This window comes from Nostoc sp. PCC 9305 (assembly GCF_963920915.1).
Classification (GTDB): domain Bacteria; phylum Cyanobacteriota; class Cyanobacteriia; order Cyanobacteriales; family Nostocaceae; genus Nostoc.
In genome coordinates this window covers 1-56,862 of sequence record NZ_CAWUDN010000049.1, presented here as the reverse complement: position 1 = coordinate 56,862, position 56,862 = coordinate 1, and the positions used below count along the sequence as shown (strand labels likewise).

Below are 56,862 nucleotides of genomic sequence, written 5' to 3'. Positions count from 1 at the left end.
CAAAACGACTTTGAAGTACCTCAAAACGACTTTGAAGTACCTCAAAACGACTTTGGAGTACCTCAAAACGACTTTGGAGTACCTCAAAACGACTTTGAAGTACCTCAAAACGACTTTGAGGTATCTGTTGATGATTTGATGTTACTTTTTTGACAAGTTTAATAAATACCTCAGTACAATCAACTAAAAATAATTAGGTTGATTTGAATTTGCTTTAATTTTTCCGAATTATCTCTCAGAGAAGTTTATTGTTGCATTGGCTAGAGTACATGCAGTAATCCTATAATTTCCTTCAGGAGCGCATTTTATGGCACGATTAAAACGCAGTTCACTGACTCTCGAAAACGCTCTCCGTCGAATTGCAGGAATGCGATCAATTAGCCCGACGCTAGAATTTGGTAACGGATTAAATTTGACAGACTACGACAGCCGCATCCAAAACTTGCAAACCCAGCTATCTACCTACAACACTTTACTCTCTACCCTAGATGAAATGACGGGTCGCCTCTCTCTAATTGAAGAAGAATTGCGCGGCTACTCTGAAAAGATGTTAATGAGTGTGGCAACCCATTATGGCAAAGACAGTTTGCAATATATGCAGGCGGGAGGCAAGCCACGCAAGAAATTATCACGCCGTTCGAGCAACACCCAATCCCCATCTGAGAGTACAGCTACAATGTTGAATGGTGCAAACAACAATGGTAAAGAAACCTCTGTTGTTTTACCTTAATCGTTTAACTGCATCATGCTAATGAATTCTTAATTACGAATTACGAATTACGAATTACGAATTATTCGGTCACTGGCTCTGCGTCGGAGAACGCCACCTGATACTCGCTATCCTGGTTTATGATCCAATCGGGTTGCTTGCTCTAGAGCGGCTTTTTCTTTGGCTCGGCGGACATAGGGTTGTAATTGGGTGCGATCGCAAGCTGTAAAAATACTCAGATTTTCCAAGGTAATCCCTCGCATCAACATTTCTACGCGCCAGGTTTGTTGTGCTTGGGCGATCGCTGGCGTTTGTCCTTGGGGAGTTAATAGTCCTTCACTCCATACTTGCCAACGTGTCTCAAGTTCTGATTCTGAGATGGGTGTGCCTATATCATTCAGAAACATGGCTGTTTGAGCATCTTTACGACTTTTCAGCCATTTGATTAAGGGATTATTGGTAAAAGAACCGTAGCGTTTGCCCAAAATCCACTGATTCACAGGTACTTGACGGACGAATCCAGGGATTGTGATTTGTAGGAAATGCCCTTGAGTATCATAGATTTGGTGCGATCGCTCCAAGCTAGTTATTTCTGTAGCGGATAACCCAGCCCCAAATAATACGTAAGCCAAGGCATAATCTCGTACTCCAAACTTCCTAGCTTGTTGCAGAATTTCGTGAACCAAACTAGCTGGTAAATCAGCTACTTCTGTGGTGGTGAATCCTCCTTGTAAGGAGTTGATCGCTGATTCTGTTGAAGATGACATGGCTCCATGTAAAAACAACTCCACCAAATTTTCCAGAAAATCATCCCGATCCTCCCAAAGTTCGTGAAATTCGCTGGTGAACTCAATTACTGCATATCCCAAAATCATCCCATTCAGCAAACTGGCTAATTTTTCTGCCGGTAAATAAGTATTTAGGTGTCCTTGCTGGATTACAGTAGCTAAATACTGAGCTACATAACGGTTTGCCTCTGTGACTCCCCTGCCTAGTGCGCGGCGATTTTCTGCCGGGAATTGGTCGGCTTCACCTACCACAGACCGAACGAACTCTGGCACTCGTTCTAATGTATGTAAAGTGTCACTTGCATAGTCTTTAAGAGCTTGGTAAACATTGCCGGGAGGTGTTGCCCGTCGCACTAGTGATTCACCTAAATCCTTGAAGGCTGCGGACTCTTCCAACACAGCTAAAAGTAGTCCATGCTTATTGCCAAAATTCCGAAATAGAGTCACTTCGTTGACTTCGGCTTTTTCAGCAATTTGGCGGGTTGTGGTAGCGCTAACTCCCTGAGCAGAAAACAACTCAAGTGCAGCTTGAATCAGGCGTTGACGAGTAGAAATGAGTTGAGATGACATAGAAAAATGCAAGTGGCACTTGCAGGGGGTATCAGAGTTCTGCTAGCATAACAAATGTAAGTGATACTTGCTTTACTCTACTGTAACTAACTAGTAAGAGGGTGGATAAATCCTTAGTGGGATTATGCCCAATAAGAAGTAAATCACTGCATCATCCATCAACAGGAATTTTTATGACCGCAAATTTTGGGGCGATCGCTCCTGAGAGAGGCAATTCACCTCAACTCAGGTGGATAAATGTGGTATTTTTTGGTGTATTTCATGCCTTAGCACTTCTGGCTCCTTGGTTTTTCTCCTGGCCAGCATTAGGTTTGCTAGTGTTTCTCCACTGGTTATTCGGGAGCATTGGTATTTGCTTGGGATATCACCGACTACTGAGCCATAAGAGTTTCCAAGTTCCCAAGTGGTTAGAGTATGCGATCGCCCTCATTGGAGCGCTGGCTTTACAAGGCGGCCCGATTTTTTGGGTAGGTGGACACCGCCAGCATCATGCCCATACCGAAGATATCAATTTAGACCCCTATTCTGCCCAAAAAGGATTTTGGTGGAGCCATATATTGTGGATTTTCTACCCGCGTCCAGAATTTTTTGACTATGACACCTATAAAAAATATGCTCCTGATTTAGCCAGACAACCCTTTTATCGTTGGCTAGATCGCTACTTTTTGCTATTGCAAATACCCTTCGGGTTGCTGCTTTATGCTTTAGGAGGATGGTCTTTTGTATTCTACGGAGTGTTTCTCAGATGTGTCTTGCTTTGGCACTCAACCTGGTTTGTGAACTCAGCATCACATTTGTGGGGTTATCGCACCTTTGATGCTGATGATGGCGCTCGTAATCTTTGGTGGGTATCCATCGTCACCTATGGAGAAGGATGGCACAATAACCATCATACTTATCCCCACATGGCGAAATCTGGGTTGTCTTGGTGGGAGATTGATATTACTTGGTGGAGTATCTTAGTGTTGCAGACTTTGGGTTTAGCTAAAAAAGTTGTCTTGCGTCCTCCTCAAGGTGCAACTCACGGCTAAATTGCAACTAAATTATCAGGAATTTATTATGCCGATTGCTTCTTGCAGTCGGCTTAATAAAATGTTAGGCATTTTAATTGCATATTTATATCATGATAAATACTTCTAGGTTTCGTCAGACTATCCTACTAGCTGTTATCACACTCAACCTCATTTCTACTTGGCTACACTATATAGATAATGCATTATTTTTGAGTCAATATCCTGGCCCGGCGTGGTTTACTTCTGTTGGAGTAATTAGTACTGTAATTGTGATGACTCCAGTAGGATTATTGGGATATTGGTTTTACACCAAAGGTATGTTTTGGTGGGCATACTTTTTATTAGCCTTTTACTCAATCACTAGTATCTCCAGTCCAGTCCATTATCTCTTCCCGATGGTTGCTCCTATCTCTTTGAAAATGCATAGCCTAATTTGGCTGGATGGATTTATGGGACTGTTACTGATAGGTTTCGTGCTGTGGTCTAGTCTTGCATTGAAAGAGTGGCGTATTACACCAACTGTAAATTGACATAACATCATATATAACTAAAATCGCCCCCATTTTTTTAAGTCTATCTGTTATATCAAGTTCGGGTGATTACTTGTAATAAAACCTCTCAATGGGGAGCATCCACTTTTGGAAGAAACACCGGGCGATTGGAAATCGCGGCTACACAAACTCTCGTCCGCCTACGCGGACTCTCTGAAACCCGCGCAGGCGGGTTTAGTTTGTATAGCCCCAGACTTCTAGTCTGAGGGCGATCCGCCAAAAGTGGATGCTCCCTCTCAATGTAGGTTGGGTTGAACGGCAGTGAAACCCAACCTACAGATATTATAAGTGTTTAACCGAACCTGATATTACAAGCTATTTCACGGTAAAATCTAACGGTTTAAATCACCGCAAACATGAAGCGTGAAAACTGACAGCATTTTTTATCGTCTTTTTCAAGAACTTCCTGGCATTTTTTTTGAATTAATTGGTAATCCACCCCAAACAGCAGAGACTTATCAATTCTCCTCAATTGAAATCAAGCAAACTGCATTCCGTATAGATGGTGTTTTTCTCCCAACACAAGGAGAAGAAAATCCGATTTATTTTGTTGAAGTCCAGTTTCAAACCGACACCGAAATTTATTCACGTCTATTTTCAGAAATTTTTTTATACTTACGCCAAAACAAACCAAAAAATTCTTGGCGAGGAGTAGTTATCTATCCCAATCGCAGTTTGGATACAGCAGATATCAAAAATTACAGTGAATTTTTCGCTAGCCAGCGCATCAGTCGCATTTATCTTAATGAATTAGGTGAAACTGCATCATTGCCAGTTGGAATTGCTACGATGAAATTAGTCGTCGATGAAGAGGAGACAGCTATTATCGCTGCTAGGCAGTTAATAGAGAGAACCCAGCAAGAAATCAACATCGAACCACAACGGCGGCAGTTACTAGAATTGATAGAGACAATATTAGTCTATAAGTTTCCGACGATGAGTCGAGAGGAGATTGAAGGTATGTTTGGGTTAAGTGATTTGAAACAAACACAAGTTTATCAAGAAGGTAAGCAAGAAGGCAAGCAAGAAGGAGCGCGTGAACAAAAGTTTAGAATGATACCTTTGTTATTGAGATTGGGATTGAGTTTTGAAGAAACTGCGAAAGAGTTAGGTTTGAGCCTAGAAGAGATTCAGCAAGAAATGCAAAATCAGGCTCCAAGCCAAGATATGTAACCTACAATTACAGCAGAATTCTGAATGGGCTACGCCCCGCTGCGCTAACAGAAATCAGAAGTCAGAAGTAAAACAGGCTTTATACCTGGCTTTGAGACTTAGCTTGCGTACCTCAATAACTTAAAATTCGCTGTATCCTTTATCACGGATTTATCTACATATTCTTACTATTTCCCATTCCCATAATTTTTAATTTTTTCTATGATTTCGCTCTCTCCTATTCTCCAAGCTAGACTCTCCCAACCCTTAAAGATTGGCTCTTTCGAGGTAAAAAGTCGGGTTCTCCAGTCGCCTCTATCTGGAGTGACAGATATGGTGTTTCGCCGTCTCGTGCGTCGCTATGCCCCAGATTCGATGATGTATACCGAAATGGTAAATGCTACGGGGTTGCATTATGTCAAGCAGTTACCCAAAATCATGGAGGTAGATCCCAACGAACGCCCAATTAGCATTCAACTATTTGATTGCCGTCCAGATTTCTTAGCAGAAGCAGCAATAAAGGCAGTTGCCGAAGGTGCTGATACTGTTGATATTAATATGGGTTGTCCGGTAAATAAAATCACTAAAAATGGTGGCGGTTCTTCATTATTGCGGCAACCAGAAGTAGCAGAAGCAATTGTGCGGGAAGTGGTAAAAGCTGTTGATGTTCCTGTGACAGTAAAAACCCGTATTGGCTGGAATGACAACGAAATTACTATTCTCGACTTTGCCAAACGGATGGAAGATGCCGGGGCACAAATGATTACGGTACATGGACGCACCCGCGCCCAAGGGTACAATGGCAATGCCCGTTGGGAATGGATTACTCGTGTAAAAGAAGTGCTTTCTATCCCAGTGATTGGGAATGGAGATATTTTTTCTGTTGAAGCGGCAGTGAAATGTTTAGAACAAACTGGCGCTGATGGCGTCATGTGTTCCCGTGGGACTTTGGGTTATCCGTTTTTGGTGGGAGAAATCGATCATTTTCTGAAAACAGGGGAGATATTACCATCACCAACCCCAATTCAGCGTTTGGAATGTGCAAGAGATCATTTACAAGCCTTGTGGGAATATAAAGGCGATCGCGGTGTACGTCAAGCCCGTAAGCACATGACTTGGTATGCTAAAGGTTTCGTTGGTGCTGCCGAACTCCGAGGACAGCTAAGTTTAGTTGAAAGAGTAGATCAGGGTTTGGCAATGATTGACCAAGCAATTGAAAAATTAGCGAATGGTTATGAACTAGAGGAAGAAGCAGAAGGTAGTTTGGTAATGCTTTAAAAAGTTGATTTTACCATTAACTTGGAGTGATATTGTTAGTTGCTAAAAGTGGCGCGATCGCTTAAATACCACTATTTCAGTTAGGGTTTAAACTAACTAATAACCTGCAACTTGGGTTAATAGAGATTTTATCGAATTGCAATATTCAAGCGACGTTCAAAAAATTCTCAAAGCAATTTCAGCTTCAATACCTAATAGGGATTTTAGTTAATTGCAATGGTTAATAGTTTCAGTAGTCCGAAAACTTTTGCGATCGCTAAAAAATCAGCACCAGAGGCTTCCTTCAATCCGTTGCACCGCAATCGTTATGCAGCGACCGAGCACCGTCTTAACGATGCTGCCTCAAGCAGACTCCAAGAGCGCGATCATCTTCTCTGCGACACCTTTGGCAGAAGCAGGATTCTGTCCGGTGACGAGATTTCCATCGGCGATGCTGAATGCCTGCCAGGGTGCCGTCTTGTGGAAGAGTGCCCCTTGTTTGGTGAGCGCCGTTTCCAACTCGAAAGGCACATCAGCTTTTGCGTAGTTTTCTTCCTCGTCGTTCGTAAATGAACTGATATTCTTCCCGGCGAGCAGTAGAGTGCCGTTGCTCAGTTTGACGTTCAGCAACGAGGCTGGCCCGTGACAAACGGCCCCAACAACAGCGCCTCGCTCGTATGTCTCTTTCACAACCTTTTTGAGAAGTGGATGCTCAGGCATATCGACCATCGGTGCCAAACCGCCAGGCATAAAGATCGCATCGTACTGGCTAACGTCCACGTCTGAGAGCTTCTTCGCTTTCTGCATTGAGGCCCAGCCTTTTCCTACCAAGAAGGCTAGGTTGTCAGGGTCGTCAGCAAGATTGAGCGCATCCAGAAACGGCGTATCTCCGGTGAGACTTGCGAAATCAATTTGGTATTTTGCTCTGTCGAATTCAGCATAAGGATGTGCAACCTCTGGCAGGAAATTTCCCGTCCTTCGGTTGTTCGGACCAATAACGCACGCGTTCGATACGATAATGAGAATCTTCTTTGACATAACTTCTCCTTAGTACGGTTGTTTGGTTCGGTTCGGGACAGAGCTTTAAACAAGCTTCTTCACCAATATCACCTCGCGGCCTTCAAGATGGGGGACGATCTCTTCTGCGACGATTCTTTGATAGTGTTCCGATCGCCTGTGAGATTCTGCGGCAGTGGTGTCGGTGTAGTGTTCGCAAAGAATGAGTTCGCAAGGATCGCTTTCCGACTGATAAATCGTGTAGGAAATGTTGCCTTCCTCCGATCTGGTCTTCTCGGCCAACTCCGGTAGCAATTTCAGGATGCGGGACGTTTCCGACTCCTTAATTCTCCATTTCACGATAACGATCTTTTCCATGTGCTTACTGCTCCCTTACAAGACAAGCGTACTAACACCCCAGCAGCTTGCGAAACAGTTGTCGTGCCGTCTGTGAACGCTTAACTGCGATTAAGATATTCGGCCTTTTCTCGCTGGATAATTGGGTATTATACCGAATTTTTCCGTATAACCACCTTTTACTGGAGGATTATCAAGAATTTTCCGTATAACATCCTAATTTCAGTAAATCGAAAAGATTTCTAGAAGCCTTACCAACGGCTCATTTTAACCAGTGTATAGAATTCGCTGGAATCCTCTTATAATCTGCTGTTCGAGTAATGCTGTTGTAAATTAACTCTGCTGCGATCGCAAATGGACGCTTGTGTTAGTCCCAAACCATCAGATGAAATCCTTATTCTTCCTTCAACTTACAAAAGTTTTCGATCTACTGAGTTTGTTGTTTTAGGGAGTTTGAGAAAGTTTCAATCCCTAATAGGGATTTTAGTTAATTGCAATCAGTCCGTGGGTGTGCCCTCGCACTCGTAAACACGGTTTCAATCCCTAATAGGGATTTTAGTTAATTGCAATCGCTTAAATTAGCGTATAGCGCTATCTTTCCAATTGTTTCAATCCCTAATAGGGATTTTAGTTAATTGCAATTTTAATGCAGCGATTGCTGTATATTTTAGAGCGTTTGCATAGTTTGTTTCAATCCCTAATAGGGATTTTAGTTAATTGCAATCATTGTTAATACCCATAGGCTATTACTACACCACTAGTTGTTTCAATCCCTAATAGGGATTTTAGTTAATTGCAATTGCATAAATTTGAGAGTTTAAATTGTCCCACAAAAAGTTTCAATCCCTAATAGGGATTTTAGTTAATTGCAATTCCTGGGTAAGGCGCTGGGGGCGGTGCTAAATCTGGGTTTCAATCCCTAATAGGGATTTTAGTTAATTGCAATTTTAATAATTTGGGACTATCAATAAAATACAAAAATGTTTCAATCCCTAATAGGGATTTTAGTTAATTGCAATCTGATACTCGCTGTGATACCTTCAAAAAGGCTCTTGTTTCAATCCCTAATAGGGATTTTAGTTAATTGCAATTTCAGGTTGATTATCATCTATACGGCTTCTTAAAGTTTCAATCCCTAATAGGGATTTTAGTTAATTGCAATGAGGCAGCGGTCAAAGGGCGCACTCAAGCGAATGAAGTTTCAATCCCTAATAGGGATTTTAGTTAATTGCAATTTTGGTAGCGTGTCGGAGAGATTCACAGCGCAATAGTTTCAATCCCTAATAGGGATTTTAGTTAATTGCAATTTGAAAACAATCTGACATTGTTCTATATCTAATAGTTTCAATCCCTAATAGGGATTTTAGTTAATTGCAATGAACAAGCATTGAAGGCATTCAAAGAAGCATACAAGCCCAGTTTCAATCCCTAATAGGGATTTTAGTTAATTGCAATCTTGCGGTAGCCTACCTTTCTCTTTCAAATATTTGTTTCAATCCCTAATAGGGATTTTAGTTAATTGCAATTATGATTTACGGTTAAGCCCGAATGATTTTAGAGTGTTCCGTTTCAATCCCTAATAGGGATTTTAGTTAATTGCAATTTTATGAACTGAAACGTCATTAGGTCGATTGTTACGTTTCAATCCCTAATAGGGATTTTAGTTAATTGCAATAAGCTACGGAATGCCTGTAGGAAGAGAGATTTTTGTTTCAATCCCTAATAGGGATTTTAGTTAATTGCAATAGCTGGCTTCTGAAAGCGTTGCTGTATTTGGTTTTCAAGGTTCAGTTGCGCGAATGAACGAATCATAACATAGGGGATAGTGATATCACAAGATGCAAATCGCTGAAAACCAGTCCCCATAAGGTGCGCGGATGGTTTGAAAGTACCATTGCCCTCAAAGTCTTATATAGATGGAGCGTACAGCCTTTTTCGCTCCTTCTCATTTTGTACACCTACCCATCCGCGCATTTGGGAAGAAAATTAGTCTGATTGGCGATCGCTAACTCTATTAAAATAAGCGATCGCCTAATCCTTGCGCATCTTAATTTACCAAATCAGGGAACACTTCTTGCACAGCAGGATGCACTAAGCGATGATTCTGCACATTCACACCCTTAGCTAATGCTGGGTTAACCTCCAGTGCCAAAATTCCCAAATTCGCCAACTGGACAACATAAGGTAATGTACTATTATTAAGTGCCTGAGTTGCCGTCCAAGGTACTGCTCCTGGCATATTGGGAACGCCATAATGCACTACACCCTCTTCAATGTATACGGGATTTGTGTGAGATGTTGGGTGTAAGGTTTCTATACAACCGCCTTGGTCAACGGCTACATCAACTATTACCGAACCAGGACGCATTTGTTTGACCAATTCGCGGGATACTAGTATTGGCGCTCTACGTCCTAACACTAAAACTGCACCGATGAGCAAATCGGCTTCTTTGACTGCGGCTTCAATATGAGCAGAGTTGCTGTAAAGTAATTCGACTCTAGAGCCAAAGAGTGTTTCTAAGTAAGATAAGCGCTCGACACTCACATCTAAAATCTGCACGATCGCACCCATGCCCACAGCAATTTTAGCTGCTTCTGTACCCACAACGCCGCCACCTAAAATTACTACTTTACCTGGTTTAACTCCAGGGACACCGCCTAAAAGAACTCCTCTACCACCTTGCTGACGTTCTAGAAATCTGGCTCCAAATTGTACTGCTAGCCGACCGGCAATCACGCTCATCGGGGTAAGCAAGGGTAATCTGTTTGCCCCAGGTTGTTCTACAGTTTCGTAGGCGATCGCAGTTGTGCCACAATCAATTAAATGCTCTGTCAACTTGCGATCGGCTGCTAAGTGTAAATAAGTAAATAATACCTGCCCTTTTTGCAAAAACTTATACTCAGATGTCAGCGGCTCTTTGACTTTAACAACCAATTCCCGATTCCAAGCTTTTTCTGATGTGGGGACGATTTCGGCTCCAGCACTTTTGTAGTCGTCATCGGAGAATCCAGCACCATTACCTGCTTGCGTCTCGACGAAGATGCTATGACCATTTTCTCGCAGCACCCGCACACTAGAAGGACTTAACCCTACCCGAAACTCTTGATCCTTATTTTCCTTGGGAACGCCGATTTCCATATATCGCCTCTGATAATTTTTTTGTTTAACTGTAGCCTTCCAATCTCAAGCTTGCTACTTCCGTCTTGCTAGTTCCGTATTAGAGATAGCTGGATTAGAGATACCTAATCTCTGTTCTAACTTTCTTAATTCAATCTGAGTAGCCCAAACTCTTACCCTTGACTATTGCCCCAGTATTTATACAATATATAAAGAATAGTAACATTTTATTAAAAGAGCGATTGTATAGCTCCCTACTAGGAAGCTTTTGCTGAATTTCTCAAGTCATCTTGGCATTTCAGCACTGCAATCAGCTTTTAAGTTAGCCTGACTTTTCAATGTCATCTGAAAAATTCAAAGTCTCTCTTCCTTTAAGAGAAAGATTTAGAGAAGGGTTTTCCAGATACCATGAAAAGTAAGTAGCGATTATCCCCACTTTCCGCGACTTCTAACAGAAGTCTGATATCAAGTCCCGTTTGCCAAAAAAGGTTTCTGAAAAAATGACACAAACACAACCAACAATTACACCTAAACTAGAAGAGCCTAAGTTTGGCTTTAACGAATATGCCGAACGCTTGAATGGTCGAGCTGCAATGATTGGCTTTGGTTTGATGCTGGTGATTGAATACGTCACCAATCAAGGGGTGCTATCATGGCTGGGTCTGAAGTAGTGCCATCAACAAGCACAATCTTGAAGTTGTAAGCTAGTAATTAAAAGAGTTTCAACCAGCTGGAACAACCAGTTGGTTTTGACTTCAATAATTAATAGCGGAGTACTTCGCCCTAGATAGATTAATTATACTTATTCATAAATAACTGCCCTAGAATGTAAGCAAGAGAGGAATCGAAATACCTATTAGCGATTGAAATATCATAGACTTGCAACTAATATGTGCAAGGCGATTAATGAGTAAATTTCCTCCCCCTACTAAAAAAATCATAACTTAGTGCCTGCCTTGAATGAGAAAGGCAAATTATGGGTGAGGTATTCTTGGTAAATATACACAAAAGGTGAACTGGAACCAACCAAGCTGTGATGAATGCTGTATTACCTCGTTTTTTGAAGTCAACCTACCGAAAAGAGCCACTAATCAGTGTATTGATGACGATGGGTGTTATGGATGCCCTGATTGGCGGATTGAATGATAGCTGGTCGTTGTTTGCTTTTGGTTTGGGAACGGCAGGGATAGCGCTAGGCTTTAAGTTGTGGCGTTTCCAGCAGCGTCGTCCTTTACCAGAGGAGCCTGTAGTGCAACATTATTTGCCCTCTCGTTCTTCTAGTGCGCCTTTACCAATGTTAAGCGTTTCTAAGAAAAAACCACCTCTTTAAGATGTGCAGAGTTATGACTTAAAATAACTCTGCAAAATTTATTGGGTTTAACTGTATCTATAAAAGTGAGGAAAAAGAGTGAGTAGTGAGGGAAGAGGTGGCGGTAATTTTCTGCGGCCGTATATTATCCTGGCATTTATGGCAGCTGTTGCCCTTCCAGTGAGTACCTGGGAAGGGTTTTATATTCATCAAGCTCATGCTGCCATTGAAGAAGTAACGCCAAACTCCCCAGCTAAAACTAACTTTGCTAATGCTCAACTAATTTACACACTCAAAGGACATAACGGAACCATTAAATCCCTTGCTTTTAGTCCAGATAGCAGAATTCTTGTGAGTGGAGGTGCAGAAAATGAGGGTGTAATTCGTCTGTGGAATTTAGCAAAGGGCAAAAAGTTAGCGACTATTAACAAAGCACACAAAGCAGCCGTAGAATCTTTAGTGATTTCACCAGATGGGCAAACCCTCGCTAGTTGTAGCGATGACGATACGATTAACCTTTGGAGTCTGAAAAATTTAAAATTTACCCGCTCTTTTGTCGGACATACCAGTAACGTCTTATCTTTAGCGGTGTCTCCTGATAGTAAAGTTCTCGTCAGTGGAGCTTTAGATGGGATTCGGATGTGGGACTTGCTACAGCAGCGCCCTCTAGGAATTATAGTACGCTTTGATAATTTAATTTATACTCTCGCTATTAGTCCTGATGGACAGACCTTAGCTAGTGGTGATAATAAGGGTGTAATCAAGCTGTGGAATTTGAGTACTGGTAAATTAATCAGTGAATTGGCAGCTCATTCTAGTGCTGTTAGCGATGTGATCTTTACACCAGATGGACAAACATTAGTCAGTGCTAGCCACGATCGCACCATAAAATTGTGGAATATTAATACTGGAGAATTAGTCCGCACCCTTACAGGACATAATAACTGGGTAAATGCGATCGCTCTTAATCCCGATGGACAAACCCTTGCTAGTGCCGGTAGAGATGGAATTAAATTGTGGGATTTAACTACAGGGGAGTTAATAAATACACTGAATGGACATACAGACTGGGTAAGCGCGATCGCTTTTAGTCCCAATGGTAAAATTCTTGCCAGTGGTGGATTCGATCGACAAATCAAGATTTGGGGGATTCCAACAAAACGAAAGTAACTGCGATCGGACAAAATAATCGTGAAATAGTAAACTATATCCCCGATTTCTTAAAATAAATCGGGGATATCATTTTGACGCTGCTTTCAAGGCTTTGTGACTTGCCATAGCTCAAATTATCACCTCGTGTAAAAAGTCAGACTATCGCTAACGCCGAAAAATTCTCCCAATCATTTCCCGTATCTGCTAAACTTTGGTCTTGCCTTTTTAAAGTTTTTGTAGTAAAAAATCAACCAAAGCTCAGATCGAATTTTGCTATAACTAGTCAAAATCAATGATGGTAGCAACCAATAGCGACCCAAAATCTTGAAGAACTGTGAATACTTGATGAAAATACAGCCGAACTAATATCTTATCCAGCAAATTACTGTAAGTATAAACATAGGTAATTTAAAATTATCTGTGCAGTTACTTGCCCTCTAGATCGGAACAATTTCTGAACTTAGACAATCTTAGAAATGGTCATCGTCAGTAAATGCACTCAGTTAAAAGTCACAAACTCGTGTAAAGCCAAGGTTTGTAGTGCTTAACCGCTATTTTGAAGATCGGATAACTTGCTACTTAAATGATGTTTAATTTTCCCGAACTGCTTTTGATCCCCATTTCGATAGAATGACTAGGCAGAACCCTAAAACTAAAAACCGCTTTTGACTGCGACGCACATGAATCAACTGAACAATGGTTTTACGCTATTTTTAAGTCTGCTAGTCGAGGCGATGCCTTTTTTGCTTCTTGGGGTTTTATTCTCCAGTTTGCTGCTGTTTTTTGTTGATGAGCGCAAACTAGTAGAAAAAATGCCCAAAAATCCGCTGTTGGGTGCTTTAGTTGGTAGCGCGATCGGCTTTTTGTTTCCGGTGTGTGAGTGCGGGAATGTACCGGTAGCGCGGCGATTCCTGATTCAAGGAGTACCCACACCAGTCGCAATTGGTTTTTTGCTAGCAGCACCAACAATTAACCCAGTTGTAATTTGGGCCACTTGGACAGCATTTCGAGATCAGCCAGAAATAGTAGTCTTACGAGTCGTATTTTCCCTAACAATTGCCACAATTATCGGGTATGTTTTCAGTTTTCAAAAGGACTTAAATCCCATAGTCCAACCTGCGATCGCTCGTTATATGAAGTTTAATCCAGCCGCGCAGCCCCAAACCAAACGCCGTGGTAAGCCTTACCAAGGACAACAGGAAGAAACAGTACCGAATCTGTTGCAATCCGGGACTTATATCTTAGGAGGAAAAGCAGGTATACCTCTACGGATAGATCCTAATTTAGTATTGCCTACCTCAGTCTCTACTGCTGATAAACCGCTAGCAACCAAACTGCGCCTAGTTGTGGATAATAGCATCCAAGAATTGCGGGAATTGGGCGGAGTGATGATTTTAGGAAGTGCGATCGCTGCTGCTATTCAAGTCCTCGCTCCCCGTGAATTAGTTCTCAGTTTGGGTGCTGGGCCCATTACCTCAATTGTGGTCATGCTGATATTAGCTGTAATAGTATCAATTTGTTCTACAGTCGATTCTTTCTTCGCCCTATCTTTTGCCTCAACCTTTAGCAGCGGTTCATTGTTGGCATTTCTGGTGTTTGGGCCAATGATTGACATCAAAAGTGTTGGTTTGATGTTATCTATTTTTAAACCCAAGACTATTTTTTACTTATTTGCTTTAGCAGCACAATTGACATTTGTCTTCACTCTTTTCCTGAACTTGCACGTCTTTTAAGAAAATATTTGTCATTAGTCATCTGTCCTTTGTCCCTTGTTAGTTGTCCTTTACAAATGACCAATGACTAATGACCAATGACCAATGACCAATAACTAATGGCTAACAAAAATCCCAAATCTAAAATCCCAAATCTGTTACTCCCTTGGCTGGATGCTCTAGCAATTACTGCTTGGGGCATTTTGATGTTGAGATATTGGCTGACTAATAAGTTGAATCTGTTGATTCACCCAAATTACTTTTGGTTAGTGATTGTGACTGGTATCAGCTTCATCATGATTGGTTTGTTCAAGATCCAGGAACTTTGGCAACGGCGTCGCCGTGATGTTACGCCAAACACCCAGCATATTAGTTTATTTCCCCCTGGTTGGGGCAGTGGTTTATTGTTGACTACAGCAATTCTAGGTTTTATCGTTACACCGCAAGTTTTTGCTAGTGACAAAGCACTCCAAAGGGGTGTGACGACTGATTTATTGGGAAGCACACGCGTCAAACCCCAAGCTTTTCGCGCTACTGTTCGTCCAGAGGAGCGATCGCTTGTAGATTGGGTACGCACTGTCAATGTTTATCCTGAGCCAGATACATATACAGGGCAAAAAGTCAAGGTACAGGGATTTGTGATTCACCCGCCCGATATAGGAAAAGAATATTTGTTTTTAGCACGATTTGTCTTAAGTTGTTGTGCAGCAGATGCTTACCCTGTGGGATTGCCCGTCAAACTACAAAATAATCAAGAGCCTTACTCTGCTGATACATGGCTGGAAGTAGAAGGACAAATGGTGACAGAAAATTTGGCAGGTAAACGCCAACTTACCATTGCCGCTAACTCTCTGAAAAAGATTCCTCAACCCCAGAATCCTTATAGTTATTAGTTATTTGTTGATGACAAATGACAAATGACAAATGACAAATGACAAATGACAAATGACAAATAACCAATGACTAAATCTAAAGCATTCCAACCACTGGATCGTATAGCGATCGCACTAATGTTACTGCTGAGTGTGCTGATTGGGTTAATCATCTTGCAAGGTGATGTGGTAACTGCTCGTGTCCGGGAATTTACTTGGCAAAATCAACAAATTGGGGCAGAAGATAATTCCTTCACCCTTACCTTCAGCCGCCCAATGGAAACAAAAAGTGTCGAGGATAACTTGAAAATCGAGCCACCCCTAGCAGGTAAATTCAGTTGGGCAGGGCGGCGGATGGTTTATACACTGGTAACACCAGCACCCTATGGCACAAATTATAAAGTGCAGTTACAAGGAGCTAAAGATAAATTTGCGGAGCAAGAGGGAAAAAATCGGCTGATACAAGCCTTTACAGGTAGCTTCCGTACACGCGATCGCGTCATCCTTTATATCGGAACCGACAAAGAAGAACAGGGACGGTTAGTTCTTTACAACTTAACCCAAGAGCAAAAAAGGGTACTTACCCCCAAAGACCTGATAGTAATCGACTTTGAGTCATTTCCTGATGGGGAGAAAATTTTATTTTCTGCTCGCGCCGCAAACAATCAAGACTTACTTTCAGCCCAACTGTATACAGTGACAACAGGCGTTTCTGCTAAATCTGGACAAAAAGCACAACCAGAAGGCAAAGTTGACCTGACTTTAGATAGTAAAGATTATCAAAACCTGAAATTTGACCTATCACCTGATGGGCAAACTATTGTCATCCAACGGGGAAATAAAACTAATCCTGGTGATTTTGGACTATGGTTTATGCCAGCAACCAGTGATGCTTCAGCAGAAAAACCCACCCCGAAACGCCTAAAAAGCCAGCCGGGGGGAGATTTTATGGTGACACCAGATAGTAAAGCCGTAGCAGTTGCCCAAGGACAGGGAGCAGCGATTTTACCACTGCAAGGTGATGCCAGTAAACCTTTGGATTTTCTGCCGCAGTTTGGTTTGGTACAAGCTTTCTCCAAAGATGGCTCTCAAGCCGCAATGGTAAAGTTTAATACAGATTACACGCGGGATTTATTTTTGGTAACAAACCAAGGTGTGCAGAAACAGCTATTAAAAACAACAGGTTCAATTCTCAGCTGCCAATTTGACATTGCTTCACCCACCCTCTACTGCTTGCTAACACAGCTAGTATCCAAGGAACAATACATAGAACAGCCCTATGTGGTGGCAATTGATTTGAAAACTGGGCAACAGAAACCATTGTTAGTACTGCCTCCTGCTCAACGGAATGTGCAAATGAGTTTATCTGCCGACGGTTTGGGCTTGTTATTTGACCAAGTAGTACCGCAGACAAATCCCCCAGCATCATTACCCCCAAACACTTTAAAAACTGATGATGGAGATACGATCGCTACCAGTAGCCTGTGGTTAATGCCTCTGTTGCCCATCGCTGATGCTACGACTGTTGAAATTAAACCAGAACAACTCCCCTTAGCCGGATTTCATCCCCGATGGCTACCTTGAGAGAATAATTGCTAAGTCGATTTCGGAAGGTTAGTTAAGGTGTCGCCACCAAAAATCAAGTTGAACCTAATGGAGTTCAGTTCCATCTTTACGGAGCAGATAGCGATCGCTAATCAACTTCAAGACGATTCTACCTATTTCTGGATGCGTTTTCTCAATCACTGGTTGCACAATAACGCCTTCCATGATGCAGTCGGGACTGACTACACTATTGGCATTATTAAACTGAGACACCGCTTCCCAACTGTAAGCACCGATATAAAGCACAGGTACTCTCGGCAAAGCAAATTCCTCGCAAAAAGCGACAAAATCGCTGTGATTGAGAAAAGAACTGCCGCGACGCACAGCAAATATAGCAATTCCAATATTGCCATTATTCAAGCCATATTTGATATCTTGCACGCCGTAGATTTCACCAAAAATCTGAGTTCCTGGTGGAAGTTTCTGGAAAGCCTCGTTTTCGTTGTAAGCACGAACATAAACTAATTTTTTGTTTACTTCGCTGTTTTTCCAGAAATAATTATGGCTACCAATTTTAGTTGTGCCATCAGCATCAACTAAGACAGTGAAGTTAGTTCCGTGCAACTTTTCTGTGACAACAACTTCTTCACCTTCCATTAGGATGTTTTTGTAACGTTTCAAGTTTTCTGGACTGGGGAATTTGTAATGTCCAATAGAATTTTCTACTTCCCCGCTCATTCCTTGAGGAATTGGATATTCGTACTTTGTTACACCAAAATACTCTGTGTAGTCGTCTCCGACATTTCCCGTAAAGTTTTTACCAACGGGAATAAGCAAACCCTCAGAAAAAATTCCGCGAAGTTTCGCAGCACGCAGTTTTTTTGAGTAGTAGTTACGAATCCCAAACTCATCTAAAAAGTTTTCTGGAATAACACTATCAATAGGAAAGTAAAAAGCTAAATCTCCAGGGTTCAAGTTACCTTTGACTATAATTACCTGATACCCCATATCTTCAATAGAGGCAATATCTAGACGATCGGCATTGGGATGAGGATTAATACTATTGATTTTGACAACTTCAACTTTAAAAATACTCATAGCTCATTTCTTTTCAAAAAAAATCTATTTTAGAAAAACTCTAAATTCATTACAAAGTATGTGCGCGTAGCTAGTAAAGCTGAAACCTTTGAAAACCTAGACTTTGACTCTTTTGTAGTAGTGTGGTAAGGCTAAAATATTTTTTGAAGCTAAAGGCTTATAGTTGTCTTTAGCTTCAAAAATAAAGCATAAATATAATGTCTTGCCACGCTACTAGGGTGCATTAGGCTGGGTCTTTGGGTTTAATTAAGTAATCAAGCAAATCTGATATTACGAATTATAAATTAGTAATTATTTGTTGATAATTTATCCACGCTTCCCAAAAAATATAAATTGATAGTATTCCTAAGAAGATGCGAAGTACTAAGCTCACAGTATAATCTGGTAGTTTTGGCAATGTGCGAGTACTCATTTGAACGCCTAAGAGACCGCCACATCCCAAAACCATACCTTGAGCAAACAGAATATTTCCCTCTAATGTATGTCCTGTACAGGCAGCTAAACCAGTAATGACAATCACACCCAAACTAGTCTGAATTGCTACTTTAATTTCTTCTCCCAGTAATAACATTTGCAGCGGAACCATAATCGTACCGCCACCTAAGCCGAATAAACCGGCTAAAATTCCTGCTGCTCCCCCAGTGCCAATTTTAGAAACTAATGGGTTGAATATTGGGGCTGTATCCTCTTTTTCCTGGAAAGACAGTTGCTTGCGAAGCTCAATCAGATAGATATTAGCAAGTAGTATGATACCAAATGTAAAAAGTATTATATAAGATGGAATTTTATTGGCAAAATATACGCCTATTCCAGTAGTTAGAAAAGCTGGAATTCCTAAATAAATTACTCGTTTAAAGTCAAAGTAGCCCATCCACCAATTTTGCAAACTTCCAGAAATTGAAGTAATTACAATAGCAAGGCTACTAGTAGCGATCGCTTGAACGGGTGTATAACCTAGTGTGACTAAAAGAGGAATTGTGATAATACCGCCACCTATTCCTAAAAGTCCAGCTATGACTCCAGAAATTAAACCCCCACTCACTAAAATCAACCAACTAAAATCAATCATAAATAATTCTTTTTCTAGAGACTGACTTGGTGTGATTAACCTTGTACTGTCACCGGATGGCTAACAACACCTCCGTAAAGCAATCCAGAGTCATTCCACGGAACTGTACTCGGTTGTGTATTACCTAAATTGTCAGTAGCACGAGCCTGGAGAAAATATTCCCCAGGAAGTGGGTTCCATTCAATGTCCCAGCGTACCCACGCAAATGGAAAATTTGGTTCTCTCAGTCGTGCAAATTGCCAAGTTTTACCACCATCCAGGCTGACTTCTACACGGACAATCTTTCCTTTCCCAGACCAAGAACGCCCACGTAGTAAGTGGGTTTTAGCAGAAAGTGTAGCTGGCCAAGCCAACTCAAAAGCGCTCTTAACATTTTGGTAGGTAATCAGCTTACCTTTATATGGTGCGATCGCTGGGTAGTCTGCACCAACTAGCACCATCTGCTCCGTCACCCACTGGGTATATATCGGTGTTTCAGAAACCTCAATCCGCTCAATCCATTTAACGTTGGCGTTTCCTCCCCAACCAGGGAATAAGACACGGCATGGCTGACCATGATCTGGAGGTAATGGTTCTCCGTTCATTGCGTAGACGACGAGCGAGTTATCTGCTAATGCTTTGCTAATTGGAACTACACTGCTGAACTTGGATTTATTTGTATTCTTTGAATCTAGCGAATCTACATCTGCACCCTCAACGAGTACATCTTTTGCTGTGGATTTCAGTCCAGCTCGTTCCAATAACATACCAAGTGGTACACCAGTCCACTCAGCCACACCAATAGCCCCAAGTCTCCACCGTGTTCCAGGAAGTGGTATGTTGTAAGCTTCTTCAAAGAAGCGCCGACCATTAGCAGCACACTCAATAGCGCAAGTGACTGAGATGGATGGCATGGCGATGATTTCATCGTAGGTAAATTCGCAAGGTGCAGAAATGCCAGTTCCATGAATTTGCAAACGCCATGTAGATGGGTCAAAGGGAGGTGGTGCGCTGCGGTTGTGAACATAGAACCAATCATTTGGTACTAAATAACCACGCCCATACATCGCTTCCCAGTTCATCTCTAATGTGCCCTTGCTATGAGAGATATACCCTGGTGGCAATGGCTTAAGTATTTTGCTGCCTTTAGTTTTAATAGCTGTTTGACTGTGAGCAGGTGCAGGTTTAGCGAACCCTCCAATGGCTGTTGCACCAACCATAGTGGCTAGTATTTTCAGAAAGCGCTGGCGCGAAATACCCGCATCTGTACTTTTTTGCCAGATGCACTGTTCAACCCGTGCCTGTAAATAATCCTCTTGGTCAAAGAGGTTTTCATCGCTCAAGCTATTACCCCCTTGTAATTTATAATTCGTAATTCGTAATTCGTAATTCGTAATTAAGACACAACCTTTGTTTGGATTGACTGGTTCCCAGCCTGGAGGCTGGGAACGAGATAATAAGCAATGCACAATGTCCTGAAAAAACTAGCTGTTTATCGCTGTCCAAACACCAGTTATCTGATCTTGTGTGTAGTTGGGCAAATAGTGAGCCAATCCGTTTTTAGCTATTTGAGCGATCGCATTTATAAAGCGATCGCAATCTTCTAATGTATTATATACAGCAAAGCTGGCTCGGATAATACTAGGAATATTACGTGTAATTCCTCTATCTACTTCCTCAGCAATCTCACAGTCTTGCTCGTCTGAAACATTCTTGAGTTTGCGAATATATTCATAAGTGCAGAAAGCCCCAGCCCGAACGCCAATGCCATATTCTTGTGCCAAAATTTCTGCTACTAAGCGTCCGTCAAATCCATCAATATCAAAGGGAATAACATGGGCTAAGTTATCTCCGGGAATATGTATTTTGACACCAGAAATCAGCCCAAGCCGTGTATATGTAAATTCAACTAGAGAGTGTTCATACTGAGCAATGCGATCGCGTCCCACTGCTTCGATAATTTCAATCGCCTTGGCAATAGCGATCGCACCCATTGCGTTTGGTGTTCCGGGATCATGGGCCCGTTCTGTATAAAAACGCTTGATCTCTAGATTTCTGGTGATATAAGGCAGGTTTCCACCGCCAATTTGATAAGGGTAGGAACTATCAAAAAATTCCTTTGGCCCCAGCAAAACCCCGGTTCCATAAGGGGCATACATCTTGTGTCCAGAGAAAGCCACAAAATCTAAATGACATGGGTCATCATCAGCACGCATATCGACTCGTTCATGCTGAATCAACTGACACACGTCAGCAAAAATCTTCGCGCCATACCGATGTGCTAAAGCTGCAATTTCGTAAATTGGGGGTCTGTAACCTGTAATTGTCGAAGCACCTGTAATAGTTACTAACTTAATTTGCTCGGCTTCGGGGAGATTTTGATGTGCCTTGAAAATATCTTCAATTTCTGCAATACTTACACTTCCATCCGGCTGGGTTCTGTACTGCACAACTTCGTCTCTAGTAACCCAAGGCAGCAGGTTAGATGAATGCTCAATATCAGAAACTAAGATTTTCCCAGGTTTTTTTGCCCAAAGTGTGGCAGCTCCATTAATTGCTTCTGTTGTATTCTTCGCAAAGATTACATAGTTGTCTGAAGATGACCCCACAAAGTCGCGAATGATGTTTCGACTGGCGTCATATTCTCGTGTAGTGATGATGGATTTTTGCCCAGAACCTCGATGTACGCTGCCATAGGTGTCAAGCATTTCGTCTACGTACTGCTTGAGGGTTGCAAAGGGTGTGGTTGTAGCTCCATTATCCAAGTTAACGTATCTGACATCGTTTCCGTTAAGAGTTTTCACCTTGAAAGATAGAGACTCATCTGTAAATAACGGTCTGATTTCTTTGTCCCAAAAGCTGTCACAATTTTCTAAAAGCAGCGGTAATTTAGCAGCCTCTTGCTTGATATTTGCACCCATTGCAAGTACATCAGTCATCTTTAGCACCCCGATTTTAAAGTTTGATTTTTTTGAAAAAGCCTAACTGCCGCAGCACTTTATTTCACCCTACAACCAGATTAATTGCCAGTAATTATGGTCTTTATAATTACTTTATTTCTAATAGAAAACGCGGTTGTTACGATTATTCTTTAATAAAATAATTAAAATTGGTATCCGTGGCAATGCTCAAATTAAATATTTTTATGGTAAATTAATATACAGTGTAAATAATATGATTAAGTAGTAAAGTATACTTTAAACAATTTTATTACAGTCATTAAACAAACTTGATGTATTGAAGGTAAGTCGATCGAAAAGCTTATAACCAATAAAACCTGCAATTGCTTACTGGCAATGTATTTATCGAGAAAAAAGCCCTGACTGAGTTGAGATTACTCTTTAACAAAGTTTTATATTTTACTTAGACGGCTTGTTACATCTTTATTAAAGCTTTATAAGTATTTACTCGCATTGTTCGGGATCTCTTAACATTGCAGTTATAGTGGAAGCTCTTAGTTGTTTGCTGACATTAAATAGCGATCGCTTAGGATGAGAGAATTATCATTGAAGAGTAGATACTTGTACGGACATCTATATTTAAGTACTCAATAAGGCATTACAAAATGTATTTCAGGAGACAATCATAATTTATTTCTTAAGACAGATGCGATTATAAAAAATAAAGTATAATCTGAGGCAGTTTTTTCATATAAAAAACTGCCTCAGCCAGCCAATACAGTTTTATTTTTAATGTATCGGGTTTCTCCTCTCTCTCGCCTATCCTCAAAGGCGGCCAGAGTTCCCCTTCCACCTCTTCTTGACGGGGCAGAGCATCATAGTGTTATAACGGCATCAGTCTAGATACAAAATGGGGAACATCAATTGATGATTAATTGCTGGTGCTTGGAGAGAGTTAAACTTAGCTTCTAGAGCAAACCCTGATTAGACACAGTTGATAAGCAATGCTAATGCCAGCACTGCTGAATATTTTTAAGCAGGTGAGTCAAGAGTGATGAATGAAGCTGACACCTCAAACAAGGGGGCTGTGATGGAATCCCTAAATTCTGCTAATTCGCCACAATCAGAACAGGCGAGTTGTCCCTTTTACTCAGTTGTGCCTAATGACAATATGACAGTTAAAAAACTGCCACTCCTCATGCCAGCGGAAGATACACAATTTTTACAAGATACCACCCAGCAGGACTGGGTTGCGGAGCCTGAAAGCGGCAAACAAGCACTTATTGACTCGGAATTTCAGAACCTGCTGGCATTGAACGAAGAATTACGTGCGGCTAACAATAATTTGTATGCACAAGTGGAGCAGCTAAAAGACAACCTAGCTGAGTCAGAAAAGGTTTTGCAGTGGCAGAAAACGCGTTCTAGCGTTAGTGAGTCGATGCTCAACCAACACACTCAGGAATTAGCTGCGGCTCAAGAACAGATAAAATCTTTATTTCAACAATTAGAAACTGCTGTACAAACTGTTCAACGTCAGGAAATTTTCACTGATACTTATAAAGCACAGCTACAAATTAGCCAACAACGCCTGGCCCAGTTAGAGCGAGAATGTACGTTGCTACACACTAATAACAACGAACAATCTCAGCAGTTATTGCAATCAGAAAATGTTTGTCGGGAGTTACGTACAAGACTGATGCGACAACAACGCCAGACGCTGCAATTCAAAGCAGCTTTGGAAAAATGTCTAGATACATCGGTTCCTAGCTATGACTCCTTAGAGGATGCTGCAAAACATCCTAAAGACATAACTAGTAGCCAAGGAAGATTTTCTAGAAAAGCTCGGTCTTTGTTTCCTAACGCCCAGCCAATTCAACCTTGGTCAGCAGAAGAAGAATCTTTAAGTAACGATCTAGATAATTCTTGGGGTGAACCCTCAGCACCAATACCCTTCCAAAGAAATGAAGGCTCTGCGCCGCCATCATCTCCTTGGAACTGGACAGTTAAGAAAGACACGCCAACACAACCCGCGCCATCTCCAGAAGTTGATGATTCTCCAGATACAACTGAAGCAGTTTCACCTTCGGGTTCATCAAATTTAGATCAGCAATTAGATAGTTTAATCCAAATGTTTTTCACCTCCCAGCCTGCATCTACATCACCACCACCTACTGCGAAAACGGATGTTAGTGATGCCCCTATTTGGGAGACTTTAGCAACAATTTTAGAAGACGATGAGGAACTAGAAAATCCACAGTCGGAAGATTTGGAGGCAGAAATTAATTCTCCTGCAACTACCTCTACTTCTTGGACGACGGATTCTGTGTTTTCACCAGCCAATAACTTACCGATTTCCTCCACTCCATCTCACACCGAAACGCCTGTTAGAGAAACTGAAGACTACTGGTCAGAAGTTTCCCAATTGTCAGCAAGTGATTTGTCCTCAGAGTCATTAGGTGATAACACCAATGATGACAATTCACCTTCGCCAGTAGTTTATCCCCAGCGTCCACCCAAGGGGCGTAAGTCATTAGCATCTGTAGAACTGCCGAATTTTCGCCCCAAGAGTTAAGAGAGACGCGATTAATCGCGTCTGTACAAGTGATTAATGCCCAATGCCCCATGCCCCATTCCTAATTCAGAATCCTTGCTTCTGACTTCGGAATAATGGCTTCTGGGTTGGATTTTGCCACCTGACTGCGCGATCGCGGTTTGCCTGTGGCGATCGCATAATTAATCGCCAACAGCCACAGCCACAAGCCTGGATTCCGGGGTTCTAGCCAAGAACCTACCCGGTTTAAGAAGCGCGGGAACCACGGACTTAATAAAGCACTAACCAGGGCATGACGACCGAAGGTGAAATAACTACCAAGCCATCGCCCTAAATCTCTAGGGCCAGCAAGTTCCCAAATCCATAAAAGCAAGGCAGGATTTTTCCTAGCTGCTTTCAGTGCTAGGCGGTTAAAGGTTAACCAATCACACCGATCTTTGATGAAGTTATCTGCTACTTCTGGCGGTTCGTCTGCTAACAGCCCAAAAAAGGTGTTGAGCATGGAGTTAATCCGCTGGGGTGGTAAAAATTTACCTGTGGGAACCATCATCCCTTTGGAAAATAGCCAAGTCACAGAAACGTTGCTTTGGTAGGCGCGAATTTGGTTCAGGTGGCGGAAACTCAACAAGTCATGTTTGAGAGCAGTATCCAACAGCGTTGTTAAGCGCTCTAAGTTGCGAACTAGGGAACCAAAACCGGTGAAAACGAGGGGAGATTGGAGTGATGCCGCATCACCGATCGCAATCAATCGATCGAAGGCAACTGTGCGATCGCGACTTCCCACACTAAAATGCCCTGGTATATACCCAAATGTCGGTTTTTTCCACACCAATTTGTCCATATCGCACCTGCGATACTCTGGCAAAATTGTGAAAAAGTCCTCGTACATTTCCAGCAAAGAACCGGGATTTTCAGCATTGACTTCATGGTAATGAAATAAATAAATTGTCAGTTCCTCGTCTGCTGCGGGAAACAATTCCCAAATCAACTGCCTTCCCCGCGAAATATCCCCATGACTGTAAAGAACGTCCCCATATTGGGAATCCCATACTCCCGGCTCAAATCCGCTCTCAATTGCCGCTCCCACCGTCGGACAGACACTATCAAAGGCACGACCACCGTTTAATTGCCAAGCGATGGGTGAGGCAGTTCCCATTGCATCTATTAGCAGTCGTCCACTTACTTGTTTCTCAATTTGACTGGGCAAGTGCTTGACTTGCAAAACTACCTGTGATATATCAATATCTGCACGGATAAATTCTGTTTCATCCCAAATTTCACCGCCTGCCGCTTGCAATTTTTGCCCACACATTTGGAGCCATTTTTCGGAATCCAAACCTAAATTTAGGACTGTGGGTGTGTGGAGGACGGGCGATCGCAGTTTGGCTGGATTATTAGCATCAAAAAACTTATTGAATCCGTCTTTGTATTCCCTGGCAATGATGGTTTCTAACTCAGCGGGGGTGACTAAACCCAAGTTAACCAAGCTTTGAATCTCGTCGCGCGAAATATTCCATTCTCGGTTCATCCGCCCAAAGGGCATTCGTTCCACCAGCAAGACTTTATATCCGAGTTTTGCCATCAGTGCTGCATGGATTGCACCGAGTGCGCCACCGATATAGATAATGTCGTACTGGGCATGGGGTACAAGAGGCAGAGGGGCAGAGGGGCAGAGGGGCAGAGGGGAAAGACTTCCTGCAACTTCTCCTCTGCTCCCCTGCTCCCCCGCTCCCTTACTCCCCGGCGAAAACACCACTTGACGCGGCTGCTGCGGATTCCGCACCCCTTCGCGCCATCGTTTTTCCCACCAATAGGCACGAGTTAGGTCATATTCACCGTTGGGCATTTTCTGAAAATACTTGACGGTAAGGGGATAAGTAGAACCTAGTGCGGCAAATATTGATTGCTGGGATAAATCAATTGATGGCGGTTCTGGGTAATGATGCGGAAAACGGCTTCTGATTTCCTTGGTCAAGCGTTGCAGAATTTGTCCTTCACTGGGAAAAGGTTGTTCTGCCCAGCGAAACGCTTTCAGATAGGTAGTTCGTTGCACCGACCAGACAAATACCGAAAGTTCTATAGGCAAGTTTTCGGAAAGACTCACTCCAGTATGTGTAGTAGCACTGGGTATTTGAAGGCGAAAGCCTTCCGGGGTAAGCACTTTTTCTCCATTTCCAGGTTCAAAATCTGTTTGTAACCAACTACGCACAGTTTCTGTTTCTGGAGTTGGAACTTCTAAATAAAGGATTTCTTTCATCTTTTCCTGACATCTCCCATCAATCTACTCACTAAGACAGATTTTCTTAAGGCACAAAGTAAGGTAAACTCCGCCCTATTAGTTTCATAAAGATTCAGTGAAGAAATTTTAAGAGTTTGTCAAATTTATTGTTCATTTTGTATTTCTGTAAACCCACGCCATGAATTATCCCATTCCAGACAGTCCCCAAGAAATTATTGCCCTACGACAACAGCCGATTGATGAAGAACTAGTTGCCAGTGCGATCGCTGGAGTAATTAAAATTGTCCGCGCTCAGGGTCAATCTTTGGAAGAATTAACCGCTCAGTTGTTAGCAGACGATCCACTGCTGGATCAGCAACAACGCCGCTGGTTAAGCCAATTAGTTGCCCAATCCTGGGAAAAGTTCTCCTAAAACCTTGGATAAGATGAAATTTTGGTCGCAGCATTAGATTTCTAGGTCTGTACCTAAATGTTGGCGATGCCTGCGGCGGGCTGCGCCTACGCATTTCCGGTATAAGAGTAATAATAATGGTCAGTATGGAATTGTCGATTGGGTTGCTATTTTTGCGTTCATGGCACAGAAGCTATTAAATTAACCATATCAGCGTTTTACATTGCTTATGAATTTTACAATGTTCTGAAACAGAAAGACCTCTGGCGCAAAGTAGAGGTCTTTTTTTTGAGAGCAATCTTCATGCTGTTGGAGCAACATCTCGGCACATAACTAAGTTGATCGATCGCTAACTAAGTAAGTAAAAATAAATACATTTGAAAGCCTGGACAATGAATAATCGTAGTCAGCGGCTCTAGCCATTTAAAATCTTATGCAGAGAGATAAATCGCTCACTAAGAACAAAAGTTTTATTTTAGATTTAATTATGTCTACCGACTTATCTAATAAAGATCGCTTTCAACCAATCAACCTTTTTGAGTACGAAAAGCTAGCAAAAGAATATCTATCTCAAACGACACTTGATTACTACAGCAGTGGTGCTTGGGACGAAATCACATTGCGAGATAATCGTGCTGCCTTTGAGCGAGTCAAACTGCGACCTCGGATATTAGTCGATGTGAGCGATCGCAATCTAAGTACCTCTATTTTAGGACAACCCCTGCAACTACCTTTGTTAATTGCACCAATGGCTTTTCAATGTCTAGCCCATCCAGACGGAGAAGTTGCCACGGCCCTAGCTGCTGCATCAGCTGGCGTGGGTATGGTGTTAAGTACAATGGCAACAAAGAGCATTGAAGAAGTGGCGACTGCATGTAATCAGTTTCCAGATTCTCTGCGGTGGTTCCAGCTTTACATCCATAAAGATCGGGGATTAACTCGTGCTTTGGTAGAAAAAGCCTATAATGCAGGCTACAAAGCACTTTGTCTCACTGTGGATGCACCCGTTCTCGGACAGCGCGAGAGAGATAGACGTAATGAGTTTGCCTTACCCCAAGACTTACATCTAGCTAATCTTGCTAGTATCTCAGGGCTAGATATTTCTCATGAAAAAGGCGAATCTGGATTATTTACTTACTTTGCCCAACAGCTAAACCCAGCAGTTACTTGGGACGATTTGGAATGGTTGCAATCTTTATCTCCACTACCTTTAATTATCAAAGGAGTTTTACGCCCAGATGATGCTGTGCGATCTGTAGAATATGGAGCCAAAGCAATTGTTGTTTCTAATCATGGTGGCAGACAACTTGATGGTGCGATCGCTTCTTTAGATGCCCTCGCTGAAATAGTAGCGGCAGTGGATGGTAAAGTAGAAGTGGTGTTGGATGGCGGCATTCGTAGAGGCACAGACATTCTCAAAGCTCTGGCATTAGGAGCAAAGGCAGTACTAATCGGACGACCTATTTTGTGGGGACTAGCGGTAGCAGGACAAATCGGCGTATCTCATGTCATCTCACTTTTACAAGATGAGTTAAATGTGGCAATGGCACTTAGCGGCTGTGCCAAGATACAAGATATTGAGCCTAGTTTATTAACCCTGCCACACTTTAAGCCGGAAAATTCTTAGAAATGTTATTCCAGCTAAACTTTCAGAAATAATTTTCAGACTTGTTACAAAATCTTTTAATTAGAGTATACTAGTTAAGGTTAGATACAAGGGCGGGTGGCGGAATTGGTAGACGCACCACACTCAAAATGTGGCGGCCTTACGGTCATAGGAGTTCGATTCTCCTCCTGCCCACTACCAAACAAGTGCTAAAGAGGTGAAAAACTTATGCGCCTGAAAAGATGGGAATCTCCCCGTAAAGAAGGCAGGAATGATAAAGGTAGAGGCGGTTCTGCTAGGAAGCGTCAACTGAAAAAACAAAGGCAAATGTTACGCCAAAGACTTAAAGAAAGTAACAAGCCAGACAATAACAAAAATGAAAGAGCAGGGAAAGATAAGTTTATCTTTCCCTTATTTTTTGGGCTTTGATTTCAGAAAAAAATAAAATTTAGAGATTTTTCAATACAGAGACTAAATTAAATCTGTAATAAATTTGGAAATCATAAGAAAAAATTATTAGCCATTAAAATATACTAATTTTAATTCAACCTTTTAAGCGCATATTTACGTATAAAATCTGCGTATTAAGTGGCTATTATTTTACATTTACACTTAAGCAATTAAGTAGTATATACTACTTTGTATGCAGCTTCTCTCTAGGAATTTATCGCAATTATAATGCTTGGATGAACTAACCAAAAATTAATTATGAAGGAAGTATGAATTTTGTCAAGCAGTGTCTAAAATCCTTAACATAAAACAGTAAGCTAGGACACAGCAGTAAATAATTCTAGTATTACCGATTAGGCCAAAAGTATACTAAAAAGGCAATTGCACCTCCATGTGTTAACTTCCAACAATGACACAAGCCTACAAAAAGTCAGGAGTCATCCAATCCGAATATTAAGTCATTGGGATTGGTCTAGGTAATCTATGAATTGTTTTCTTGGATACAGGAGTTATTGATGGTGGCGAGAGTGCTTCTACCTACTAAAAAAGTGCTTGATTTTCCTATTACTGCTTTACGGTTTGACGACCAGATACAAACAATAGTGAAGTGGGCGAGTAGGCGTGAGAGTAAAACTGTATATGTAGCCAATGTACACATGCTCATTGAAGCCCATTGGAATCCAGAGTTTGCCACCATATTGCGAAATGCAGATATAGTTACTCCTGATGGTATGCCTCTGGTTTGGATGATGCGAAAAATGGGAGCGCTTTACCAAGACCGTGTGGCAGGGATGGATATTTTTCTCGCATTGTGTCAGCTAACTCAAACACAAAATCTGAGTATTTTCTTTGTAGGTTCCCAAACAGAAATTCTGTCTAGGATGCAAAACAGGTTAGAGAAGGAATTTCCGCAGATAAAGATTGCGGCAATGGAACCTCTACCCTTTCGTCCCCTAACTGAAATTGAAGACGAAGCCTTAGTTCAAAAGATCAACTCTAGTGGTGCTAGCGCTGTCTTAGTGTCTTTGGGATGTCCCAAACAAGAAAATTGGATAGCTCAACATAAGGGCAAAATACAAGCTGTAATGATTGGACTGGGTGGAGTTTTCCCAGTTTATGCCGGAATTCATAAGCGCGCACCCCGCATAGTTCGAGACTTAGGACTTGAATGGCTGTATCGATGGATTCAAGAACCGCGCCGACTTTGCGGCCGCTATGCTAAGACTATTCCACTCTTTATATGGCTGGCTACTAAGCAACTATTATCATCAAGTCGGATTGCAGGGGTCTTCCTTCACGAGACTGGGGATTAAAGAAAAAAAATAGGTGAGACTGACTCAAAGCGGTTCATCATCAAGAGAACCAGACTTTAGATGCTAAGGAAAAAATTTTCTGCCTGAAGCACGAAGATTCAAGGGTTCACCTGAAAGTGATGAAAGAATTCAAGTACAAGGATTCCCACCAATCACTATCCAGCTGTAAAAACCGATTATCTGAAATCAACTATTAAAGTACTTGACATTAACCCAGGACTAAGTGTTATATTAACCATAGTGAAATTGTTGGGGCGTCGCCAAGTGGTAAGGCAGCGGGTTTTGGTCTCGCCATCCCTGGGTTCGAATCCTAGCGCCCCAGTTAATCTGAAGACAGGCTATTACGCCTGTCTTTTAGAGTATTTAATTGCATTTTTAAGATGTGTCTCAATGCATCTAATTCTGTAAATGTTACTTATCAGGAGATTTGAGAGCTTGATCTAGAGTCTGCCTAGCTAGTTCTGCTTTAGACCGCGCTTCTTGGTAACGCACATTAGCTTGAGCAAAATTTTTGAGAACTTTAAAACCTTCCTTGAGTCGAGTAATTTCCTCTTCAGTCACGGAGTCATCAGTAAACAGAATATCAACAGCTTTGCGAATTTCCAACGCTTCAGCTCGTGACTCCTGAACTTTCAGCTTGAGCGTCGCCAAGTTACTCAGAATCTGGACAGCTTGGGTAATACTATCCTCACCACTAGCAGTATCAATATTTGACTCTTTTACCTCAATTAATTGTTGAGGGCCAAATCCTTCTTCCAGTTCCGTGGGTAGCTTACCTGCATCCATCAGTTCCATTAGCTGATCCATTGCTTTATCACGAGCTTTGGCTGAATCTTTTCCAGAAACAGTAAGGATAATTTCTGGGCTTTGAGCGAGAGTGTATTGAACCATATTTGAGTAGAAAATTTGCTGATTTAACCAAGCTGAGGCAAGTAATTATATCATTTTGCGTGTCAGATCATTTGTTGATTGTCTAGTCAATTAAAGAGTTGAAGACCGAACGTCAACACTTTGAATTTTGAATTGTTACCTCTACCCCTGCTAAGTCGCTCAAAATAAAACTTTATACTTAAGAAAAGGAATAATTTTCAATAGGAGGGGAGAGCAATGGCTCCCAGTCCCACCATCATGCAGGCTGTGGAACAACTGGGGTACCGTGTCACCGTTGGTGATGTGGCAACTCAGGCAGGATTGAACGTCGCTGAAGCTAATCAAAGCTTATTAGCCCTGGCATCTGATGCTGGCGGACATTTACAGGTAGCGGATTCAGGTGATATAGTTTTCCTTTTTCCACAAAATTTTCGAGCAATTTTGCGTAATAAATACTTCCGGCTACGATTGCAGGAATGGTGGAAAAAAGTCTGGAGTGTTCTGTTTTATCTGATTCGCATTTCTTTTGGAATTTTCTTAACTGTTTCCATCGCTCTGATAACTATTACCATCTTTATGATTGTTACTGCTGCCAATTCAGACCGTGACGGCGGCGGCGGCAATCGGGGCAGTAATTCCGGCGGTGGAGGCTTCTTCTATTTTCCAAATTTATTTTGGTATCTTAGCCCAAATTATGACACCCACTACCAGGAACGACGACGTGAAAGCCGGGAAGAAAGCAATCTGAATTTCTTTGAAGCTGTGTTTTCGTTTTTGTTTGGCGATGGTAATCCTAATGCCAACTTAGAAGAACGTCGCTGGCAAGAAATTGCTACGGTGATTCGGAGTAACCGTGGTGCAGTGGTAGCAGAACAAATTACCCCATATTTGGATGACATTGGCGAGGGATACACAAGAGAATACGAAGATTATATGCTGCCCGTTCTGACGCGATTTAATGGGCAACCAGGGGTAAGTCCAGAAGGTCAAATTGTTTATTACTTCCCAGAATTGCAGGTGAGTGCAGTTAAAAAGCGCCGTTATGCAATATCAGATTACTTAGAGGAATTTCCCTGGCGTTTTAGCGCCGCAAGTTCCGGGCAAATTATGCTGAGTGCTGGGTTAGGTGTACTAAATTTTGTTGGTGCTTTAGTACTGGGAAGTTTGTTGAGAGATGGCACTGTTGCCGTCCAGTTAGGTGGACTGGTAGCTTTTGTGCAAGGAATTTATTGGCTGCTATTGGCTTACGGAGTAGGTTTTTTAGGTATACCGTTATTGCGTTATTTCTGGATTCGGTGGCGTAATCGGAAGATTGTTGATCGCAACCGCGATCGCCTTTCCAGAGCAAGGCTATTGGCAAGTCCTGATGCACCTTTGCAACAAAAAATCAACTATGCCCAACAATTTGCAACAGAAAAAGTAATTGGCAATGAAGATTTAGTGTATTCTAGCGAAACTGACTTACTCGACCAGGAAGTTGAGCGTTCTGCACAAATTGACGCTGAATGGCAACGGCGCTTAGAACGGGGGAGTGGGGAATAAGAAGCAGAGGGGCAGGGGAGCAGAGGGGCAGGGGGAGAAGAATTAATAATCAGTCCTCAATGCCCAATCCCTAATCCCCAATGCCCAATCCCTGATTACTTCGCCTGAATTGGTGTTAGAGCTACACCTTGATAATAATGTCCCAAAATTTGCAGGTGGTTCACTCCTTGCCGAGCCAGATTGTACGCCCCCCACTGACTCATGCCTAAAGCATGACCGTAGCCAAGCCCTTGCAGTACAAAACTACCATCGGCCCCCTTGGTGACGCTAAATTTGGTACTTTTTAACTTGAGGGCTGTTCGCACTTCCTCGCCCTGTAGTACCTTCGTGCCCTTATTGCCGACAATTTTTAAAACTTTAACACTGCGGAAAGGTGAGTATGTCTCTGGAATCATCGCCGTCACACTGCCCACCTCTGGAAATTTAGCGCTAATTTCACTGGGCGAGAAGGTCTTCACCCAATTACACTCGCGGATGTTTTGATCGTAGTCTTGAACAGCACGTAGATAAGGTTCGCTGCTTCCCCAGACATCTTCTACGTTTTCAGTGTGTCCCCCAGAACAAGCATGGAAAACTGAGAGAATAATCCGATTTTTGTAAGTTAGTACCTGCCCTAGTGTGGAATCCACTGCGGCATAAGTCGCAGGAGATTCACTGATGACACCTTTGTAAATTTGCCAGCGATCGGGGGTATTGCCTAAATCGTAAACGGGATTATTTCGTTGTTTTTCTCGTTCGTAGAGGGCATAAGTGCGGGCTGCGATCGCTTGGGCTTTTAGTGCTTCTTGGGGCCAGCTAGCATCCATTTCGCCACCGAGAACGCTGTAGAGATATTCTTGATCGTCAACCCAGTTAACAGCCGTTAAGCCTTTTTCTGTGGGGACAACCAGAGTTCTGCCTCGATACCAGCGATCGCCAATATAAACAAATCCTTTACCAGTTGGCTCAATCCAAAACAAACCAGACTGCCACTTATCTAAAGCAACACCGCCAGGAACGGCTTGAGCATAATATGCGCTCATTGCTGGCAACTGTCCAAGAGTCCGGCCAGTACTATCCTTAACGATGCCAGTGGTGGAACTACCCACTTTTACCTGATTAACGCCCCTCTCAATTGCCACACGTAGGATTACAGACGCTTGGGCTGGGGCAACCAAAGCTATCCACAAAAAGATACTTACCCACCAATAACGTACTTTAATCTGAGAAAATAAAGAGCCTAAGTAAAGTTGGAATTTCATACCGATCATCTAATCACACTAGTATCTAATTGACGCCTCTGGATTATGGCGTCTACTACTTTAAGATGAGACAGTTCTCCAACGCAGGAGGTTGCCACCTCCTACTAATTATGCATTTTACTTTAGCTATAAGGTAGAAATCAGAAATTAGGGAAAGTGAATCGTCCAAATCTTACTGCTGTGGAAGAGAAACTTTTATTCTTCGATTTACGATGCCAATACCTTTTGAGAATTGCTCGCTTCATTAGCGATAATTCCAATTAAATTCAACTTACTCAAAATTTCTATTGCTTGAGTCAGTTCAGTTCGAGTCACTTTCCCCATGCGCTCTACCATTACAATACCACTGCAAAAAGATGCCACAATCCTGGCATCAACCGTGCCTAAAATAGATGGAGCATCTATTAGTACTAGGTCATAATTTTGCTCAAACACCTCTATTAGTTCTTTCATCCGTTGAGAACTGAGCAACTTCACTGTGTCTTCTGGTTCTGGCCCAGCAGTCAAAATATCAATGGAGGGGTGAATGGGCTGGATGTAATCTTGAAAATGAGTAGTTGTCTCATCAACTAATAACAGAGAGAGTCCCCAATCATTGGATAGTTCCAAGATTTTGTGTAGGCTAGGATTATGTAGGTTGGCATCAATTACTAATACCCGTCTATGCATCCGCGCAGCGCTAGCTACAAGCCCTAATACTAAGGTTGTCTTTCCTTCCTCTGGTAGTGCGGAAGTAAACATCAGCGACTTGAATGGTAAGGGATATTTTAATATTTGAATATTTTGGTAAATCATATCCAAAGTTTCATGGACGGGCAATTTATGACTAGTTTCTATTACAGAAGAATCTGAGCTGATTCTGACATTCCAAGGCAGCCCTATGCGCCGTTTTTTGATACCACCTGACTGTAGTTTTGGTACCGATCCCAATACACGTAGGTTAGTCAGTTTCTTTAAATCTCCGGCACAATAAATAGCGTCATTAAACTTTTCCAAAATCAGGGCCCCTAAAATACCTAAAATCGGCCCAATTACTGCTCCTCCAATCAAAAGTAATAATCTGTTGTTACCCATATAAATACCAGGAGAAGGTTCTGCCAAAACTTGCCAGTTATATCCTTCCTGAGCAATTTTTAGTCCTAATGACTGTTGCACCTGGATTAGTTGTTCAAGGTTTTTGCGACTAGTTTCTACCTTTGGCAGCAAACGATTATATTCTGCTATTAAACTTGGGTATTTGTTTAGCTCGGAGCGTATCTGCTGTTCTGACTCGACTAGATTCTTTTCATTGGCAGTTAGTCCTAAAACACTTGTCTGTACTAAAACAAACTCATCTACTAGCGTTGGATCGACTCCTAACATTTGTCCTTTGAATAAAGGCTTTTCCTTACTAGTATTAGTAATAGTTTTAACCTCTTCTCGTAAGAGGGAAAGTTGACTTTGGCGTTGCTGTTTTAATTTTTGTACCGATGGATAATCATCTGTATAGCGGAGTCGCTCCTTAGCCAATGCTAGTTCAGTCTTTTGAACTTCACTTAATAATGCTTGGTAGCGGCTTGACTGATTTAAACGAGAAGAAAGTAGTGTATTCTGCTGCGACGAAGACGCTATTAGTTGCTCTAGGTTATCGTAGCGGGCATTTACATCTTGAAGGTTGGCACGAGTGGTTTGCAACTGTTGTTGAATATCGGCTAGAGATTCTAGCAGAATTTTACTTTGGACTTCGGGATCAAGTAATTTATGTTTTTTGCGAAACTGTTCTAAGTTTTTCTCAGCTTTACTTACCTCTTTTTTGACTTCAGGTAGGCGAGTATTTACAAAAGCTAATCCCTGATTCAGACGTTCTTTTTGCTGCTGTTTGTTGTAGTTTTGATAGACTTTCTGTAGCGCTTGAAGTACTCTTTGTGCTTTTACTGGATCGTCATCATGAAAAGAAACTTTAAATGCCTGATTAAAAACTTTATTTGCTCCTATGCCTCCCGCTTCTGGAGTTACTTCTAAAGGTGCTTTTCTGTTATGTTCTTTTTGACCATTGATATCTTGTAAAGTAAGATCGGGATAATCAGAATGGAGTAAATCTATAGTTTTCTGAAGCAACTTAGAACTCAGCATGAGTTTCATCTGAGTAGTGGAATCAATAACTTGAGAATTTGAATTAGTAACCTGAGTATTTGACTGTGACCCTTCAGATAAATTGGAATTCACCAATATCTGCATATTGCTCTGATAAGTGGGTTTGGCATTGATAGCCAAGAGGCTAGCAACTGACATCACTACACAGGAAACCCCAAAGATCAGAAAGCGTCGGCGAAGCAAAATAGTAGATAGTTGTCTGATGTCAACTGCGCCTTGTGTTGAAGTAGTAACCTGTTGCTCTTGATTCAGACTAGTCTTAGCCACTATTAAACTCCTCTAATATCGAAACACTATATTTATTTGGAAGATTTATGATAAATATGAAATGATTTTTTTTTACACCTAATAGCTGCGATCGCATACTTAATTCTTCTTCCAACAATGACAAGCTAATTTGGCACAATATTATGCCAACTGGCGCTTTCATGTTCATCAATTCATGCATATAAATTCTTAATCAGTGTTGGAAGTATAAATTTTTAATAAATATTTTATTTAAGGAATAAAAATCTTGACGAAAAATTAATTATTTTTTCTAAGTATTTGAGTATCAACTTATCCGACTCACAATCTTACTATATATATTAAAGTTATTTTGATAACTTGTAATATAAAAAACACATTGATAAAAATATTTAAACCATACTATTTGTATATTCTTGATACATCTAGTTAACCGTAAATTGTTGGTTAAATAGTTGACTTACTCGGAAAACGAAGCTACTGTTTATTTGCTTGATCTTATGATTGAGACTATTAAAATCTAAGATAGAACCTGGTTAATTTTAGATTTTAGATTAGAAGCGTTCAATAAGAAATCTAAAATCTAAAATCGTTCAACTGAGCGTAGCCGTACTCCTTCCCTACGGGACGCTACGCGTAGCGTCCCACAGGAAAGTCCAAAATTTAAACACTTACCTTGGTTAACTCTATTTCCCGTCGTCTGGGTACTTCATGAATCATAAAATCGTGAGCCATATCAGTACGGGGAAAAATAGCACGAGCTTCCTTGAGAAGATCCTTTAACTCCAAGGTATTTCCGGGAGCATAGCGGGGACTGAAATGACTCATAATCAGCCGACGTGCCCCAGCAGCTAAAGCTGTTTGCGCTGCCATTGTGGTTGTGGAATGCAACCGCTGGAAAGCCATATCTGCATCTTGATGGGCAAAGGTTGCTTCGTGAATTAATACATCTGCATCATGAGCTAATTGCACTGCACCGTCACAATAAATTGTGTCTGTACAATAGGCAATCTTTCGACCAATTTCTGTAGGGCCGCACAATTGGGTGCCATCAATTACCCTTCCATCAGCAAGGGTGACAGTTTCACCCCGCTTGAGTTGACCGTAAACCCGACCAGGAGGAATTTGCAACGCCTTAGCTTTTTCCACATCAAAGCGTCCGGCTCGGTCTTTTTCGGCTATTCGGTAGCCGAAAGCTGTGATGCGATGATGCAAATTACCACAGCTAACGGTGAAGTCATCGTCTTCATAAATTACCCCTGGACGGATGGCGTGAACTTTGATCGGGTAAGAAAAGTGTGTGTAGGAGTAACGTGAAGCGGATTGAATGTAATCATTTAATCCAGGTGGCCCATAGATATCAATTCGTTCCACATTGCCAGCCAAGCCGCAAGTAGCAAGAAGTCCCATCAAGCCAAAGATATGGTCGCCGTGCATGTGGGTGATAAAAATTCGGGAGAGTTGACTCATTTTGAGTTCACTCCGCATAATTTGATGCTGAGTACCTTCGCCACAGTCAAATAACCAGAGTTCTGCCCTTTGGGGTAATCTCAGAGCGACACTGGAAACATTGCGCGATCGCGTGGGTACACCGGAACTCGTCCCTAAGAATGTTATCTGCACAGTGTTCTTTAGTCTTCCTATTGCTCAATTTGCAGCTCTATTTTCTATAGTGGCACGGTTAATGAGTAAAATATTTAGGATTTTGGGGATTGGGCATAGTTAAGAACCAATAGTTATTTTCCACTAGCTAGTACAGGCATATAAAAATTCTGTAGTCAGATTCAAGGACACTACAGGAGAAATTAAAATAATCAAATAATTAGAAAATTAGAAAAAAGTTCTCAGATTTCCAAATTTGTTGTTTGTTTATGTAATATTCTTTACAAGCCGATCGCGAATTGTTTGGAGTTGGTCTTGAGTTTTGATTGGCTCTCGCGGTGCTGGCAATTCAGTATTTGGCCAGTTAGGTAAATCATTGCAGGGACATAACAATGCCGGCATCCCGACGTTTCGCGCGGCTACTGGCATACTGCATCGGCCACAAAGTAGCATATCCCATGCTGATGTCAACAATTCAGCAATAGTCTCATGTGTACCCTCAAGGTAACAATCACCCGATTCCGGTGAAATAATTTTTTGCCAGCATTCTTCAAATTCTTGACTATAGCGATCGCCATTTAGCACCGATTCAGGCAAAAAGCTTGCCTTACCGTTGCCCGTAATCACTTTCTTACCCAACTGAAACCAGTAGGCAAGATATCCTTTAACTTCTTGTTTGGTTGCCATATTACAATTCTAGATTTTAGATTTTAGATTTGGGATTAATTTGAATCAACAGTTAAGAATCTTGACTCCTGAATGTTCCAGCATCAGCTCTATTTGGCAATGGCGAACCAAGGATGCTGAGATTGAGAACATGGCCGCCAGTCACTAAATAAACAGTTTCGCTAAGTGTTGCTAGCTGGCGTACTAAAGAACCGAGGCGATCGCGAAACGCCCTTCCAAGGGGATAAGCTGGTATCACACCCCAACCGACCTCTTCTGCTACAAACAGCATATCAGCAGCAACCAATTCCACCGTCTCTAAAAACTCTGCAAGGGTATTTTCCCAGCTAGATTCGTCCTGTTCTAGGAGATTAGCAACCCAAGTCCCTAAAGAATCAACTAAGAGGCAAGTATAGGGTTTGGCATCAGCGAGGGTAGCAGACAGTTCCACAGGTACAGATAGAGTTACCCAGTCTTGGGGACGACGTTGTTGGTGTTCTAAAATGCGTTGATGCCATTCTTCATCGTCTGGGTTATCGGTGGCTGTTGCTATATAAACAACTGCTTTTCCTGACTGCATAGCTAAAGTTTCTGCCCATTCGCTTTTACCAGATCGTGCTGGCCCTGTTACTAAGATGATTTTACCCAAAGTTTTTTACTGAATATTTTAACAAAAGAGGCAGGAGGCAGTGTTTCGACTACATACCCACGGTTACAATTGATCGCCACATTTTTTTACTTCATTGGTGAGATTTTTTGTTTCAAATAACTTTTAAGGGATAAAATTAGCACCAACATCATTAGATGCTACAACTGGCAAAAGCCAAAAATCCCAACTACCCCATTCTTAATTATTCAATACTACTGGGGACAGCAAACTTTAGGATGTCTTTATGAACGCAGGCTTAAAACGCATTGAAGCAACTCTACACGATTTAGGGAATCGCGGCACTGACTCTACTGCCGAAACAACTGATTCGACAACAAAACGGCCTTTCTCTTTTAGAATCAGCGTCGGAGCTAACGAACCTACAGAAAGTACACAAATTCCATCCTCTCAGGATGGGGAAGTCAAATCACAAGGAAAAACAGTTGACTCAAGTGTAAATACTGAGATTGATTATCCTTCTGACCAAAATTTCTTTCCTCATCATGAATCTGTGCAGACCTTTCAAGCAGAAGAGAATGGTAACAGAACACCCAGCCTACCCAAGTTGAAAACTCCGACTTTCAGTAGTCATCGCCACGGTGCGAATCCAGCATTAGCGATGAATCTATTGCAAGAAATTCAGGAAACTGTCGCTGGCTGGCAAATAGAATTGCAAAATATATTAAAACAAATTCAGGATATTTACTTAGAAGGGCCAATTGTCAATGGCTGGTTAGAATCCAATCCCACCGAACCAGAACCAGGAGGAACTGCGACACTGCGCCATGCAGAAGTTGACCGCCTAATGAACTACGTAGAAGAAATTTGTGCCGCTGGTGGAAAAGTATCTTATCAATCATCTATTACTGGCTATCGCCTCTGTGGTGTAGACGATACTGGTAAAGTTTGGTCGCGTCCATGTCCACCGGATCAGGTTCCCAATGTTAGTATGGCGATCGCTCGTTACCAAAAGTTACGTCAACTGTTAGGGCGCAAGCAATCTTTGGAAACCCGCCTTAGCCAACTGGCACAAACTCTTGTAGTTTTACACAGTCATATTCAACAAACGTAAAGTTTTAAAGATTATTTCCGAAGAAACTCGGTTGGTAGGTCGGTAACTTTTGGTTTAGATTAACTCTCAGCAGTTATAGCGTTGGATTTAAGATTTTAATCTAAAATCGTTCGACTGAGCGTAGCGTTCCGCAGGAAAGCCCCAAATCTCAAATCCAAAATTAAATCTATGCCAGATACTCAAATCTCTGCCATTATCTGTACTCACAATCGAGATACCTATTTAGGGGCTGCAATTGATAGTCTTTTAGAGCAGGATTTTGCTGCTGATTTTGAAATTGTGATAGTTGATAATGGATCTAGCGATCGCACTCGTGAGGTTGTAGAAGAAAGGGCCCACAATCTGCGCCTGAAGTATGTTTTTGAACCCACCATTGGTTTATCTGTCGCCCGTAACACGGGTGCAAAGGTAGCCAGTGGTGATATTCTTGCTTATCTAGATGACGATGCCGTTGCCAGTAAGGGCTGGCTACAAGTTTTATATTCTGCTTATTACAATAATTCTAAGCTAGCGATCGCAGGTGGCAAAGTCACTCTCCTGTGGCCCCCAGGAATTCAACAACCACGATGGCTATCTCCGGGGCTAGCTGCAAATCTGGGTGCATACGACTTAGGTGATAGTAACATCTACATTGAGCAACCTGGCTTAACACCCAGAGGCTTAAATTATTCCATCCGCCGCAGTTTCCTAGAAGAAATTGGCGGTTTCGATCCCCATCTCGGTCGAGTGGGTAAAAATTTATTATCTAACGAAGAACTGCAAATGACCGAATTTGCTCTACAGCGTGGTTGGCAAGTCGCTTATATTCCCGAAGCACTCGTCGCTCACAATGTTGCTCCAGAGCGCCTCCAACGCTCCTGGTTTTTAAACCGAGGCTGGTGGCAGGGTATCAGTGAATGCTATCGAGAACAACTCGCTGGTAAAGCTGGGATCGCTCAATTACAGCGAGGTAGCGAACGGTTTGTGCGAGGCTTGTATAAGGCTTTACAGTATTTCTCCGATCCAGCAGAACGGTTTGACAAACTGGTGTATGCTTACGGTCAGATTGGTTACTTAAATGCTGCTATTCAGGGTCTTTTATCTACATCAAATAAGAAATAACCAGTAACATAATTTTTACTCAATATGTCATCTAAAATACCAGTTTCAGTACTAATTCCGGCAAAAAACGAACAAGCTAACTTGCCTGCTTGCCTTACTAGCCTCAGCAGAGCAGATGAAATATTTGTAGTAGATTCTCAAAGTACCGACAACAGCATTGAAATTGCTAAAAGTCACGGTGTAAATGTCGTGCAATTCAACTTCAATGGACGCTGGCCGAAAAAGAAAAATTGGTCTTTAGATAATTTGCCTTTTCGTAATGAATGGGTGCTAATTGTAGATTGTGATGAGCGTATCACCCCCGAACTCTGGGAAGAAATTGAACAAGCAATTCAAAATGATGAATATACAGGTTATTATCTCAACCGCCGCGTATTTTTCTTAGGAAAATGGATTCGTTATGGTGGGAAATATCCTGATTGGAATCTACGTTTATTTCAACATAAAAAAGGTCGCTACGAAAATCTAAATACAGAAGATATTCCTAATACTGGTGATAACGAAGTTCACGAACACGTGGTTTTGCAGGGGAAAGTTGGGTATCTCAAAAATGATATGCTCCACGAAGACTTCCGCGACCTTTACCACTGGTTAGAACGCCACAACCGATATTCAAACTGGGAAGCCAGGGTTTATTTTAATATTCTTACGGGTAAAGATGATAGCGGCACTATCGGCGCTAATCTATTTGGCGATGCCGTGCAACGCAAACGATTTCTGAAAAAAGTTTGGGTACACCTGCCATTTAAACCGATGTTGCGGTTTATTTTGTTTTATATAATTCAACGCGGTTTTTTAGATGGCAAAGCAGGATATATATATGGGCGATTGCTGAGTCAATATGAATATCAGATTGGCGTTAAACTTTACGAATTACGCAACTGTGGTGGTCACTTAAATACTGCAACTATCCCGAAGGAGGGAGCAGAGGAACAGGGGAGCAGAGAAGCAGAAGCAAAGCTATTGACCATTGATTCCTGATAATGACTAATGACCAACCTTTCGTAGATTTACGCAAATATGACCAATCTTGGTTTGACCGGGGACGTCCAAGTTGGTATGTTTTATTATGGTGGTTTGTACAAGCGATCGCCTTTCCCCTCACTCCTCAACCGTTAAATATTCTGCGTTGTGCTTTGCTACGATTATTTGGCGCTCGTATCGGCAAAGGTGTATTAATTCGACCTACAGCCCGCTTTACCTACCCCTGGAAAGTCACCATTGGCAACTACAGTTGGATTGGAGATAACGTAGTTTTATATAGCCTCGATCAGATTCATATCGGTGAACATTGCGTAATTTCCCAAAAAAGTTATCTGTGTACTGGTACTCACGATCTCCAAGATCCTGCCTTTGGGTTGAAAACAGCGAGTATTACCATTGAAAATGGTGCATGGGTAGCAGCAGATTGTTTTGTTGGGCCAGGGGTGCAAATCGGGGCTAATGCTGTGATTGGCGCTCGTAGTAGTGTTTTTACTAATATGCCTTCTGGACAAGTTTGTTGGGGAAGCCCTTGTCGCCCCAAAACGGCTCGGCTAAAACTCGATCCCTCCACAACCCCGTGATTTTATAGATTAAACGTAGTAAGGGCGTACAGCTAGCTGTGCGCCCTTAACTGTCGGTTAGAGATCGTGAACAAGTGGAGTCAGACGAGAATCAGCAGAGGCTTTAGTTTAATAATTGACGATTCAGACCAAGTGAAAAAGTGGTAATTTTACTGCTGGAGTAGGAAGGCAGTATATCGGAGAAATTGGCAAAACAAATAATGGAATAGTAGCAGTAACAACGCATTTATGTGATGGTGTTAAAACCCTTTTGTCTCAGCCCTACACCTCAAGCGACTTGTTAAGAAATTTACGGATGATGATTAGCACAAAGTAGAGTTTGTCATTTGTCATTAGTGAATAACCAATGCCCAATGCCTAAGCAAAATGGTAAGTCGCAGTGGTAATATGTTTTCATGGCTGCTCTAATCCTTGCTATTGATGAACAAACTATTGGATGAAACGCTGTCAATCAAAATTGCTGAACAGATAAACAGCAGAGCTAGCACTCCGTTTGATAATGCTTATAAAGCAGCATTATCTACTGAGGGAGCAAAGTATATTCAGGGATTTTTAGCTTTTGCTGGGAAGCCATATAGACCGATTGAACACAGTTGGATTGAGCTAGACGACGCCTCTAATGTTCGCATTATCGATCCCACATTACCTCACCTGAACAAAAATCCCCAAGAAATCTGGTATTTTGCAGCACATAGTCTGACTGTTAAAAAACTGAAAGCTATTATTGAAGAATCAAAAGAAGATTATCCAGAAGATGATCCATTGCCAATTTATGGCGATCCACCTTATGAATATTACGGTGATGTAATGTTGGGTGGCCAAGACTATCTGGCAGCATATCAAGCCGCAGAGGTTAAGTGCAGAGAAATCAACGAACTCAACCCTGAGAGTAACTAATAAAAATCAATTAAATAATTCATAATTACGAATTACGTTACTACCACTTTGCTACAATTCCGATCGTTGAGGAGATATTCTACGGCGTCAGAGACTTATAAGTAATTTTTTTTACTTTTTACTTTTTCTGTGCTAATGTCTGTAGCCATTCAATCAGTGGTCTTAAGGTTCCTGGCAATGCTGACTCACTGACAGTCACAGTATGCTGCTTACCGTTATCTTCTACTGTTAATTTATATTGAAAGCGATCGCTCTGGGGATTTGGCGAAGTAATTAGTTCCGGTAGCCTAAATAAATCAGCAACTTCGACTAGTTGGGGAAGTGTAGCAGCTTCATGTGGCGGGAGAGTATCTGTATCAACGGTTGTCTTCTTGGTAATTCCAGCAAAGCCGCCCGTGCGTTCAAATGATACCCGCATTTTTTTTGCTCTCCGTTGTGTTATTTAGTTGGAATACATACTAAGACTGGGAGATGATAGTTCTCATCTCCCAGTTTAACAACAACAAACAACAGATTAATCAGTCCTGAGTACTGAATGAGGCAGTGGAAGATGTTGAACATTTATTCCTAACTCCTCACTTATCACTCCTAACTCCTAGATAACTCCTACCTTTTGCCAAGCATTTTGCACAGCTTTTTGCTCATTGCTGTCATTACCGTAGAGTTCGCCAGCAACTTGAATGGTGACACTGGCAGCTTTTTTAAAATCTGCTTTGGCACGCAAGCGATCGCGTAAAGCTATGTACCATATTTTGCCAGCTTTTTCCCAAGCATATCCACCAATTTCAACAGCCGCTAAATAAAAAGCATGGTTAGGGATTCCTGAGTTTATATGCACTCCAGCATTATCTTCAACACCAGTATATTTATCTTTCATGTGAGCTGGTTGGGGATCTTTACCCAATACCGAATCATCATAAGCTGTTCCCGGTAATTTCATTGACCGGAGGGCAATACCTTTGACAGTCGGTACTAAAAGCCCTTCACCAATCAGCCAGTCAGCCTCTTGTGCAGTCTGATTTTTGGACTTTTGTTTCACCAGGGAACCAAAGACATCAGAAAACGATTCATTTAGTGCGCCAGGTTCGCCATAATACTGTAAACCCGCTTCATACTGAGTTATCCCATGAGCTAACTCATGCCCAATCACATCGATTGATTTCGTAAAGCGCTGAAACATTTCTCCGTCGCCATCACCATAAACCATTTGGTCGCCGTTCCAAAAGGCGTTGTCGTATTTAACGCCATAATGCACGGTGGAGTCTAAACGTAGTCCTTTGTCATCAATAGAATTGCGATCGAATATTTCATGAAATAAGTCATAAGTAGCACCAGCAGCATCGTAGGCTTCATTTACAGCTGCATCACTACTTGGTGGATCTCCTTCACCACGCACCAATGTGCCAGGGAGCTGCTGTCCATATTTTGCATCGTATATGGTGCGCCGCTTTTCACCCGGTGAAGGTGCAAAGGAAACACTACCTATGACATCTCTGCGTCCGCGAAGCTGTGCCGAAACATTTAATGTATGAAAAGCCCAACTCCGCTGCTGAGGATTGCCATTCACCACGACATTTTCCAGCATGTGGGGCGGAATAATACAACAAATAGGGCATCTAGAGACAAGTGGATGCTCATACTTAAACCCAGCTGATTTCTTTTTATTTCGAGCCATCCAAGATATTCTCCTTTTGAAACTAAGTGATGGCAAACAGTGGCTTTAACTCCACTGGAGAAAGGAGCAGAAAAACGAATCCAAATCGCGTGTCCCTGGTTTTTTCTGAAGGAAATTTTCTACTCTGTATTTTTGGATAGGTCTGTAGAGGATTGATAGTATCCTCACGGGTACTTATGATGTGGAAATATTGTATAAAAACACCAAGCCAGCTTAATTACCACAAGTTTTAGCTAAAATCCTTGTGTGAGTTAGCAAGACCTCCTTTACAGACCTAATGCGTTTATATGTTAGTTCTTATCAACAGAAATAATATTATTTATTGCTGTTTTGTTACTATCAAGTTGTTAATGCTATAAATGCCTATTGGAGACAGGGGAATCTCAAATCTAGGCATCCAAAACCTAAAATTTTCACAAACAACCACCAAACACCGCCAGACCATAATATTTCCAAGGTACTGCAACTGTCTTAAATCCAGCTTTGCTCAACATTTGGAAATGAGTATCCAAGCTAGCTAACTGGTCTTGACTGGAGTAACCTTGAGTGCTGCTTGTGCCAAGCTTCGCACGAATTTCTGTTAAACTAGTTCTTTGTTCAACTGCCCATTCCTCTCGTGCTGCCTGGTAAACTTCTGCTAAGGCTGGCGATTCTGGTAGAGTAGGGTCTGCATTCCAAAAACAGCCGTCTTGAGTGAGACTAGCAGCGATTCGCTCAAATAATTTCAATTTCATCTCATCTTGGAGATGGTGAATTGCCAAAGATGAGACACAAGCATCAAATTCGCTACCAATATCCAAGTTCTCTGGATTATTTGCCCAGTCACCAAAATCTGCTTGTATACCAGTCCAGCGTTGTTGATATCCAGCTGCTGTGATTTTATCTTGGGCAAATTGCAACATTCTAGGTGAGTAATCTAGAGCAATTACTTGGGCATCTGGAAAGCGGTTGAGTATCTTGAGACTAAGTTCGCTCGTACCACAACCTAATTCTAAAATACGCCGACTTGTAGAAGGTAGACAACGGGTAATTACCTCCAACATCTCATTGTATCGCGGTAACAGTTGGCGAATACCAGTGTCAAAATCCGCAGTGTTGGCGAATACTTCTCCGGGAAATAATTGTTGCATGAGGATTGGAACTAATATATACACTAATCAATATTCCCAAGCAATTTTGGGAACACCTTCTAAAGTTGTAACATCATCTAAAATTAAGAATCTATCACACCTCAATTGAAAACCACTATAGTAAAGTCGCTTTGCTTCAATTAAAAATTCAAAATTCAATCAGTGAGGCTTGTAAGTAGGTAAATATAATTAAATATCAAATAAACTCATAGTTTGTAGTGAGCGATTTATCGCTCAAAGCAAAAATTATCAGGACTAAAGTCCTTACTACAAACTTTAAATTTATTTATGTCTAGATACTTACCCAATAATAATTAAAATTATTATTAACTTTTAATTAAAAAAAGTCACGAAAGAACCGTTTTTTCTCTTAGCCAAGCAATTAAGTTTTTGACTTTTCCTTTTAAACTGTATTGAGAAGTATCAATTGTGTTAGCTTCTGGCATATCAGAAATCAACTTTGCGACTAACGCCAACTTCTCTGAAACCATTTTTGATTGCTCCTAACAATTTTAAACTCAAAAAATCGTTGATGAACCATTTTCTAGATCGCCAGAATAATATCATTCATGATAGTTCAAATCACTAGTTTACGAACCTGCCAGGGAAGGTTTTATCTCTTTAGGTGGAGTTTATAGCCGCCATATTGAGTTCCCAGACAGGCTGCTAGGTAAGCAAGAGAAGGTTTTTTGGGGATACTGATACCCCTGTTACTCGTCAATTTGACCGACGCGGCGGATGTTCAAAATGTCGCTCATTTTCTTAATTTGGACGAAGACTTGCTCTAGTTGAGAGCGATCGCGTATATCTATTCCTAAGTCGATCAATGCAGGTTGGCCAGTAGAGGTTTTCACCTGGGCATGACGGACGTTAATCCCTTGGTCGCTTAACCGTGACAAAATATCCTTTAGCACCCCTACACGATCCAGGGCTTCAATTTGTACATCTACTGGGTACGTATGCGGACGGCCACTACTTTCGGCGGCTGGGTTCCACCTAACTGGTACTAAGCGTTCATACTCCACAGTCTCCAGATTATGGCAGCCTTGGCGATGAATTGAAATCCCCCTACCTCGCGTCACCACACCAATAATTGGTTCGCCAGGAATCGGGGTACAACACCCAGCTAAATAATATACCAAACCTTCCACCCCAAAAATTGGCGAATCACTGGAGCGTGAGGTAGTTGGAGGTGCATCTCGTAAAGCTTTTGATGTACTTGCTTCTTTAGGGATAAATGGCGACACAGTGGCAACTGGTTGTTGTCCCTTTGCTACTTCTCGCCAGCGATTTAGCACTAGGTTCAACGTAATTTCTCCGTAACCCAAACCGGCGAGTAAATCTTCCACGCTATGGTAGTTACACTTTTCGGCGACAATCTGCATTGCATCCGACTTCAGCAGACTATCAAAACCAGTTTTACCCAGTTCCTTTTCTAACAGTTCCCGTCCACGGGCGACATTTTCTTCCCGACGCGATCGCTTGTACCATTGTTTAATCCGATATTTCGCCGCCGAAGTTCTGACAAAGTTCAACCAATCCAAACTCGGATGGCAGTTCTTTTGGGTGAGAACTTCTACAATATCGCCATTGTGTAGCCGCGTTGACAGTGGCACCATTCGCCCATTCACCCGCGCCCCTGAACAGTGGTTTCCGACTTCTGTATGAATGCGATAAGCAAAATCTACAGTGGTAGCACCAGGACTTAAAGGCACAACATCCCCCTTAGGGGTGAAGACATAGACATCATCTTCAAATAGATTATCTTTGACGCTATCAAGATATTCTTGGGCATCCTTAAGATCGGTTTGCCATTCCAGCAGCTGCCGCAGCCAAGTAAACTTGTCATCTGTGCCTGTCAAATGGCTAATGCTAGAACCACCTGTTTCTTTATACTTCCAATGAGCGGCAATCCCATACTCGGCGATATGATGCATTTCGATTGTCCGAATTTGCACTTCTAAAGGACGGCCAGTTAATCCAATCACCCCAGTATGCAATGACTGGTAACGGTTAGGCTTTGGCAGTCCAATATAGTCCTTAAATCTCCCAGGAATTGGGCGAAAAGCATCATGAACCACCGCCAACGCCCGATAGCATTCCTCATTGGTTTGAACAATTATTCGCAGCGCCGCCAAATCGTAAATTTCATGAAATTCCTTTTGCTGGCGGTGCATTTTTTGATAAATGCTATAAAGGTGCTTGGGACGACCGCTGATATCTTGAAAGTGGATTCCGGCTTGCTGCAAACGTTCTCGCAAAATATCTGTAGCTTTGGCCAACTTCTCTTCTCGCGCCGTCCGTTTTTCGGAAACATGCTCCTGCATTTCGCGAAAAGCTTCTGGTTCCAAATACTTAAAAGCCAAATCTTCCAGTTCCCATTTAATTCGCCAAATCCCCAAGCGATTGGCTAAAGGTGCGAATATATCTCGCGTTTCCTGGGCACTGCGGCGGCGGCTGGCCTCTGACATATATTGTAAAGTTCGCATATTATGCAAACGATCTGCCAATTTCACCACAATTACCCGAATATCTTGCGCCATTGCCAAAAACATCCGCCGGAAGTTTTCGGCTTGACTTTCGGTTTTGCTGGTGAAATTGATTTTAGAAAGCTTGGTGACACCTTCGACCAATTGCCGCACTTCTGCGCCAAAGCGTTCTTCTATTTCTTGACTTGTTACTTCTGTATCTTCAACGACATCATGGAGAAATCCAGCTGCTATCATAGCAGCACTGCCTCCCAAGTCACGCAGCAATTCAGCTACAGCAATGGGATGGGCGATGTATGGTTCTCCCGATTTGCGGTATTGACCTTGATGGAGTTGGTAAGCAAATTCAAATGCTCGACCAATTAAGACGGCATCATTATGCCTTCGGTCATCTTCCCCTGTGCCGCTAGTTGTCGATGACTCCTTCAAACATTTTTTTAACCATTCGGGAATGGCAAGGTCAACTGATGAATTTATCGCTATACTGCTCATACAATTTGGGTTTGAATGGATCGGTAGATAAGTGAATGATAAATAAAACTAGCAGCATCGCCCTGAAAAGATGCTGTTGCCCAAAGAAGGGTGGAAAAAGCAGTGTAAGGATGATTCTCCAATTGCAATAGCGCACTGTTAGCAACGCAGGAGCATCTGGTAGTCATCCAGTTTGAGTTTCAAGGATCGTTAAAGAAAGAAAATCCATTGATGGCAAACAAAGCCCCAAATCAAGATTTGAGGCTTTTAGTGCTGATAAGTCTTTAAGAAAGTTTATTGTAGAAGAAAAATTACTTGACATTAATACTATCTTAACTAGCACTGGATGTCTTTAAACCGCGATCAATATCTGGCATTCGTAACTTTGTTAGAGCAATTACGCTCCGATGCCACAACTACCCAAATCGTTGCTTCAGAACTGCGGCAGCGTGTAGCCACGTTGCAGCAATTTTTTGGGCAACAGATTGTGCCTTTGGCTGATGAAAACTGGCGAGTGCAGTCTTATCAAACGGAGATGAGCAAGCAATTGCGCCTGTTGACAATAGATGTGATGTTTTTTCAAGGAGCGCGGCAAGCATCTACTGCACAAACGAGACTTCAAACGATTAGCGATCGCTTGACAACCCTCATTCAATACTGTGATGCTATTCTGCAACCAGAAGCGGAAGGAGAAAAATAACAATTGTTCACCTTTTTCTCTAATCCCTCCATCATCTCATTTATGACCTATGATGGAAAGTTATTTTGCTAACAAGTTGGGAATTGATAAAGGTGAGTGGGGAATAGGGAGATATGCGTTATTGAGAACCCTTGTAGAGACGTAGCACTGCTACGTCTCTACATTCTTTTGCCTTTCAACCAGCACTAATACCTTTGAGGAGAAGATTCATAGTGCGGCGCATGTATGCTTCTACTGGCTCGGTTGTGGGTTTGAAGATCAGTGCATAATATAGTGAACCGCTTACAAGGTCGATAATTAAGTCTACATCTGCATCCTTGTGAATTTCGCCTCTGGACTTGGCACGCTCAAGTATTTTAGAAAAGGCTTCACGTCTGAGTTTCGTATATTTTGTCCAATAAACCTCGGCAAATTGAGGATTGCTAGACGCTGTACTAACAATCAGCGCAAGTGTCTGACGGCCAAGGGGACTATCTATTTTTTTGGCGGCATTCTTAATCAGGATATCCATGTCTCCCCAAAAGCTGTCGGTATCGGGGATCGCTAAATCATCTCTGAGACTTTCTATTGCGTCTGCAACTAGTTCTTCTTTGGAAGTGTAACGCCGATAGATAGTCGTTTTACCAACTCCAGCACGAGAAGCGATCGCTTCTATACTCATGCTTTCATATCCTACCTCTGCAAGCAAATCCAAAGTTGCTTGCAGAATAGCTTGATCGGCATGGATGCTGCGTGGGCGTCCAGAGGTGCTGTTGATTTGCTTACTCATAAAAATATCATCCCCAAGCAATATCTTCTTAGCCATTTGCTTCTACTTTTGGGCATAGAACATAGCTTCTGGGAAAGGAAATAAGCCTCATAACCCAATTCTCATGCCCTAAAACAGCAGCAATGACCATCCATCTTTAGCATAGGTATTTCTGCCGCTTTTCAGGAAAAACTCTCTTGACCGTTTTTATATGATACGCTACCGTAGCGTATATATACAATACTTAATTTTAGCTTTGGCATTCCTTGACATCTCCCAAATATTATTTGTGCTAAATAATGGCTACCAACATTAAAAGTTCTAGTTTTGACGAATTTGGTTATGTCCACGGCCCATTGAAGTGGGCGATCGCTTTTACGGCTTCTCTTGGTGCGATACTAGAAGTAATTGATACTAGTATTGTTAACGTTGCGCTGACAGATATACAGGCTAGTTTGGGTGCAACTGTTAGTGAAGTCGGCTGGGTGGTAACGGGATATGCGATCGCAAATGTCGTCTTAATTCCCTTATCTGCATGGCTGGGAGATTACTTTGGACGCAAAACCTACTTTATCTTCTCGTTGATTGGCTTTACCCTCGCCTCGGTTTTATGCGGTTTGGCATTTAATCTGCCGATGCTAGTTTTTTCTCGAATTCTTCAAGGTTTGTGTGGTGGCGGGTTGCTAGCTAAAGCCCAAGCGATTTTGTTCGAGACTTTTCCACCTGCTGAACAGGGTTTAGCACAGGCAGTTTTTGGGGTAGGTGTAATTGCTGGCCCAGCCATCGGCCCGACTTTAGGGGGATTTTTGGTAGATGGTTTAGGCTGGCGGTGGATTTTCTTTGTTAATATTCCCTTCGGGATCGTTGCAGTGGCGATGTCAGTGGTATTTTTGCCCAAAGACAAAGATAAGAGTGAGACACAAAGCCAAGCCGTCGATTGGTTCGGGATTGGGTTTTTAGTTATCGCTATTGGCTGTATGCAAACTTTGTTAGAGGAAGGAGAGAAAGAAGACTGGTTTTCTTCCAGTTTCATCACCACGTTAGCGATCGCCAGTATTATCGGCTTGGGGTTGTTTGTTTGGTACGAATTTAGAATAGCCCATCCTGCTGTGGATTTGAGAGTTTTGCGCCACCGTTCTTTAGCTGCGGGAAGCGTTCTCTCAGCGGTGGTGGGTATGGGGCTTTATGGGACGCTCTTTGCTGTGCCGATATTTGCTCAAAGTGTACTGCACTTTACGGCAACGCAGACAGGACTATTGTTAGCGCCTGGTGCTTTAGCATCTGCGATCGTTATGGTTTTATTAGGCAAACTGTCTAGTAAAATTGATGCCCGATTTTTAATTGCAATGGGCGCTGTCGGATCGTCTGGAGTCATGTTTCAACTCGCAGCAATTACCCCACAAACTGGCATAGATGATTTATTTTGGCCATTGGTATGGCGTGGGGCTTTTACTGTGTTGATGTTTCTGCCTTTGAGTTTGGCAGTTTTAGGCCCGCTACCCAAACAGGATATTTCTGCCGGCTCTGGTTTCTACAACCTCACCCGACAACTGGGTGGTAGCATTGGCATTGCTCTACTCACCACTTTGCTTGACCGACGAGAAGCTTTTCATCGAGCCATCCTATTAGCAAAACTTAGTCCTTATGACCCCGAAACAAGTCAGCGTCTCGACTTACTCAACGGGGCACTTCAAGGCCAAGGCATGGATGCGACAACAGCGCAACAACAAGCACTAGCTTTATTAAGTCAAACAGTAGATACTCAAGCTGCGATTTTGTCTTACGCAGATTGCTTTCGAGTGGTAGGGATAGGGTTCCTTTGCTCATTACCTCTGTTGCTATTTCTGGGTAAAGGCGGTGCAGGAGCGAAAGCGCCAGTCGGTCACTAGGAGTAAGGTAAATAGCGATCGCATCTCTATTCTAAATTCTCTGACTGCAAAACTACGTAATAACACGGCTTCAGGATTATTCTCTGCCGAAAGTGATAGCAGAAAATTAATACACACTGATCGATCTAGATGAAAAAAGTAAAAGTCCCACTCAGTTTTGAGCGGGACTATATGAAGTCTTATTGCTAAAATGAGAAATCTTGATCTTAGAAAAAGTTCATTATTGTAATAACCCCAACGCTGGTTAACATCATTAAAGCGCCCATAATTATAGACTGGCCTAATGGATTGCTGAATTTTGCGTTGTTCATTTAAGTAAAATCCCTTTTATTAATAGTTCCTTAACCATATCAAAATCAGTATAAATATCTATAAAAGTATTGTAAAACTTAAATTACTGTAAAGTTTCTTAATAAAATCCTCACTTTGGTTTATGTATTAATTGTTGCTAAGTATTATACATGGTTATTTATCTTGTTCCCGCTCTTCATTCTCCATTCTCAAAATGTAGTAATTTCCACACAAAATAATTACCTTATCTCCGAGCGGAATACGTGTCTTGATGGAGTAAGATCGATCTTAATCAAGGTAGAAATATTTGAATAGAAGATTATCATGACAGTCTCCACGGCATCTAGAAACCAAGCGATCGCTTTTGACTTAGACAAATTAAATGAGCAATTTGAAAGTGCCACTCCCAAAGACATACTGGCATGGTCTATAGAAAATATCCCAACGGGACTGGTGCAAACAAGCGCCTTTAACGTGGATGACATGATAATTACTCATATTCTGTACACTGAACTGAAGCATCCCGTTCCTGTAATTTTTCTCGACACCTTGCACCACTTCCCTGAAAGCCTAGAATTGGTAGACAAAGCCATACAAATCTATAACCTAGATTTGCAAACTTTCAAAACTCCAGATGTAGACACTCGCGAAGCCTTTGAAGCCAAATACGGCGACAAACTCTGGGACAAGGATATTGCCAAATTCCACCACATTACAAAAATTGAACCACTGCTACGAGGTCTAGACGAACTCAACAGCGTCGCTTGGATTACCGGACGCCGCCGGGATCAAGCAGTAACCCGTGCGAATATGCCCATATTTGAATTTGATGGTAAAGGTCGGCTGAAAGTAAATCCTATAGCTACTTGGACACGTCAAGATAGTTGGGTTTATGTGGCTGAACATGGAGTCATCTACAATCCCCTCCACGATCAAGGTTATCCCAGCATCGGCGACCAACCCATCACCACCAAAGTAGGTGAAGGTGAAGACGAACGCGCCGGACGCTGGCGGGGAAGTGATAAAACAGAATGCGGAATTCATATTTAGTCATTGGTCATTTGTAATTTGTCATTAGTATTAGACAAAGGGCAAATGACTAAGAACAAAGGACAAATATGATTAAAATCCTCCATCTCTCCGACATCCACATGGGAAGTGGCTTCTCCCACGGACGAATTAATCCGGCGACGGGATTAAACACACGGTTGGAGGATTTTGTCAATACTCTGTCTATATGTATTGACCGAGCGCTGACAGATGCCGTCGATATGGTGATATTTGGTGGCGATGCTTTCCCGGATGCTACACCACCGCCTTATGTACAACAAGCTTTTGCCAGCCAGTTTCGCCGTCTTATGGATGCCAATATTCCCACAGTCCTGTTGGTAGGCAACCACGACCAACATTCCCAAGGACAGGGAGGGGCGAGTTTAAATATTTACCGCACTTTGGGAGTGCCAGGGTTTGTTGTTGGTGATACATTAACTACGCACTGTATCGAAACCCGTAATGGCAAAGTGCAAGTAATTACTCTGCCTTGGCTGACTCGTTCTACCCTGATGACTCGCCAAGAGACTGAAGGTTTGTCTTTGGCGGAAGTCAATCAACTATTAACGGAACGTTTGCGAGTTGTGCTAGAAGGGGAAGTTCGCCGTCTTGACCCCAATGTACCAACTATCCTTTTAGCTCACTTGATGGCTGACAATGCAACCTTGGGTGCAGAACGCTTTTTGGCAGTAGGTAAAGGCTTTACTCTACCCCTATCTTTGTTGACGCGACCTTGTTTTGATTATGTAGCGTTGGGACACGTCCACCGCCATCAAAATCTGAATAAATCCAACAACCCGCCGGTGATTTATCCAGGAAGTATTGAACGGGTAGATTTTAGCGAAGAAAAGGAAGACAAAGGCTATGTCATGCTGGAACTGGAGCGGGGAAGCGCTGAGTGGGAATTTTGTCCCTTAACAGTTCGGACTTTCCAAACCATTGAGGTGGATATCTCGAAAGCAGATGAGCCGCAAGCGTTGTTAATGAAAGCGATCGCTAAATATAATATTCAAGATGCTGTAGTGCGGCTAATTTACAAACTTCGCTCTGAACAGATGGATTTGATTGACAGTTCTTCTTTGCATACTGCTTTAAATCCCGCTCATACCTACACCATTCAAGCAGAATTAGTGAGTCAATTAGCTAGGCCCCGGATTCCTGAATTGAGCGCAAGTAGCAGCATCGACCCAATGGAAGCGTTGAAAACTTACTTAAATAATCGCGAAGACCTGAAAGACATCGCAACCTCAATGATGGATGCAGCCCAGAAGTTGCTAGCAGATGAAGTGGAAGTTTGGCTAGAAGCAGCAACTAATGAGTAGGATAAAGCCAATTAATTGACTAAACTCCACAGTTAATAGATATCTTTGCTGAAATTGACCAGCAACGTCAGATTTACACGTGGATTATAAGTGGGTAAGTAATCTAAAATAACATTGGGTGAAAAAGTACTTAAGTTCTGTGCTAAATCCATCTTTGTCTGTAGAGGAATTTGAGTATGCTAAGACGCAAGCGCGGAGTTATACTCACTTCTGTTGGTTTACAGAAGTTTGAGGAAGCAAGGCACAAGTTTGAGTTTCGAGATAATTTTGGCAAGAGATTCACTCTTGAAGAGTTAAGCTACCGCACGAACTTAGACCCTCTAACAATTAGAAAAGTTTTGAACCGTAGAAAGGGAGTTGACAAGCGAACACTTGAGGCTCTCTTTCTTGGTTTTGATAGCCGCCTATGCGAAGGCTGCTATTCGACCTCAGATCCCAATTGCCGTCAAGATTGGGGGGAAGCTGTTTCTGTCTTAGCATTTTACGGACGTACAGAAGAACTCAGTACTCTGGATGAGTGGTTGCTGAAGGATAGCTGTCGATTAGTGACCATTCTCGGAATGGGTGGAGTAGGGAAAACTAGTCTGTCGATCAAATTGGCAGAACTAATGCAGGACAAATTTGATTGTATTGTCTGGCGATCGCTATATGACGCTCCACCCATTGATACATTCTTGGGTAGCATCATTCAGTTTCTGTCTGACGAGCAAGAAACTGAGGCAGAATTGCCGGAAAGCGTTAGTGATAAGATTTCCCTGCTGCTTAACCCTCTTTTATCACTCTCGACAAAGTATAATTAGGAGCGATCACAAAAAC

General features: G+C 42.1%; 48 protein-coding genes, 2 tRNA genes, 1 pseudogene and 1 CRISPR repeat array. Of the genes and pseudogenes, 30 read left to right on the top strand and 21 right to left on the bottom strand.

The genetic code is table 11. From position 1 onward, the window contains the following. The first annotated feature begins 307 nt into the window (after positions 1 to 307). Positions 308 to 730, top strand: a complete 423-nt coding sequence (locus tag ACM0OX_RS19120; RefSeq protein ID WP_414516630.1) for a hypothetical protein — start codon at positions 308 to 310, stop codon at positions 728 to 730. Positions 731 to 837: 107 nt separating this feature from the next. On the opposite strand, the gene ACM0OX_RS19115 is transcribed toward ACM0OX_RS19120, so the two are convergent. Next, complete coding sequence (locus ACM0OX_RS19115) at positions 838 to 2,067, bottom strand: TetR family transcriptional regulator (protein ID WP_414516629.1); 1,230 nt, start codon at positions 2,065 to 2,067, stop codon at positions 838 to 840. A gap of 173 nt (positions 2,068 to 2,240) precedes the next feature. On the opposite strand from ACM0OX_RS19115, the gene ACM0OX_RS19110 reads away from it, so the two are divergent. The 4 genes from ACM0OX_RS19110 to dusB all read left to right on the top strand — a co-directional run bounded on the left by ACM0OX_RS19110 (position 2,241) and on the right by dusB (position 6,061). Next, positions 2,241 to 3,098, top strand: coding sequence for an acyl-CoA desaturase (locus ACM0OX_RS19110; RefSeq protein WP_414516628.1), 858 nt, complete (start codon positions 2,241 to 2,243; stop codon positions 3,096 to 3,098). A gap of 92 nt (positions 3,099 to 3,190) precedes the next feature. After that, positions 3,191 to 3,610 (top strand): hypothetical protein, encoded by a 420-nt coding sequence (locus ACM0OX_RS19105; RefSeq protein ID WP_414516627.1) that lies wholly within the window; start codon positions 3,191 to 3,193, stop codon positions 3,608 to 3,610. 384 nt (positions 3,611 to 3,994) lie between these two features. Continuing rightward, complete coding sequence (locus ACM0OX_RS19100) at positions 3,995 to 4,804, top strand: Rpn family recombination-promoting nuclease/putative transposase (protein WP_414516626.1); 810 nt, start codon at positions 3,995 to 3,997, stop codon at positions 4,802 to 4,804. Positions 4,805 to 5,005: 201 nt separating this feature from the next. Beyond that, positions 5,006 to 6,061 (top strand): tRNA dihydrouridine synthase DusB, encoded by a 1,056-nt coding sequence (gene dusB, locus ACM0OX_RS19095; RefSeq protein ID WP_414516625.1) that lies wholly within the window; start codon positions 5,006 to 5,008, stop codon positions 6,059 to 6,061. Between the two features lie 342 nt (positions 6,062 to 6,403). On the opposite strand, the gene ACM0OX_RS19090 is transcribed toward dusB, so the two are convergent. The 3 genes from ACM0OX_RS19090 to ald form a co-directional block, all read right to left on the bottom strand. Then, positions 6,404 to 7,078 (bottom strand): type 1 glutamine amidotransferase domain-containing protein, encoded by a 675-nt coding sequence (locus ACM0OX_RS19090; protein ID WP_334898805.1) that lies wholly within the window; start codon positions 7,076 to 7,078, stop codon positions 6,404 to 6,406. A gap of 45 nt (positions 7,079 to 7,123) precedes the next feature. After that, positions 7,124 to 7,414 carry a putative quinol monooxygenase gene (locus tag ACM0OX_RS19085; RefSeq protein WP_414516624.1) on the bottom strand — a complete coding sequence of 97 codons (291 nt, stop codon included), beginning with the start codon at positions 7,412 to 7,414 and terminating at the stop codon, positions 7,124 to 7,126. Between the two features lie 440 nt (positions 7,415 to 7,854). Beyond that, positions 7,855 to 9,139: direct repeats of the CRISPR family, unit length 37 nt; unit sequence GTTTCAATCCCTAATAGGGATTTTAGTTAATTGCAAT. Positions 9,140 to 9,440: 301 nt separating this feature from the next. Beyond that, on the bottom strand, positions 9,441 to 10,532 hold the full coding sequence (ald, locus tag ACM0OX_RS19080; RefSeq protein WP_335195282.1) for an alanine dehydrogenase: 1,092 nt from the start codon (positions 10,530 to 10,532) through the stop codon (positions 9,441 to 9,443). A gap of 479 nt (positions 10,533 to 11,011) precedes the next feature. On the opposite strand from ald, the gene ACM0OX_RS19075 reads away from it, so the two are divergent. The 6 genes from ACM0OX_RS19075 (at position 11,012) to ACM0OX_RS19050 (ending at position 17,140) form a co-directional block, all read left to right on the top strand. Further along, complete coding sequence (locus ACM0OX_RS19075) at positions 11,012 to 11,182, top strand: hypothetical protein (protein ID WP_099099534.1); 171 nt, start codon at positions 11,012 to 11,014, stop codon at positions 11,180 to 11,182. A 365-nt stretch (positions 11,183 to 11,547) separates the two neighbouring features. Beyond that, the gene (locus tag ACM0OX_RS19070) at positions 11,548 to 11,841 is read left to right on the top strand and encodes a hypothetical protein (RefSeq protein ID WP_094349593.1); all 294 of its coding nucleotides are present in this window, start codon (positions 11,548 to 11,550) and stop codon (positions 11,839 to 11,841) included. Between the two features lie 138 nt (positions 11,842 to 11,979). Next, entirely contained in the window at positions 11,980 to 12,990 is a 1,011-nt protein-coding gene (locus tag ACM0OX_RS19065) for a WD40 repeat domain-containing protein (RefSeq protein ID WP_414516632.1), read from the top strand. A 662-nt stretch (positions 12,991 to 13,652) separates the two neighbouring features. Continuing rightward, a complete protein-coding gene (locus tag ACM0OX_RS19060; protein ID WP_414516631.1) occupies positions 13,653 to 14,705 on the top strand; it encodes a permease in 1,053 nt (350 codons plus the stop codon). Positions 14,706 to 14,803: 98 nt separating this feature from the next. Beyond that, on the top strand, positions 14,804 to 15,577 hold the full coding sequence (locus ACM0OX_RS19055) for a TIGR03943 family putative permease subunit (RefSeq protein ID WP_414516623.1): 774 nt from the start codon (positions 14,804 to 14,806) through the stop codon (positions 15,575 to 15,577). Between the two features lie 66 nt (positions 15,578 to 15,643). Beyond that, positions 15,644 to 17,140 (top strand): hypothetical protein, encoded by a 1,497-nt coding sequence (locus tag ACM0OX_RS19050; protein WP_414516622.1) that lies wholly within the window; start codon positions 15,644 to 15,646, stop codon positions 17,138 to 17,140. Positions 17,141 to 17,206: 66 nt separating this feature from the next. Here the strand turns inward: ACM0OX_RS19050 and ACM0OX_RS19045 are convergent, their stop codons facing one another. From ACM0OX_RS19045 to ACM0OX_RS19030, 4 genes are all read right to left on the bottom strand, one after another. Continuing rightward, complete coding sequence (locus tag ACM0OX_RS19045; RefSeq protein ID WP_414516621.1) at positions 17,207 to 18,199, bottom strand: RNA ligase (ATP); 993 nt, start codon at positions 18,197 to 18,199, stop codon at positions 17,207 to 17,209. 277 nt (positions 18,200 to 18,476) lie between these two features. Further along, positions 18,477 to 19,268, bottom strand: coding sequence for a sulfite exporter TauE/SafE family protein (locus ACM0OX_RS19040; RefSeq protein ID WP_414516620.1), 792 nt, complete (start codon positions 19,266 to 19,268; stop codon positions 18,477 to 18,479). A 35-nt stretch (positions 19,269 to 19,303) separates the two neighbouring features. Then, positions 19,304 to 20,716, bottom strand: a complete 1,413-nt coding sequence (locus ACM0OX_RS19035) for a sulfite oxidase (RefSeq protein ID WP_414516619.1) — start codon at positions 20,714 to 20,716, stop codon at positions 19,304 to 19,306. A gap of 15 nt (positions 20,717 to 20,731) precedes the next feature. Next, on the bottom strand, positions 20,732 to 22,186 hold the full coding sequence (locus ACM0OX_RS19030) for an aminotransferase class V-fold PLP-dependent enzyme (protein WP_414516618.1): 1,455 nt from the start codon (positions 22,184 to 22,186) through the stop codon (positions 20,732 to 20,734). A 1,015-nt stretch (positions 22,187 to 23,201) separates the two neighbouring features. Here ACM0OX_RS19030 and ACM0OX_RS19025 point away from each other — a divergent pair. Continuing rightward, positions 23,202 to 24,719 (top strand): hypothetical protein, encoded by a 1,518-nt coding sequence (locus ACM0OX_RS19025; RefSeq protein WP_414516617.1) that lies wholly within the window; start codon positions 23,202 to 23,204, stop codon positions 24,717 to 24,719. A gap of 61 nt (positions 24,720 to 24,780) precedes the next feature. Here the strand turns inward: ACM0OX_RS19025 and ACM0OX_RS19020 are convergent, their stop codons facing one another. Next, the gene (locus ACM0OX_RS19020; protein ID WP_414516616.1) at positions 24,781 to 26,955 is read right to left on the bottom strand and encodes an NAD(P)/FAD-dependent oxidoreductase; all 2,175 of its coding nucleotides are present in this window, start codon (positions 26,953 to 26,955) and stop codon (positions 24,781 to 24,783) included. Between the two features lie 160 nt (positions 26,956 to 27,115). On the opposite strand from ACM0OX_RS19020, the gene ACM0OX_RS19015 reads away from it, so the two are divergent. From ACM0OX_RS19015 to ACM0OX_RS18990, 6 genes are all read left to right on the top strand, one after another. Continuing rightward, entirely contained in the window at positions 27,116 to 27,349 is a 234-nt protein-coding gene (locus tag ACM0OX_RS19015; RefSeq protein ID WP_094349603.1) for a hypothetical protein, read from the top strand. A 466-nt stretch (positions 27,350 to 27,815) separates the two neighbouring features. Then, on the top strand, positions 27,816 to 28,955 hold the full coding sequence (locus tag ACM0OX_RS19010; protein WP_414516615.1) for an alpha-hydroxy acid oxidase: 1,140 nt from the start codon (positions 27,816 to 27,818) through the stop codon (positions 28,953 to 28,955). 90 nt (positions 28,956 to 29,045) lie between these two features. Then, positions 29,046 to 29,129, top strand: a tRNA-Leu gene (locus ACM0OX_RS19005). Between the two features lie 33 nt (positions 29,130 to 29,162). Further along, positions 29,163 to 29,363, top strand: a complete 201-nt coding sequence (locus ACM0OX_RS19000; RefSeq protein ID WP_414516614.1) for a hypothetical protein — start codon at positions 29,163 to 29,165, stop codon at positions 29,361 to 29,363. 536 nt (positions 29,364 to 29,899) lie between these two features. Beyond that, on the top strand, positions 29,900 to 30,697 hold the full coding sequence (locus ACM0OX_RS18995; protein WP_414516613.1) for a WecB/TagA/CpsF family glycosyltransferase: 798 nt from the start codon (positions 29,900 to 29,902) through the stop codon (positions 30,695 to 30,697). Between the two features lie 250 nt (positions 30,698 to 30,947). Further along, positions 30,948 to 31,019, top strand: a tRNA-Gln gene (locus ACM0OX_RS18990). Positions 31,020 to 31,108: 89 nt separating this feature from the next. On the opposite strand, the gene ACM0OX_RS18985 is transcribed toward ACM0OX_RS18990, so the two are convergent. Beyond that, positions 31,109 to 31,588 (bottom strand): hypothetical protein, encoded by a 480-nt coding sequence (locus ACM0OX_RS18985; protein WP_289795230.1) that lies wholly within the window; start codon positions 31,586 to 31,588, stop codon positions 31,109 to 31,111. A gap of 216 nt (positions 31,589 to 31,804) precedes the next feature. On the opposite strand from ACM0OX_RS18985, the gene ACM0OX_RS18980 reads away from it, so the two are divergent. Continuing rightward, positions 31,805 to 33,109, top strand: coding sequence for a hypothetical protein (locus ACM0OX_RS18980; protein ID WP_414516612.1), 1,305 nt, complete (start codon positions 31,805 to 31,807; stop codon positions 33,107 to 33,109). A 95-nt stretch (positions 33,110 to 33,204) separates the two neighbouring features. Here the strand turns inward: ACM0OX_RS18980 and ACM0OX_RS18975 are convergent, their stop codons facing one another. The 5 genes from ACM0OX_RS18975 to cobU all read right to left on the bottom strand — a co-directional run bounded on the left by ACM0OX_RS18975 (position 33,205) and on the right by cobU (position 39,646). Then, entirely contained in the window at positions 33,205 to 34,350 is a 1,146-nt protein-coding gene (locus ACM0OX_RS18975) for a SpoIID/LytB domain-containing protein (protein WP_292814427.1), read from the bottom strand. A gap of 207 nt (positions 34,351 to 34,557) precedes the next feature. Beyond that, entirely contained in the window at positions 34,558 to 36,750 is a 2,193-nt protein-coding gene (locus ACM0OX_RS18970; RefSeq protein WP_414516611.1) for a GumC family protein, read from the bottom strand. A gap of 642 nt (positions 36,751 to 37,392) precedes the next feature. After that, positions 37,393 to 38,352 carry a ribonuclease Z gene (locus ACM0OX_RS18965; RefSeq protein ID WP_414516610.1) on the bottom strand — a complete coding sequence of 320 codons (960 nt, stop codon included), beginning with the start codon at positions 38,350 to 38,352 and terminating at the stop codon, positions 37,393 to 37,395. A 246-nt stretch (positions 38,353 to 38,598) separates the two neighbouring features. Then, on the bottom strand, positions 38,599 to 39,018 hold the full coding sequence (locus tag ACM0OX_RS18960) for a hypothetical protein (RefSeq protein ID WP_414516609.1): 420 nt from the start codon (positions 39,016 to 39,018) through the stop codon (positions 38,599 to 38,601). A 52-nt stretch (positions 39,019 to 39,070) separates the two neighbouring features. Next, positions 39,071 to 39,646, bottom strand: a complete 576-nt coding sequence (gene cobU / locus ACM0OX_RS18955) for a bifunctional adenosylcobinamide kinase/adenosylcobinamide-phosphate guanylyltransferase (RefSeq protein ID WP_414516608.1) — start codon at positions 39,644 to 39,646, stop codon at positions 39,071 to 39,073. A gap of 244 nt (positions 39,647 to 39,890) precedes the next feature. Between cobU and ACM0OX_RS18950 the strand changes: the two genes are divergently transcribed. From ACM0OX_RS18950 to ACM0OX_RS18925, 6 genes and pseudogenes are all read left to right on the top strand, one after another. Next, positions 39,891 to 40,718, top strand: a complete 828-nt coding sequence (locus tag ACM0OX_RS18950) for a hypothetical protein (protein ID WP_414516607.1) — start codon at positions 39,891 to 39,893, stop codon at positions 40,716 to 40,718. A gap of 168 nt (positions 40,719 to 40,886) precedes the next feature. Then, positions 40,887 to 41,819 carry a glycosyltransferase gene (locus tag ACM0OX_RS18945; protein ID WP_414516606.1) on the top strand — a complete coding sequence of 311 codons (933 nt, stop codon included), beginning with the start codon at positions 40,887 to 40,889 and terminating at the stop codon, positions 41,817 to 41,819. Between the two features lie 24 nt (positions 41,820 to 41,843). After that, on the top strand, positions 41,844 to 42,800 hold the full coding sequence (locus ACM0OX_RS18940) for a glycosyltransferase family 2 protein (RefSeq protein WP_414516605.1): 957 nt from the start codon (positions 41,844 to 41,846) through the stop codon (positions 42,798 to 42,800). A 2-nt stretch (positions 42,801 to 42,802) separates the two neighbouring features. Then, positions 42,803 to 43,384 carry a hormogonium polysaccharide biosynthesis acetyltransferase HpsU gene (gene hpsU, locus ACM0OX_RS18935; protein ID WP_414516604.1) on the top strand — a complete coding sequence of 194 codons (582 nt, stop codon included), beginning with the start codon at positions 42,803 to 42,805 and terminating at the stop codon, positions 43,382 to 43,384. 54 nt (positions 43,385 to 43,438) lie between these two features. After that, positions 43,439 to 43,634: pseudogene (locus tag ACM0OX_RS18930) on the top strand (transposase); the annotation flags it as partial. Between the two features lie 170 nt (positions 43,635 to 43,804). Beyond that, the gene (locus ACM0OX_RS18925; protein WP_414516603.1) at positions 43,805 to 44,281 is read left to right on the top strand and encodes a hypothetical protein; all 477 of its coding nucleotides are present in this window, start codon (positions 43,805 to 43,807) and stop codon (positions 44,279 to 44,281) included. Positions 44,282 to 44,399: 118 nt separating this feature from the next. Here ACM0OX_RS18925 and ACM0OX_RS18920 read toward each other — a convergent pair whose 3' ends face one another. The 5 genes from ACM0OX_RS18920 to ACM0OX_RS18900 form a co-directional block, all read right to left on the bottom strand. Next, positions 44,400 to 44,699: a protealysin inhibitor emfourin gene (locus tag ACM0OX_RS18920; protein ID WP_414516602.1), complete on the bottom strand. Its 300-nt coding sequence runs from the start codon at positions 44,697 to 44,699 to the stop codon at positions 44,400 to 44,402. A 177-nt stretch (positions 44,700 to 44,876) separates the two neighbouring features. Continuing rightward, positions 44,877 to 45,956, bottom strand: a complete 1,080-nt coding sequence (locus tag ACM0OX_RS18915) for a M4 family metallopeptidase (protein ID WP_414516601.1) — start codon at positions 45,954 to 45,956, stop codon at positions 44,877 to 44,879. Between the two features lie 413 nt (positions 45,957 to 46,369). After that, positions 46,370 to 47,086: a class I SAM-dependent methyltransferase gene (locus ACM0OX_RS18910; protein WP_414516600.1), complete on the bottom strand. Its 717-nt coding sequence runs from the start codon at positions 47,084 to 47,086 to the stop codon at positions 46,370 to 46,372. A gap of 347 nt (positions 47,087 to 47,433) precedes the next feature. Then, the gene (locus ACM0OX_RS18905; RefSeq protein ID WP_414516599.1) at positions 47,434 to 47,577 is read right to left on the bottom strand and encodes a hypothetical protein; all 144 of its coding nucleotides are present in this window, start codon (positions 47,575 to 47,577) and stop codon (positions 47,434 to 47,436) included. Positions 47,578 to 47,796: 219 nt separating this feature from the next. Further along, complete coding sequence (locus tag ACM0OX_RS18900) at positions 47,797 to 50,067, bottom strand: RelA/SpoT family protein (RefSeq protein WP_414516598.1); 2,271 nt, start codon at positions 50,065 to 50,067, stop codon at positions 47,797 to 47,799. 325 nt (positions 50,068 to 50,392) lie between these two features. Between ACM0OX_RS18900 and patD the strand changes: the two genes are divergently transcribed. Beyond that, positions 50,393 to 50,746, top strand: coding sequence for a heterocyst frequency control protein PatD (patD, locus tag ACM0OX_RS18895; RefSeq protein WP_414516597.1), 354 nt, complete (start codon positions 50,393 to 50,395; stop codon positions 50,744 to 50,746). A 175-nt stretch (positions 50,747 to 50,921) separates the two neighbouring features. Here patD and ACM0OX_RS18890 read toward each other — a convergent pair whose 3' ends face one another. Then, entirely contained in the window at positions 50,922 to 51,551 is a 630-nt protein-coding gene (locus tag ACM0OX_RS18890; protein WP_414516596.1) for a TetR/AcrR family transcriptional regulator, read from the bottom strand. A 242-nt stretch (positions 51,552 to 51,793) separates the two neighbouring features. On the opposite strand from ACM0OX_RS18890, the gene ACM0OX_RS18885 reads away from it, so the two are divergent. From ACM0OX_RS18885 to ACM0OX_RS18870, 4 genes are all read left to right on the top strand, one after another. Continuing rightward, positions 51,794 to 53,383 carry a DHA2 family efflux MFS transporter permease subunit gene (locus ACM0OX_RS18885; protein WP_414516595.1) on the top strand — a complete coding sequence of 530 codons (1,590 nt, stop codon included), beginning with the start codon at positions 51,794 to 51,796 and terminating at the stop codon, positions 53,381 to 53,383. Positions 53,384 to 53,998: 615 nt separating this feature from the next. Then, positions 53,999 to 54,724, top strand: coding sequence for a phosphoadenosine phosphosulfate reductase (gene cysH / locus ACM0OX_RS18880; protein ID WP_292728759.1), 726 nt, complete (start codon positions 53,999 to 54,001; stop codon positions 54,722 to 54,724). 68 nt (positions 54,725 to 54,792) lie between these two features. Beyond that, positions 54,793 to 56,046, top strand: a complete 1,254-nt coding sequence (locus tag ACM0OX_RS18875; protein ID WP_334836193.1) for an exonuclease SbcCD subunit D — start codon at positions 54,793 to 54,795, stop codon at positions 56,044 to 56,046. Positions 56,047 to 56,222: 176 nt separating this feature from the next. Further along, a complete protein-coding gene (locus ACM0OX_RS18870) occupies positions 56,223 to 56,846 on the top strand; it encodes an NB-ARC domain-containing protein (protein ID WP_414516594.1) in 624 nt (207 codons plus the stop codon). The last annotated feature ends 16 nt before the right edge of the window (positions 56,847 to 56,862 follow it).

Bases quoted from the DNA above. Each gene is read 5' to 3' on its own strand.
- ACM0OX_RS19120 (WP_414516630.1), top strand. From the start codon at position 308: ATGGCACGATTAAAACGCAGTTCACTGACTCTCGAAAACGCTCTCCGT.
- ACM0OX_RS19115 (WP_414516629.1), bottom strand. From the start codon at position 2,067: ATGTCATCTCAACTCATTTCTACTCGTCAACGCCTGATTCAAGCTGCA.
- ACM0OX_RS19110 (WP_414516628.1), top strand. From the start codon at position 2,241: ATGACCGCAAATTTTGGGGCGATCGCTCCTGAGAGAGGCAATTCACCT.
- ACM0OX_RS19105 (WP_414516627.1), top strand. From the start codon at position 3,191: ATGATAAATACTTCTAGGTTTCGTCAGACTATCCTACTAGCTGTTATC.
- dusB (WP_414516625.1), top strand. From the start codon at position 5,006: ATGATTTCGCTCTCTCCTATTCTCCAAGCTAGACTCTCCCAACCCTTA.
- ACM0OX_RS19090 (WP_334898805.1), bottom strand. From the start codon at position 7,078: ATGTCAAAGAAGATTCTCATTATCGTATCGAACGCGTGCGTTATTGGT.
- ACM0OX_RS19085 (WP_414516624.1), bottom strand. From the start codon at position 7,414: ATGGAAAAGATCGTTATCGTGAAATGGAGAATTAAGGAGTCGGAAACG.
- ald (WP_335195282.1), bottom strand. From the start codon at position 10,532: ATGGAAATCGGCGTTCCCAAGGAAAATAAGGATCAAGAGTTTCGGGTA.
- ACM0OX_RS19075 (WP_099099534.1), top strand. From the start codon at position 11,012: ATGACACAAACACAACCAACAATTACACCTAAACTAGAAGAGCCTAAG.
- ACM0OX_RS19070 (WP_094349593.1), top strand. From the start codon at position 11,548: ATGAATGCTGTATTACCTCGTTTTTTGAAGTCAACCTACCGAAAAGAG.
- ACM0OX_RS19065 (WP_414516632.1), top strand. From the start codon at position 11,980: ATGGCAGCTGTTGCCCTTCCAGTGAGTACCTGGGAAGGGTTTTATATT.
- ACM0OX_RS19060 (WP_414516631.1), top strand. From the start codon at position 13,653: ATGAATCAACTGAACAATGGTTTTACGCTATTTTTAAGTCTGCTAGTC.
- ACM0OX_RS19055 (WP_414516623.1), top strand. From the start codon at position 14,804: ATGGCTAACAAAAATCCCAAATCTAAAATCCCAAATCTGTTACTCCCT.
- ACM0OX_RS19050 (WP_414516622.1), top strand. From the start codon at position 15,644: ATGACTAAATCTAAAGCATTCCAACCACTGGATCGTATAGCGATCGCA.
- ACM0OX_RS19045 (WP_414516621.1), bottom strand. From the start codon at position 18,199: ATGAGTATTTTTAAAGTTGAAGTTGTCAAAATCAATAGTATTAATCCT.
- ACM0OX_RS19040 (WP_414516620.1), bottom strand. From the start codon at position 19,268: ATGATTGATTTTAGTTGGTTGATTTTAGTGAGTGGGGGTTTAATTTCT.
- ACM0OX_RS19030 (WP_414516618.1), bottom strand. From the start codon at position 22,186: ATGACTGATGTACTTGCAATGGGTGCAAATATCAAGCAAGAGGCTGCT.
- ACM0OX_RS19025 (WP_414516617.1), top strand. From the start codon at position 23,202: ATGAATGAAGCTGACACCTCAAACAAGGGGGCTGTGATGGAATCCCTA.
- ACM0OX_RS19020 (WP_414516616.1), bottom strand. From the start codon at position 26,955: ATGAAAGAAATCCTTTATTTAGAAGTTCCAACTCCAGAAACAGAAACT.
- ACM0OX_RS19015 (WP_094349603.1), top strand. From the start codon at position 27,116: ATGAATTATCCCATTCCAGACAGTCCCCAAGAAATTATTGCCCTACGA.
- ACM0OX_RS19010 (WP_414516615.1), top strand. From the start codon at position 27,816: ATGTCTACCGACTTATCTAATAAAGATCGCTTTCAACCAATCAACCTT.
- ACM0OX_RS19000 (WP_414516614.1), top strand. From the start codon at position 29,163: ATGCGCCTGAAAAGATGGGAATCTCCCCGTAAAGAAGGCAGGAATGAT.
- ACM0OX_RS18995 (WP_414516613.1), top strand. From the start codon at position 29,900: ATGGTGGCGAGAGTGCTTCTACCTACTAAAAAAGTGCTTGATTTTCCT.
- ACM0OX_RS18985 (WP_289795230.1), bottom strand. From the start codon at position 31,588: ATGGTTCAATACACTCTCGCTCAAAGCCCAGAAATTATCCTTACTGTT.
- ACM0OX_RS18980 (WP_414516612.1), top strand. From the start codon at position 31,805: ATGGCTCCCAGTCCCACCATCATGCAGGCTGTGGAACAACTGGGGTAC.
- ACM0OX_RS18975 (WP_292814427.1), bottom strand. From the start codon at position 34,350: ATGAAATTCCAACTTTACTTAGGCTCTTTATTTTCTCAGATTAAAGTA.
- ACM0OX_RS18960 (WP_414516609.1), bottom strand. From the start codon at position 39,018: ATGGCAACCAAACAAGAAGTTAAAGGATATCTTGCCTACTGGTTTCAG.
- ACM0OX_RS18950 (WP_414516607.1), top strand. From the start codon at position 39,891: ATGAACGCAGGCTTAAAACGCATTGAAGCAACTCTACACGATTTAGGG.
- ACM0OX_RS18945 (WP_414516606.1), top strand. From the start codon at position 40,887: ATGCCAGATACTCAAATCTCTGCCATTATCTGTACTCACAATCGAGAT.
- ACM0OX_RS18940 (WP_414516605.1), top strand. From the start codon at position 41,844: ATGTCATCTAAAATACCAGTTTCAGTACTAATTCCGGCAAAAAACGAA.
- hpsU (WP_414516604.1), top strand. From the start codon at position 42,803: ATGACTAATGACCAACCTTTCGTAGATTTACGCAAATATGACCAATCT.
- ACM0OX_RS18925 (WP_414516603.1), top strand. From the start codon at position 43,805: ATGAACAAACTATTGGATGAAACGCTGTCAATCAAAATTGCTGAACAG.
- ACM0OX_RS18920 (WP_414516602.1), bottom strand. From the start codon at position 44,699: ATGCGGGTATCATTTGAACGCACGGGCGGCTTTGCTGGAATTACCAAG.
- ACM0OX_RS18915 (WP_414516601.1), bottom strand. From the start codon at position 45,956: ATGGCTCGAAATAAAAAGAAATCAGCTGGGTTTAAGTATGAGCATCCA.
- ACM0OX_RS18910 (WP_414516600.1), bottom strand. From the start codon at position 47,086: ATGCAACAATTATTTCCCGGAGAAGTATTCGCCAACACTGCGGATTTT.
- ACM0OX_RS18905 (WP_414516599.1), bottom strand. From the start codon at position 47,577: ATGGTTTCAGAGAAGTTGGCGTTAGTCGCAAAGTTGATTTCTGATATG.
- ACM0OX_RS18900 (WP_414516598.1), bottom strand. From the start codon at position 50,067: ATGAGCAGTATAGCGATAAATTCATCAGTTGACCTTGCCATTCCCGAA.
- patD (WP_414516597.1), top strand. From the start codon at position 50,393: ATGTCTTTAAACCGCGATCAATATCTGGCATTCGTAACTTTGTTAGAG.
- ACM0OX_RS18890 (WP_414516596.1), bottom strand. From the start codon at position 51,551: ATGGCTAAGAAGATATTGCTTGGGGATGATATTTTTATGAGTAAGCAA.
- ACM0OX_RS18885 (WP_414516595.1), top strand. From the start codon at position 51,794: ATGGCTACCAACATTAAAAGTTCTAGTTTTGACGAATTTGGTTATGTC.
- cysH (WP_292728759.1), top strand. From the start codon at position 53,999: ATGACAGTCTCCACGGCATCTAGAAACCAAGCGATCGCTTTTGACTTA.
- ACM0OX_RS18875 (WP_334836193.1), top strand. From the start codon at position 54,793: ATGATTAAAATCCTCCATCTCTCCGACATCCACATGGGAAGTGGCTTC.
- ACM0OX_RS18870 (WP_414516594.1), top strand. From the start codon at position 56,223: ATGCTAAGACGCAAGCGCGGAGTTATACTCACTTCTGTTGGTTTACAG.